The organism is Ruegeria sp. ABV3_008, from assembly GCF_056161185.1.
On record NZ_JBSWYP010000004.1, the window covers coordinates 282508 to 340178 of the forward strand.

A 57671-nucleotide genomic window follows, 5' to 3' on the forward strand; every position below is an offset into this window, starting at 1 on the left:
GATGGCGATCCTGCTGTATTCCTCGGTTTCCAAGACATTCTTCGTGCCGTCCCTGTGGACGCTGGAAATGGCGCAGTTCGCGATGGTGGCCTATTACATGCTGGGCGGGCCCTACGCGATGCAGATGGGCGCGAATGTTCGGATGGATCTGCTCTATGGTGAATGGACGGACCGCAAGAAAAGCCAGATCGACGCGCTAACCGTGTTGTTTCTGATTACCTACCTTGGTTTTCTGCTGTGGGGTGGCTGGGACAGCCTTATGTATTCCTTCCAGTATGGTGGAGAACGCTCCTCCTCGGCGTGGCGACCCTATATCTGGCCGATCAAGACCATCATGGTTATTGGCATCTTTCTGATGCTGCTTCAGGCGATATCGGAACTCTGCAAGGACATCCTGCGCCTCAAAGGCTTTGACATGGGCAAAAAGGATGATGAGCCCGTCCACATGGCCCCCGAAGACCTTGAAGGGGGGCATCGCGGGTGAGCTACGAACTGATTGCCGCGCTCATGTTCTCGACCATGATGCTGATGCTACTGACCGGTCAGCGGGTCTTTGGTGCGATTGGCTTTGTCGCTGTGGTTGCAGCATTCTTCCTATGGGGGGACCGCGGAGGATACGATCTCGGCTTTGCGGCGGCGATCAAGGTGATGCGTTGGTACCCCCTTCTGACCCTGCCGATGTTCATTTTCATGGGCTACATCCTGTCCGAGTCCCGGATTGCCGACGACCTCTACCGGATGTTCCATGTCTGGATGGGCGGCCTGTCCGGGGGGCTGGCCATTGGCACAATCGGCCTGATGGTTCTGATCTCGGCCATGAACGGCTTGTCTGTGGCTGGCATGGCGATCGGAGCCACCATCGCCTTACCCGAGCTGCTACGCCGCAACTACGACAAGCTGATGGTCACCGGCGTGATACAGGCCGGATCGTCTCTGGGCATTCTGGTGCCACCCTCAGTCGTGCTCGTCCTCTATGCCATGATCGCGCGCCAACCGGTAGGGCAACTCTGGCTGGCAGGTGTGATCCCCGGCTTGATGATGGCCACGATGTTCATCATCTATATCGCCATCCGCTGCCGCATCAATCCCGCGCTTGGCCCCGTGATGAGCGCGGAGGAACGCGCAGAGGTCACATGGGGCGAAAAGATGCGTTTGCTGGGCGCTGGCCTGCTGCCTCTGGGCATCTTCGCGGTGATGATGGTGCCCTTTGTCAACGGCTGGACATCACTGGTGGAAAGCTCGGCCCTTGGCGCTATCGCGGCCTTTCTGGCGGCCGTTCTCAAACGTCGCATGACATGGCAGGTCTTTGAAACCTCGATCAAGCAGACGCTGGGCATCACCTGCATGTTCATGTGGATCATCCTCGCCGCTCTCGCCTTTGGGGCTGTCTTCGATGGTCTGGGCGCGGTCAAAGCAATCGAGAATCTGTTTACCGTTCAACTCGGCCTGAACCCGTGGATCATCCTGATCCTGATGCAGTTGAGCTTTCTGCTCATGGGAACATTCCTTGATGACACGGCCATGCTGGTCATCGTCGCCCCTCTCTACGTGCCCTTAGTCGGAGCGCTTGGGTTTGACCTGATCTGGTACGGTGTGCTCTACACGATCACCTGCCAAATCGCTTATATGACACCGCCTTTCGGGTATAACCTGTTCCTGATGCGGGCCATGGCCCCGCCTGAGGTGACGATCAAAGACATTTACCGCTCCATCATCCCGTTTGTCTGCGTGATGGCTGTGGCACTGGGATTGGTGATGGCCTTCCCTGAAATTGCATTGTGGCTTCCGGGCGTCGTCTACGGAAACTGAGCACATAAGAAAGAGAAGCCGGAAAAACCGGTTCAATTTCAACAATAAGCACAGGAGAGGAAGACTATGACCACAACAAGACGTAGATTTTTACGCACTGCAGCTTTGGCCGCGCCTGCGACGCTGGCAGCGCCCGCAATCGTCAAAGCGCAGGCCCCGATCAAATGGCGCTTTCAGACCTACGCAGGGGGTGCGTTGGGTGAGCATGTGACCAAACCAGCCATCGATTACATCAACGCCAACGCCAATGGCGAGCTTGAGATCGAGCTGTTCTATGCCGACCAGATCGTCCCCACCGGAGAGCTGTTCCAGGCGCTTCAGCGCGGCACCATCGACGGTGTTCATTCGGACGATGACTCGATGGCCTCACCCACGCCGTTGCGCGTGTTCGGTGGGTATTTTCCCTTTGCGACCAAGCACATCCTCGACGTTCCAGTCCTGTTTAACCAGTATGGGCTGGCCGATATCTGGCGCGACGAATACGCCAAGGTCGGTGTGCAATGGCTGTCTGCCGCCGGTCAGGACCCTTGCAACTTTAACACCAAAAAGGAAATCACCTCGGTCGCTGACCTGGATGGTTTGAAGCTCTATACCTTCCCGACCGCCGGTCGCTTCCTTGCCAAGTTCGGCGTGGTTCCAGTGAACATCCCCTATGAGGACGCCGAAGTGGCCGTTCAGACGGGTGAGTTGGATGGCATGGCATGGTCTGGCATTACCGAGGATTACACGGTCGGCTGGGCTGATGTGACCGACTACTTCCTGACCAACAACATCTCGGGCGCATGGATCGGATCGTGGTTCGCCAACCAAGAGCGTTGGAACGAGCTGCCGGATCACCTGAAATCCGTAGTGATGGCGGGGATCGAAGCCGGGCACACCTATCGGAACCAGTGGTACTGGGGTGGCGAAGCGGCGTTGCGGGCCAATGGTGACAAGCTGGAGTTGCGCTCGGTTCCACCCGGCGAATGGGCCGAAGTGGAGAACGCGGCCAAGGAATTCTGGGACGAGATTGCTAAGGAAGGCGAAGTCCATCAGAAGATCATCGGCATCTTCCAAGAGTATAACAGCGTCATCAATCAGGCTGGCGTGCCCTATAACTTCGAATAAAGAAACGGGCGACCCCCCGCAAAGGGGTCGCCTTGCCAATTTGTCATCCACAGAAACCAACCGACATGCTAGAGGTCCCAAGACACCGAATGTTCAGGGCAAGGGCAGAGCATGAAACTGGAATTCCATCACATCAACTTCGTCGCCGATGATGTTGATCGCATGCACGATTTCTACACCAACGTGCTGGGGCTGGATGACATCCCGCAAGACAATTTCCCGAGGACCGAGGCCGATGAGGACAGCGGTTATGACGGCAAGATCCGCTTTGCGACCGAGGGCCATATGCAAATGCATCTGGCTGAACGCGCCTTTGACGTCGCCTTCAAGAACGGGCAAGTGATCAACCCGGTGGAACGCGGCCATATCGCCTTTCGTACCGACGATCTGCCAGCGTTCCTGAAGCTGCTGGACGAGCGCGGCATCCCCTATTCTGACTACGGCACCACCTTCGCGAAAGAATGGCATCAGGTCTTCTTTCAAGACCCCGAGGGCAACGTGATCGAGGTTCATCAACCGGTCGACCCGAGCTAATAATCACAAAAAGGCCCGCGCACTCAGGTCGTGCAGCGGGCCTTTGAAAGAGTAGTTGGGCGGGAAGTCCGCCCAAGCGTGGCGGTTCAGACGAACCTGTTGACGTAGTTCTCGAGAATTTCCTGCCGACCGGAGCGAGGCTGCGGGTTGATATCCTCGGCCAAGACGCGGGCCGTGATCTTATCCAGACCAGAGGACAGCATGGATTGTGCAGTGTCCGACGACCAGCCCGCGTATCTGTCCACCAGCGCGGCTTCTAGCCCGCCATCTTCGATCATGGCGGCGGCCGCTTTCAACCCGCGCGCGCAGATATCCATACCACCTACATGCGCGGCGATCAGATCCTCGGCGTCGATCGACTGACGCCGGATCTTCGCGTCGAAATTGGTGCCGCCAGTGGTGAAACCTCCGGCCTTCAGGATATGATAGTAGGCCAAGGCAACCTCAGGCGTGTTGTTGGGGAACTGGTCCGTATCCCAACCCGACTGATAATCGTTGCGGTTCATGTCGATTGAACCCAGCATGCCTTCAGCCGTCGCAGTTGCGATCTCATGCTCAAAGCTGTGACCGGCCAGAATGGCGTGCCCCTGTTCGAGGTTCAGCTTAACTTCGTCCTCAAGGCCGTACTTGCGAAGGAAGCCGACGCAAGTGGCAGCGTCGTAGTCATACTGATGCTTGGACGGCTCCTGTGGCTTGGGTTCGACCAGAATGGTGCCCTTAAAGCCGATCTTGTGCTTGTACTCGACCACCATGTTCAGGAACCGACCCATATGATCAAGCTCGGCGCCCATATCGGTGTTGAGCAGCGTCTCATAGCCTTCACGCCCGCCCCACAGGACGTAGTTCTCACCCCCCAGCTTGTGGGTGGCGTCGATGCAAGATTTCACCGTTGCCGCTGCAAAGGCAAACACGTCCGGATCAGGGTTCGTGCTGGCACCGCCCATCCAGCGGCGATGGCTGAACATATTGGCGGTCCCCCAAAGCAGCTTGGTTCCCGAGACCTGCATCTTCTCACCGATATAATCGGTGATCTCTTCCAGAGTTCTCAGGTTATCCGCATAGTTGCCCTGTTCAGGTCGAATATCCGCATCGTGCCAGCAGAAATAGGGCTGCCCGAGAATGTCGAACATCTCGAACGCGATGTCAGCTTTCATCTTGGCCCGGCCCATATCATCCTGCGGATGCCAGGGGCGCTCAAGCGTTGGGCCACCAAACGGATCGCCGCCTTCCCAGGCGAACGAGTGCCACCACGCGACGGCGAAACGCAGGTGATCCTCCATGCGTTTGCCCATGATGACTTCATCTGGATTGTAGTGACGAAAGGCGAGCGGGTTCTTGCTGTCTTCGCCCTCGTACCGGATCTTTTCGATCTCTTGAAAGAAACCACTCGCCATTGTCTTCCCTCACTCAGTCTTTTCGCCGGGCTTTTTGCCCAGAATGATCATCGACAGCAGGTCATCATCGGTGACATCGGGGATGTCGACGGTTCCGACCAATTGCCCGTTCTTCATGACCGAAGCCCGATCACACAGTTCCATTACAGCATGCACATCATGGTCGATCAGGAAAATCCCGATCCCCTGCGCCTTGAGCTTCTGGATCAGTTCCGCAACCATCTGGGTCTCATGAGGGCCCAATGCGGCAGTGGGTTCATCCATGATCAGGATACGCGCGTTGAAATACACCGCCCGGGCAATCGCCACCGACTGGCGCTGACCGCCAGACAGGGCCGAGACCGGATCATTGAACTTCTGGAAGTTCGGGTTCAACTGACCCATGATTTTGCGGCACTCGGCCTCCATCGCGGCATCGTTGACCAAGCCCATTGGTGTCACCATCTCGCGCCCGAGAAACAGGTTCGAGCTAGCGTCGAGGTTGTCGGCCAAAGCGAGCGTCTGATAGATCGTCTCGATATTGTTGGCCCGCGCGTCCCGAGGGTTGTTGATCTCGACCTTTTCACCGTCGATCCGGATCTCGCCGCTGTCCATCTGGTAGGCGCCGGACAGCACCTTGATCAGCGTAGACTTCCCTGCCCCGTTGTGGCCCAGCAGGCCCACAACTTCGCCGGGGTAGAGGTCGACCGACACGTGATCCACCGCCTTGATGCCCCCGAAGGAAATCGAGATGTCGTTCATTTCGACCAAAGGTGGCTGGCCTGAACCGCGACCCGAATTTGTGTTCTGCGTTTCTTCAGCTTGCATCATTTCGCTCCCAAACGTTTGCGATAGACGATGTCGATATAGACAGCCAGGACGAGCACAGCACCGACGACGATGTTCTGGAACGGTGCGTCCACACCTACCATGGCCATCCCCGATTGCAGCGCCTGCATGATCAAGGCACCCAGAATCGCGCCATAGATCGTCCCCAGACCACCGGACAGGGCTGTCCCACCGATGACGGCTGCAGCAATAACACGAAGCTCATCCAGCGTACCAATGTCGTTCGAGTGATTGGCCAGACGAGCCGACGCCACAACAGCAGACAGTGCGCACAGGAAACCCATCAAGGCAAAGATCTTGACGGTCATCATGCGCGTGTTGATGCCAGAAAGCTCCGCCGCGTCGGGATTGCCGCCAGTTGCAAAGATATAGCGGCCGAACCGGGTCTTGCGGGCCACGACTGTCAACGTGACAGCTACCAGGATCAGGATCAAAACCGAAATCGGGATGCCGTAGCCGACGACAAGACCCTCGGGCATGATCTCACCACGCGCTTCGAACATACGCTCGAGCCGACGGGTCGGGATGGCGTAGCTGTTGACGATGAAGACATAGCCCATGATCGCGATGCCGATGATCCCGGCCAGCGTTGTTTCCGCCCAGACGGGTTTGACCGGGAAACCATGTGCGGCCTTGGACCGGCGCGCACTCCACAGCGCCCAGATCGCGGCGGCTGTGGCGGCAAGGCCGAACAGAAGACTGGCCGTGGTGCCAAGCGTTCCGTTGGTACCGCCAAACATCAGGAATGTGCTGTCCAGCGGGCCAATGGTCTGGCCATCGGTCATATACCAGGCGACGTTACGCCAAACCAGAAACCCACCGAGGGTCACGATGAAGGCGGGAATTGTCAGGTACCCGATCATCCAGCCTTGGAAGCCCCCGATCAAAGTTCCGACCGCAAGCCCAACGACCAGAGTGATCGCCCATGTGGCTGGGTTGTTCAGGCCCATGCCCAGCATGTTCGGCAAAAGCTCGGTCTGGGTCATGGCCATTACGGCGGATGTCGTCGCCAGCAAAGCGCCGACAGACAGGTCGATGTGGCGCATCACGATGATGAACACCATGCCACAGGCCATGATCGCAACCGACACGGTCTGAATGGACAGGTTGAACAGGTTGCGCGGGGTCAGGAAACGCCCATCCGTGACGATATTGAACCCGATGCAAAGGATGATAAACGCGCCGATCATACCCAATAGCCGCATATCCAGCTCAAGCTGCTGGAACAAGTTTTGCTTGCTTTTCTGGGGTACCGGCTGAGACGAAGTTTCGGTCATATCCGATCTTTCATGTTCAGCGATTTGGATCCCGGCCCGCCTACGCAGGCCGGGAATTATAGTAGTTTAGTTACAGGGGGCTGGGCCGTTTTCCACGCCCTGACACAGGTCTTCCAGCGGAATCCAGCCTGCGTCCACAACAACCGAGAGGTTGTCTTTTGTGATCGGAACCGGTGCCAGGAAGACCGAAGTCATCTCGGTGCCACCGGGCGACGTCCAGCTGACCGCGCCTTCAACATCTCCTGCGGCCGTGCCACCGCTCAGCGCGACTGCGATCTCGCCTGCAGCTTTGCCCAGTTCACGCGCGTCTTTCCAGACGGATACGGTTTGAGTGCCCAGCGCGACGCGGTTCAGCGCGGCATGGTCACCGTCCTGACCCGAGACAGGGATACCTTCCATGCCCTGCGCCGTCAGCGCAGCAACAACACCACCGGCAGTACCGTCATTCGAGGCAACCACGGCGTCCACGTTGTTTTCGTTCGCTGTCAGGATCTGCTCCATGTTACGCTGTGCGTTCGCGGGCAGCCAGCCATCGGTGTAGGCTTCGCCGACAATCACAACATCACCACTATCGACAGCGGCCTGAATGATCTCTTGCTGACCGCCACGCAAGAAGTCTGCGTTCGGGTCGGTCGGAGAGCCCTTGATCATAACGTAGTTGCCCTTGGGCATCGCTTCGAACACGGCACGGGCCTGCATGCGGCCAACTTCGACGTTGTCGAAGGTCAGGTAGAATGCACGGTCATCCTCGATCAGGCGGTCATATGCGATAACCGGGATACCCTCGTCCGCAGCGGCCTGAACCGCCGGGCCAATCGCCTGCGAGTCTTGCGCGAGGATGATCAGCGCGTCCACGCCCTGGGCGATCAGACTTTCAATATCCGCCAGCTGCTTTGCAGAAGACGACTGCGCGTCGGCAGAGATATACTCGGCCCCACCCGCCTCAAGCGCGGATTTGATCGCGGCTTCGTCAGTCTTCCAACGCTCTTCCTGAAAGTTCGACCAGCTGACGCCAACGACGGTTTCAGCAAAGGCAGCCGTACCCATAAGGGCCGCTGCGACTGAAATGCTTAGGAATTTCTTCATGCTTTCCTCCCGGTTGTTCGAGTCCCTTCGAAGTGATTCGAGGACTTCACCTACCTGAGTAGCACATTTATTTCAGTCGGCAAAATATTTATGCTATCGCTAACATAAGAATCTGACTAAGGTGAATGCCAAGACGAGATTCGCGAGGGCAAGATGCTGAAAAACAAAGCCTCTTCTATCTCTACCGAGCAGCGGAACGTAACGCGGCTGCGCGTGCTGGAGCATATCCGCCGCAAGGGGGCGATCTCGCGCATTGATATTGCGGGTGCTTTGCAGACCAGCCCCGCCACCGTCACCACCGCAACGGCAGACCTGTTGTCTGCGGGGCTGATCCATGAGGTTGCAGGCGACCCTCAGTCCGGGTCCCCACGACGCGGGCGGCCCCGTGTTTTGCTTAAATTGAACGGTGGATCATTGCTGATCGCGGGGTTCAAAGTCACACGCCACTATGTCTCGGTTCTGATCGCAGATTTCGAAGGTCTTGAGATAGCGTCGATCAAATACCCGCTTGTCGAAGCCTGCATGACCCCGCTCGACTTTGCCCGAACCATCCGAAAAGCGCTGGAAAGTGCCTGCGCGGCTGCGTCCGTTTCAATGTCGGATATCTCGGGGGTCTCGATCGGGATCGCGGGCCTGATTGATGCCGAGCATAACTTTGTCCATTGGTCCTCTTCGATCTCGGAACGGAACGTGCCCCTTGGCCCGCTTCTGCAGCAAGAGGTTGATTGCCCTGTTTTCATTGAAAACGACGCCAATCTTGTTGCAAAGGCGGAGCAATTATTCGGGCTGGGCAAAGGTCTGCGGAACTTTCTTGTCATCACGATAGAACACGGCGTCGGTCTAGGGATCGTGCTGGGCGGCAAGCTCTACAGGGGTGAGCGCGGATGCGGGGCTGAATTTGGCCATACCAAGGTGCAACTGGATGGCGCACTCTGCCAATGCGGCCAGCAAGGATGTCTTGAAGCCTATGTCGGGGAATACGCGCTGATCCGAGAGGCCTCGATTGCCGGTCAGGATCGCGACCAGATCACCATCGCCGATCTGCATGACAACGCGCAGTCCGGTGATCAACATGCCTTGTCCGTGCTGGATCGGGCGGGGCAGATATTCGGAATGGGCGTTTCGAACCTGATCAATCTGTTCGATCCCGAATGTATCATCATCTCGGGCAGTCAGGTCAGCTTTCAGCACCTCTATTCCGACAGCGTGATGGAGCGGATACGTAAGGGGGTCGTCCATGTGGATGCCCCCCTGCCCGACATCAAGGTCAACCAGTGGGATGACACCATGTGGGCCAAAGGCGCCATTGCTTATGCCATCGAACAGGTCTCAACCTTGAAGATACGCGAGATGCCAGCCCATGCATCGTGAGTGCGCCCTCATACTGGCAAGCGCCACAGCTGTTGCGGCCGATCAGCCCGTACCAAGCTTTCAGCAGATCGAAGTTGCCGAACATGTCTATGACGGCGGGTGGGAACATTTCGTGGGCGGAGGCGTTGCGGTGTTCGACTGCAATGGCGACAGCCTGCCCGACCTCTTCGCCGCAGGTGGATCAAACCCGTCGCAACTGTTTCGCAACGTCTCGGACGGCGACCTGTCTTTCCGCGTCGACACGCCAGAGGCCCTGTCCCTGAACGGTGTGACCGGGGCTTATCCTTTGGATGTCGACGGCGACGGTTTTCAGGATCTGGCGGTTCTGAGGGTTGGTGAGGACCTTTTGCTACAAGGCCAGCCCGACTGCCAGTTTGCTCCATTTCCCGATCTGAACTTCCAGTCGGACGATCATTGGACAACCGGTTTCTCGGCCACTTGGGAAGACGGCGAGACGCTGCCAACGCTGGCCTTCGGAACCTATGTCGACCGTTTTGACCCCGAGGGTCCGTTCGAAACCTGCGGTTCGACGCTCCTCTATCGTCCTGAAGGATCAGGTTACGGCGCGCCGGTACGACTGGAACCAGGCTATTGCTCTTTGTCGATCCTGTTTTCCGACTGGGCGCGCACGGGTCGGGCGGACCTGCGGGTCAGCAATGATCGCCACTACTACGTGCGCGGCGGGCAGGAGCAGCTCTGGGCGATGGAGGCTGAACCGCGGCTGTACACCGAGGACGACGGATGGCTGCCCTATTCGATCTGGGGAATGGGGATCGCCTCGCGCGATCTGACGGGGGACGGGTTCCCCGATGTCTACCTGACGTCGATGGGCGACCAGAAGTTTCAGGTATTTGACGCCTCAAACGACAGCCCTACCTGGCGCGATGCGACTTATGAGAAAGGCACCACCGCGCACAGACCGCATGTTGGCGGCGACGGGCGACCTTCGACGGGATGGCACGCGCAATTCGGAGACGCCAACAACGACGGGCTGGACGATATTTTCGTGACCAAAGGCAATGTCGAACAGATGCCGGTCGCAGCCTTGAACGACCCGAATAATCTGATGGTGCAACAGCCTGATGGCTCCTTTGCAGAAGCGGCCGCCGAGGCGGGCGTGGCCTCGATGGCCAAGTCGCGCGGCGGCGCTTTGGTCGATCTGAACAATGATGGCCAACTGGATTTGGTGGTCGTCAACCGGGGCGCGCCGTTGGAGGTTCACCAGAACACAACCACCGCTGGAAACTGGGTTCTTGTCGATGTCTCTCAGAACACCTCCAACCGTGCTGCGGTGGGCGGGTTTGTCGAGATGCGAACGCCGTCGGGCTTGCAGACCCGCGAAATCACCATTGGCGGAGGCCATGCGGGGGGGACTTCAGGCCTGCATCATTTCGGATTGGGACCGGCTGAGGCAGCCGAGCTTCGGATGATCTGGCCGGATGGCTCCAAAAGCGACTGGCAGACGTATGAGGCCAACCAGATTATCCGCCTCCATCACTGATCCACAGGCAGCCCACTGGGAACGGTTTCGGGAACACCAAGCCTTTGGGCCGGATCTTCAAGCGTGTTCAGAAAACTGAGGATCGCGTTGACCTCATCGTCGCTCAAGGCAACCGGCTCTAGGCTATTGGCGGCGGCGATTGCTTCGGTTGTTTCTCCTAAGGCCCGCTGATCATCGGCACCCGGAAACGCGGGCAGACGTGCTTGTTCCAGCGAATACCGCTGCAACGACCCCACCGGATCAAGGTGGTGACGCACCACATCCTCCAACTCGGCATAGGCTCCGCTATGGCCATAAGGGGCGGTCAGGGTCACGTTGCGCAGTGACGGTGTACGGAAGGCAAAGGCATCGTCGGCCTCACCGGTCACCCGTATGCGACCATCGTCGCGCGCGTGACTTTCGAACCGCGCACTTTTCCCTGGCCCAATCTGAGGCATTGCGATGGCGTGGAACCCATGATCCGTCTGGAGCCATCCGGAATGGCAGGAACTACACCCTGCCTCGCCGTAAAACAGATCCAACCCGGCCTGTGCTTCGGGCGGCAGCTCGGTCTCTCCGCGCATCGCCTGATCGAACAGGCTGTTGTCGGCTCGCCATTCGAAGGCGATGAAATCCGCAAGCACGTTGGCAATCGTCGTAAAGGTGATCTCCTCCCCCGGCAGAGCGTCTTCGAACCGCGTTTGATATTCGGGAATGGCTGCGACACGCGCGGCGATCAGGTCCCAGGCCCCGCCCTCTTGCGTCAGCAGACCCAGACGCACAGCTTTGCTGATTTCATTTTCGGAGTAGTGCCCGGCCATTTCATCCGGCGACAGCACCGGGAACATAGCCTGCGCCGCAAGGGCGGATTTGAACCCCGGCCGCATATGCGTTCCAAGCGGAGTGCGAATGCCGTTCGGACGGCTCGCGTCAGCCTCGAGCCGCCCGTCATGGAAGAAGACCGTGAACTCGTCCGCGCCGAGGTTCCACAAGGCCGGAGAATTGCGGGGAATGCGTTGTTCCGGGCGGTTTTCCGGGTCCATTGCCCGTGTCACGCCCAGCCCGATGCCGCCCTCACCCACGCCAAGCGACAACCCGTCGGACGTGCCCAGACGCGGATGGTGACAGGACCCGCAGCTGATGTTGCGATTTCCCGACAGAATCGGATCGTAAAACAGCAACTGCCCCAGTTCGACAACGGCCAGATCGGGTTCCGCGAATTCGGGAGGTGGGCCAAGCTCTAGCGCCTGCGCGGCCGAGGCCAATCCCATCATTCCAATCGCCGAAACTACCCTCATGCCTAAGTCCCTGTGAGTTTGAGTGTAAGTGTCTGATGATAGGGCCGCTCTGGTGAAAAAACCATGCTGGGGAACGCGTTGATGTTGGGCGCGTTGGGATAGCCTGATGGCTCAATACAAAGACCAGCGCCTGCGTGAAACGGTGCCCCGAGTGAACCAGCAGTATAGACCTGCGCCCCGGTCTGATCAGAGAATACACGCAATCCAAGCCCATTTGCGGCGTCAATCGTTGCGATTGGTTGCTGCGCGTCGCGGTCGCTGTTTAGCACGTAGAAATGATCGACGTTTTTGCCCGGGCGGCCCGGCGTCCTGAAATCCAGAGTCGTGTTTTGTACGTCTTGCAGGTTGCCGGTCGGCACACCCTGCGCATCCGTCTCAAGCACATGCCCGGCATTTATTCGGAGGCTGAAGTCCTGAACGCCTACAGGACTGCCAAGTGTATAGTAGTTATGCTGAGCGATGCTGATCGGCGTTGGCCGGTCCGGCTGGGCCGTGATGGTATAGGTCAGATTGGGAAAACTGAGCGAGACGTGCAGCTCAAACCTAACCTCGCCCGGAAAGCCGCCTTCGCCATCGGGTGAGAGGTAAGTCATCACCGCCTCACGATCCGAGAGCTGCTGCAATGTCCAGATTTGGCGGGACAGGCCCTCGGCCCCGCCATGCAGGGTATTGGCGTCCTCGTTCGGGTCCAGCCGGTATCGCGTACCCGCGAGGTCAAAGCTCGCGCCCTTGATCCGGTTTGCCACCCGCCCCACAATTGCCCCGTGATAGAAGGGATCGCGCAGATAGGCCTGAGGATCGTCATAGCCGAGGATCAACGACGTATCACCAATCCACCACCCTTGGGTGATTGCGCCAAAGTTCAGAAGGCTGACGGACATGTTTTTGTCTTGCAACCGCACCTGTTCGATCTGCAAATCCGCCCCCATTTTTCCATCGGACCGCTCAGTGCCGCGACACCTGTAGTCCTGTCCAAAGGCAGCCTGAAGACCAACCCGAGTTACTGCGCTCATAAGACCGCCGAACAGGTCCCAACTCCACGAAAGGTGGCGGATCCCTTAGTGCCCACGCCTGAATGGCGACCACGATCGCCCCGTAGTTAGCGCTATCATAAGCGTTGTCGAACGCCTAGACTAGATGAAATTTGTTTCTTCACCCGCACTTCATGGCTCTTTTTCCCCAGAGGCGGAACAACCCAAGCAGCGCGCTCACGGCCCCGCTGGTTGACCAAAGATCACGTTTGCGCAGCCACGTTCCGGGCGACCAGTTCCTTGTAGAGCGCGCGGATGCGCAATGTCATCGGGCCAGCCTCGCCGTCTCCGATCTGTTTGCCGTCGATCTCGGCCACTGGGGTTTGCGCGCCGAAGGTGCCGGTCAGAAACGCCTCATCCGCGCCGTAGGCCTCGTAGAGTGAGTAGTTCTTTTCGAAAACCGGTATGTCGTTGGCGCGGCACAGGTCGATCACCTTCTGCCGCGTCACCCCGTTCATGCAGTAGTCCCCGGTCGAGGTCCAAACCTCGCCCTTGCGTACGATGAAGAAATTGCAGGCGTTGGTGGTGTTCACAAAGCCATGCGGATCCAGCATGAGCCCCTCATCCGCGCCTGCCTGTTCGGCCTGCAAACAAGCGATGACACAGTTCAGTTTGGAGTGGCTGTTGAACTTCGCGTCCTGGCTGGTCGGCAACCCCCGTACCTGGGGCACGGTCGCCAAACGTATCCCCCGCGCGGTCAAAGCCTCGGCGGGTTTGGAGTGTTCGACGATGGCCACGATCGTCGGCCCCCAGCGCGACAACCTGGGATGCTGAAACGGCTTGGCCTTGCGACCGCGCGTGATCATCAGCCGCGCGTGGGCATCGGTTGTCGCGCCATTGGCGGCGGCGGTGGCGTCCAGAATCTCGCGAATTTCCTCGCGGGTTTTGCCGATGTCCAGCGACACCGCTTTGCAGCTGTCAAACAGCCGATCCATGTGTTCGTCGAAGAAGGCCCAGCATCCATCATAGAGCCGCAGCCCTTCCCACATGCCGTCGCCCAGCATGAAGCCGGAATCATAGACCGAGACTTTAGCCTCATCCTTATGAATCAGCGCGCCATCGACCCAGATTTTCAGGTCCTCGTTGCGGGCATCGTATTCCGCGTCATGAGTTGAGAGTTCGGTCGTCATGCATCACCTTCCAGAACAAGTGCATCCGCTTTGAGCCGCTCATAATATGGCATCGCCTCTTCGCATATGGATTGGAGCGCGGGCGGCAAGGTCGGTAACTCCCCCTCAGCGCCCGCAAACCCGGTTGAGGCATGTACGGCCCCGTACCAGTGGCTGGCCCACACGCCGTCCGAGGGATGGCCGCCCGCAGGCCACGACAACATGGCCGGGTCAAAGGGCAGATCAATTGCCGCACATAGCTTCTGCAACATCTGTTCGGGCGCCTGACGGATGTCATAGCTGTCGACGATAACCCCTGCCCCAGTTCGCGCGCGGATCAGATCGTAAATCTCGGCCTGTTGCACAAAACCAATATCCTCGAGCGTCGGGTTTTCGCGTTTTGCGGCATAGCTGGCCAAAACACGCGCGGGGTGGCGGATCAGAAAGATATGTTTCAGCCCATCCATCCAGGGTTGATCCAAGCCCCAAACCATATGCTGCGTCATGTGTTTCTGGTAGATATGCGCCTTGCCCTCTGGCGGCTGCGCTGCGCAACCCTGCCCAACTTGAAAGGGGTCCGTTTCGCCGACAGCAATGATCTGCTCGCCCATCGGATGATCCAGCCCGGTCTCGGCCAGATAGGCCGCGTAGAACGGCTCATCCCAGACGGCGCAATCCGCGCGCGCGCCGAAAGCATACATCATCGCAGTGGACAGATTTCTGGGGCCAGACCAGCAGGCTATGTTCATTTCTTAAGACCCCTCAATCGGGTTGGCAGATGGTATAGTAGGCGTGCCGCTGCACGAAGTTTTAGCATGTTCTGCGGTCACATAAGGACACAACTTCAAGTTCACGCACACCCCTTCTGCTTGTCATAGCAACACCCCGATCTTGTCAACATCGAGTGTTCAGAAGGACACTGAAACCGACCTCGGTAAAACGCCAGAATCACGTCGTGTCTTTTCGAGTTGAATTTAGTTGCAAATGTAACAATATTGGAGCAACGACAGGATGATATCATGAAACTCTATTCCTACTGGCGCTCAACGACTTCATACCGAGTTCGCATCGCCTTGACCTCAAGAGCCTCAGCTACGATTACAGCCCGGTCGATCTGGTCGCCGGAGAGCAAAGCGAACCCGGGTACACCGCGCTCAACCCTGGCAAGGATGTTCCGACCATGGATACTGAGGACGGCACGGCCCTGACCCAATCGCTTGCAATCATCGACTATCTGGAGGCCATCGCGCCAGAACCTCGGCTCCTTCCACCCCAACCCCTGCTGCGCGCTCGTCCAAACCGCCGCACACACCATCGCAATCGAAATCCACCTGGTGAACAACCTGAGGGTCATGACCTACCTCAAATCTCAAATTTGAATGGACTCCGCCGGTCGGACCGATTGGTTCCACCATTGGATGACCGAAGGGTTTGCCGCCGACCAGGCGCTGTTGCCGCAAAACACCCGTTTCAGTTTCGCGGACACCTCGACCCTCGCCGATATCTGCCTTGTCCCCCAGCTCTATAACGCGCATCGCTGGGGGGTGAACATGACACGCTTTCCGCGACTGGTGGAGATCGAAAAACACGCGCTGTCCCTTACCGCTTTTGATCAGGCGCGCCCGGAGAACCAACCTGACGCAAGCTGACAAGTTTAAGTAACGGCAATCGGATTGTTGTCGTCGGAAAGGAAGGTGCGAATTCTCAACGCGGTTGTGGAGCCACCTGCTCGTTTGTTGCTTTCCCTTGGCACCAAGTTCCCTGAGAACTGCCCGATATGATACGAAACGATCCGTGACCACATTCTTCGCAACACCGTAGCGTTTCCAAAATTTCTCTATTAATTTCTATGCTTTCCACCTGGTTCGACGATTGGTAACGACAGCTTCGAACACCTCTCTTTCGTGATCAACGACGCTCCGCAGTTCTAGCCGCTTTCCATTGATCTAAACAAACGCTTCGTCGACATGCCATTTCAATTTTGGGTATGCCCGCAACTGCTGGATCCGTTTTTTCCGAATTTCCGATGCGAAAATCGGGCTAAACCAGTTCCGCCACTACCGCACGGTCTTGTGGCTGACTTCGATGCCATGCTTACGCATCAGGTCTCCCACATTTTTAAGCGACAGAGGAAACCAAACACGTAGCATCACCGCCAAGAGAATGATTTCTGGGCTGGTTCTATAACACTTAAAGGGAACTCGTCTTTTCACGAGCAGGGGCTACAAAAGCCCCCTACCCGACTCAAGACAAGTTCCCCTGACAAGCCTTTATTTTGGTTCAGCAAGTAAGGGGCCATTACAATAGAATCTCGTATCGCTAGCTTTGGATCACCGAATTACGTGAACCGAACACTTGGCATGATGCACGACTCTGTTCGCAGTGGAACCTAGGAATATGTCCTCGAATCCTGGCTTGTGTGACGCTAAGACGATGCAATCAACGTCGTTCTGATTTGCGAAGTCAACGATAGCCCTACCCGCGTGCCCAGAGATGAGCTGTACCTTCGCGTCTGGAATTTCAGAGGCAGTCTGATGCAGGCTCTCCATTATCTCATGCCGCGTGTTTGCAAGCACTTCGCTTGGAATCTGAGACCCTACATACGCTGGAATAGGCTCCTGGACGTGCACAACGGTGAAAACAGCGTCGGCATCGGCCAATTGGCGCGCAGCCTCAAACGACGCTTGTGTGTCGTGTTCTTGGTCCAGAACAACCGGGATCAGGATATTCTTGTACATTTGACCTCCTATCTACTGCTCAGATGATTTCGGTTTAGTTTTTCGGCAGCAGGAACCCTAAACAGGCTCAGACTTTGAAGACTTCCCCGCGCTCTTTGTAGCGGCGGCAACATCACCAACTGTTTTCTCAACAGCTTCAGCTTCTGTTTCAGCGACATAAGATGCACAACGGGACACGGTTTCGAACCATTCCTGCGCGTCTGCAACCAACCGCTCAGCCGAATGGCGCTGCCATTCCGCCATGCTCTGGAAGGCTTTCGATGGATCGGACGGGTTCGCGGAAGACACATTGCGTGCAGCTTGTAGAGCCGTCCGAACCGCCTCATGACGCCGTTCGAACCAATGCTGTGCAAAGGCCTCTGTTTCTTCGAGCAATTTTTCTTGCGCGTCCCAAAATTGTTCGATCTGGGCTCCTAAGGCCGGATTGCCAGACATGGGTGGCTGCATTTGCTTGAAAACATCCAACAGTGAGGTCGGGCTGTTTGTGTTGGTTTTCTTTGTCGGCATCGAAAGTTCCTCCTCATTTCCTGAATGAGTCATTTTGCCACTTGCGGCACACTTTCGCCTTAATACAGATCAATATCCCTTATTTTTCAGGTCTTCGGCCAAAGCTGCGACGGGACCCCCGCATTCTCTCCGACATCGGTTCCTAGAAGGCAGTGTTGGAGTTAGAGTAGTTTAGACAAGAACTAAATGCTTGGTTTTCTATGCACATTGCCGGCTTTCTGATTACCCTTGGTGTCCTCTTCCTTGCCGGATTGGCGGCTGACCAACTTGGCCGGGCCACGCATCTTCCTCGTGTTACAACCTTACTTTTCCTCGGTCTGATCGCCGGAAACGCCGGAATGGGGTTGATCCCACTCGACGTTGCAATGTGGTTCGACGAGATTTCCATTGTGGCGTTGACGATGGTCGCGTTCCTTCTTGGAGGATCTTTGACCCGCGAGAACCTGGTTCGGCACGGCCGAGCCATTCTGACGATTTCGATTTCAATCGTGGTTGCAACCCTTGTTATCGTGTCTGCTGGATTGACCGCAATCGGCGTACCCTTCGGGTTGGCATTGGTGCTGGCGGCAATTGCCACGGCTACAGCTCCGGCCGCCATGACAGACGTGATCAAGCAATCTGGGGTGTCCAACAGCTTCACGGAGACATTGAAGGGCGTCGTCGCAATTGATGACGCTTGGGGTCTGATCGTTTTCAGCATCGCCCTGGTTCTGGCCGGTCATTCGGACGGTTGGACCACCGTTACGACCACAGCGATGTGGGATTTCGGAGGGGCTATTTTGTTGGGTACTGCAATAGGCGTGCCATCCGCTTACCTGACCGGCCGCTTGAAACCGGGAGAGCCAATGCAGGCAGAAGCAGTGGGCATAGTTTTTCTTACGGCGGGCCTTGCGCTTTGGCTGGAGGTTTCATTTTTGGTAGCAGGCATGGTCGCGGGGGCCGTCATCGGGAATCTTGCCCGACATCACGACCGTGCCTTTCATGAGATCGAGCACATTCAGTGGCCATTCATGATCCTGTTCTTCCTGTTGGCTGGCGCCACGTTGGATATCGAAGCCTTCGGCTTGATGGGTTGGGCTGGTGCACTCTTCCTGATCTTGCGCGCCGTGGCCCGTCTTGTCGGGGGTTATTGTGGAGCGAGATTGGGCGGCCTGCCTCGCCATCAGACCCGCTGGTACGGCCCCGCTTTGTTGCCACAGGCTGGTGTCGCGGTAGGAATGGCCCTCGTTGCCGGGGAGCAATTTCCAAACTGGGCATCGTCCATCATGGCGTTTACTCTTGCCAGCACTGTGGCCTTCGAAGTGTTGGGGCCGCCACTGACTCTCATGTCAATCAGACGCACGGCTGATACGGACTAGCAGGTTGGTCAATGACTATTCAGCCTGAATCGATTCCAAAAAGGCGAGCAAATTCGCCAACGGCAGGCCAACCATCATTCGTTGCCCATTGGGCAAAGCCACCGCGATTTGTTGGTCTGTTTCAAACACCGCGCCAAAGATCGGCATTTCGCCCCCATGCGCGAGCAATTGGGAACGACCATCAATCTGTTCAGCTATGCGATTTGTCGGAAACACACCGTCGTTTTGGCCCGCCAATTTGGTAAGGTCGGGCGTTCGAATAGCCATCATTTCGGCCATCGGCCCGTCTCCGGTCGCTTCGAAACCATGACATTGCCAGCAATACGTCCGGTACAAGTCACGTCCCTTATCGACGCTGATGTCCTGCGCTAAAGCAGGTCCCGTGATGAACAGTGCCACTAAAATCCCGCGAACAATCTGCATATGTTCCTCCAATGTGCTGCCCCGGATGCAGATCTTATTAAACCGCATCCTTAAGAAACTTCTTTGACCTTGCTCATGTTGCACGCTTAAGCACGAAGATTGGCGTTTCAGCCGAAGAACGTTTGAGCTAGTGCCGAATCTAATCCAGGCTAGCCTCCAACTACGCCAATTCGTCATTGACCTCGCCACCCCTGCGCCCAGACGGCGCTCCTTCCAATGCGTTCAAATGCCAACGAATGCGCCAGAGGTGATAAGACACGCGATGCAACCATCTGAGAGCATCCAGCCGAGCCCAAACCACGTCGTCCGGCAGATTGTCAGTTGCCGCGTCGGAAATGAGCAAGTCTCTGCGAAGTTTCCTCTGTCGCCGCAGAAAACGGCGAAGACGGTTCAGCGTGTTTTGACACTGCACCGGATTGTCGATCTCCAAGTAGCCATCCGTTGCTGTAATCAACACCGAAGCGAGCCGCTTCAAACGCCGGTCTTTCGGTAACTCGCTTATCCGATCATCTTGGCTACACCGGTAAAGCAGCCGGTCAAGGTGATCGAGGACATGGTATATACCCTTGATGCTGGATATCTCTGCGTCGGACCTGCTGGGCAGTTCAATCTTGTCTAGGTACGAGCGCGCCTCAGAAACAGCCGTCTCAATGTTATCCCGCCCATAGTCGGGTCCGCTTGGCTGAGATGCCCCCATACATGACCGAAGGTGCCCCACTTCGGCCCTTACAATTTGTTCGACTGAAGCTTTTGCTGCATCCACCGCTATTTCCGGTACCCCAAGAACCAGCGGATCCAGAGACCTCGTCAACTCAGCACCTCTGTCGGGTACGAGCGCCTCGATAAATCTGGCGAAGGGTTTCGCGAACGGCAAGATCAGCGCTACGCCTATGGCGTTGAAGAAACTATGGAACGCGACAAGCGCAGTCAGTGAGTTTCCGGCCCCCGTCCCACTTACAAAGACCGAAGTAAACGGCCCCAGCAGAAAAAATGCCATTGCTCCTGTCATCACATTGTAGATCACATGCGCAAAACCGGTTCGACGCGCCATCGTGCCCCCACCCAAGGTGGCCAGAACAGCGGTGAAAGTTGTCCCCACATCCATTCCAATGACGAGAGCCGCTGCTTGAGGGAAGTTCACTGCACCGGCGCTCAACGCAGCCAATGCCGTTGCAACACCAGCACTCGAAGACTGCGTCACCATCGTGATAACGACACCGATCAATACAAGCTTCAGCCTGCCCAGCAATGTATCAGGTGGAAAATCGGCAGGGGTAACTACGCCGCGAAAGGCGTCCAGCCCGGACTTGAGCTGCTCTATCCCAATGAAAATCAAGCTGAATCCGGCCAACGCCAGCCCAAAGCCGGCAACCGCTTTTTTTCCTGAAAGCGCCAGCAAAGCCCCAACAAAAACAACGGGCAACATCACTTGCCCCAGGTCCAGCTTGAACCCCAGGAGCGCGACGAGCCAACCTGTCATGGTCGTTCCGATATTGGCCCCAAAGATGATCCCAAGCGCTTGGGGAAAGGTGAGAAGGCCAGACGCGACAAATCCGACGGCCGCGACAGTCGTCGCGCTGGAAGACTGAATCGCAGCTGTCGTGACCGCGCCTGTTACCGCCCCGGTAAACGGTGTCGACGTGAACCGGCCCAAAATATCTCGCAGTCGCGCACCTGCCAACGCCTTCAAACCGTCCGTCATCAACAGCATGCCGACAAGGAACAGGCCGATGCCGCCCAGTGCTGGTAACAGGTTCCAGAGCATTACGAATTGCCTTCCACCCTAAATCTCAAACCGCCTGGCATGTTTGCTTTGCCTTTGAGTCCGACGGCAAACGACCGTTGGTTTGGATTCAGCCTCGCAGACCGGCGACCGCGAGTTGATTGACATAGATCAAAGCACCAACAGGAATCACATAGTGAAATGCGAATGTTTCAGCGTCTTCTACGTTCACCGGTCTGTCCCCAAGCAAACACAAAGGTGAACGGAATTCTGAAGGAGTGGAAGTTCCACCCACTGGGGGCTCGGCAGAAGTGGTGGCGAGCCCCCAGTTAGTTTATTGGCGCCTTATGCGCGCAAACGTTGAGACACAAGGCATTCGGTGCAGCTTTGACCATCGGATCGCGCCGCTCCGCCAATCGCGGACAAAACTGGGAAGGACGCCACTGATGACGTTCTGAATTGGCAGTTGGTGGAAATCGCTAATGAACTTTGTTGATCCAAACGAACAGAAACTCCGTCGAGCCCTTACTACGCCTTTGCTCACGCTCTATGGCCTTGGGGTAACGGTCGGAGCGGGTATTTACGTTTTAGTCGGCGCGACAGCAGATATTGCCGGACCGTTTGCAGCGTTTTCGTTCGTTGTAGCCGCGCTTGTCGTATCACTCACCGCGCTTTCATATGCAGAACTCGCAACGCGATTTCCCGTCAGCGCAGGTGAAGCAGCCTATGTTGAGGCGGGATTCCAGAAAAGATGGATGGCGGTTTTCGTCGGGCTCGCGGTTGCAGCTTCGGGGATTATCTCTGCCTCTGCAGTTGCAATTGGCGCAGCGTCATACCTGCACGCTTTAACCGGTTTTGCGATCCCTGTTTTGACCATCAGCGTCGTTTTGATCATGGGTCTAATCGCGCTCTGGGGGATCACTGAGTCGGTCTTTGTCGCGGCTGTCATTACGATCATCGAGATCGCAGGCCTTCTCTTTGTGATTGGCTGGGGTATGTCGATTCAGGATCCGCAGGGATACGAGATCGGTTCAATGCTTCCCCCGCTTGAACTCGACGCGTGGAGAGGCATTTTCGCGGCATCACTTCTCGCCTTCTTCGCATTTGTTGGCTTCGAGGACATGGCCAACGTGGCAGAAGAGGTCAAAGACCCGGTCCGCACCATCCCAAAAGCGATTTTACTTACCCTCGTTCTGGCGACCGTATTGTATCTAGGAACCTCAATGACGGTTCTACTTGTTGTTCCGATTGATGTCCTTTCGACATCTGCAGCACCCCTCGCTCTTGTGTTTTCAAACGCACCCGAAGTGATCAAACAGGGCTTTTCCGCAGTCGCGATTGTGGCGACAGTCAATGGTGTACTGATCCAGATGATCATGGCCTCGCGCGTGATCTACGGCCTGGCTGATCGTGACCATTTGCCGAAGGTTCTCGCGATTGTCCCGAAAGCAACTCAGACACCAGTTGTCGCTACTTTGCTGGTCGTCGCAATCATCGTTTTGCTGACCCAAACTATACCGATTGGTACTCTGGCAGAGCGCACGTCTCAGATCGTTCTCGGTGTCTTTGTACTGGTCAATGTCTCGCTGATCCTGCTGAAGATGAAGCCGGACGAGGCCGCCAAACACTTCCGCGTTCCTCTTGTAGTACCGATCCTTGGAGTGATCACCAGTGCATTGCTTTTCGGATCTGGATTTCTCTAACTAGATACAACGACCCAAAGGCCTCAACGAACTGCCACGGCATATGACGACTGACCAAGCTTCCATAGGATTAAAAATTTCGGCCTGGTGGCATAGAACGTTTGTGGATCTGGTTCAGCAGCTGCAATGGTCCTATTTGCCGCCACTGATGGTCTATTTCGCGGCGGGCGTGTCCGGCCTGACCTCGGTCGTTGGCGCTTTTTTTCTTAAAGATTTTCTCGATTTATCCGCCTCTTTCGTTGCAGGACTTGCATTTTGGGCCGGTCTCCCTTGGATCCTCAAAATGCCACTTGGCCATGTCGTGGACTTGTTCTGGCGTTGGAAGTCCTTGCTGATCTTGTTCGGCGCATCCTTGATCACATTGTCTTTGCTCACAATGTACGGTCTCGTGACCGCGCCTGCACAGATGTCCAAGTTCATGCCGTTGGAAGACTGGTATGTTGTTGCCCTCCTCTTGGCGCCTTCCGGCTATGCCATTCAGGATGTTGTCGCTGACGCCATGACTGTTGAGGCGGTCCCAAAGGTTGACCAGCGCGGCCTACCGTTTACGCCAGAAGAAACCCGTGCTCAGCACACGACGATGCAAACCTTGGGCAGAGTTTCGATCATTTCCGGGTTCGCGGCGGTTGCGGCTGTAAACATCTGGATATTCTCTGGGACCGAAGAACTGCAAAAATCCGAACGCCTTGCGCTTTATGGCCAAGTATACCTGGTAGCTCTGGCCATACCGGTGTTGTCCGTCAGTGGAGTGGTTCTTCATAGCTTTGTCCAGCGTCAGCTTGTCAAGCGCGGCCACCCGCCACATACGCCCGATGAAGTCACCGAAGTCAAATGGTCCATATTGCTCGGCGGTCTTGCATTCGTTTTGCTTAGCATCGTGCTGGGAACTGCCGATTTCGAATTTGCGCAGGAGACCGTTTTTGCGGTTTCCCTGACGGTGATCCTCTACCTCATGTCGCGTCTGCTGAAAGAGCTGGAACCGGCCCAAGCCAAAGCCTTGATCGGGACAGCAACAATCATTTTTGTGTTTCGCGCTGTGCCGCTACCGGGACCAGGCCTGACATGGTTTGAAATCGATGAACTGGGGTTCGATGAGCAATTCCTTGCAATTCTGGCTTTGTTAACTTCGATGCTGGCCCTACTCGGGTTAATCGTCCTTCGACCATTTATGGCCAACCGCTCCATTGCGCATGTGGTGGTATTGTTGACGATTGCGGCGGGCGTACTCGCCCTGCCCAATCTTGCCCTCTACTACGGCGTGCATGAATGGACGGCGGCGCGTACCGGCGGTGTTGTCGATGCAAGGTTCATTGCCATTCTTGACACAGCCGTTGAGTCGCCGCTTGGACAGATCGCCATGGTCCCGATGTTGGCTTGGATCGCACGCAATGCCCCTGTTCAGTTGAAAGCGACCTTTTTTGCGGTGATGGCATCGTTTACCAACATGGCTTTGTCGGCCAGCAGCCTCAGCACCAAATACCTCAACCAGACATACGTCGTCACGCGCGCTGTCACAAACCCGGAAACCGGTGAGGTCACGTCAACCGCAGACTACAGTCAACTTGGGTACTTGCTGATCTCCGTGGCCGTGATCTCGGTGATCGTTCCACTGGTCACAGTGTTTTTCGTTCAAAACTCGCGCTTCCGAACGAGCGAATGATCACTGACTTTCCGCCTCTTCCAGCAGAGCTCTGAGATGTGAGACCGGGACGCCGATGTTTGAGCCACCAAACTCGGGCAAGATCGCAGCATTGATTGCAACGACCTCACCCCGCCGATTCAATGCTGGCCCCCCGCTCCCACCGGTCGTAGTCTCGGCGTCATAAACGATAGCGTTGCCGCTTGTCCGTGCAACTATCCCTCTGCTTGCTAACGGGTGTATCTTGCTTTGGGATGAAAGCCGGGACGCGATCGACCAAAAGTTCAACGTTCCTTCTGCTTCCAGTTCCTCCAAAAAGCCCGGACCAGCCTGCGCGATCAAAGCTTTCAAACCCGTTGGATATCCCAACAGATACAGCTCTTCACCTACGCGCGACGCGGCATCCGCCAACGGAATTCCGAGGTCCTGAACGAGGCTTGGCTCAACTGCCAAAATCGCCAAGTCTGCGGCTTCACTGAACCGGACCAGACGCGCCTCTATTGGTTCCGTTTGATCAGGCAAATAGGCCAGCAGCCTCAACATCTCTGGCTCAAGACCCGCGTCTCTCAGCGCCTTCTCTCGGTCCCCAGATGTCCACGGCAACGCAACATGACGGTTGGTGGCCATCAACGGTACTCCAGCAATCAAAAAACCGGTTCCGGTGAATTGAAATTCTGCAGGTTCTCCGGTCCCGTCGGGTTCGATCCAAGGCTGGCCAAATGGGGTCTTCAGGTTTTCTCCGTTCGGTCCCAACACGTGCCGCAAAATCTTCCCGCTTTCCACGTGGCGCAGCCCATAAGCCCCCTGGAGGAAAGCGACGGATCGAATTGAGGCAGCTATCACGCGAGTGGGTGCTCCCGCCCGCTGCTCCAAGGTTCCAAGACGCTCCTCGGTCGACAAGACCTGGTTCTCAAAAGCGTCACGCAACGAAGCCAAGTCATCAGGCGTAAGTGCGTCTTCTCGCGTCTGTGCGAGCATAACTGCGACCGCTTCAATCTTGCGGGACTCCTGTTCGATACTATCCGCTAAGCGCCGGTCGTTTTGATACAGCAGGTACCCAAACCCCGCGATCACAAGAAGCGTCGCAAGAACCGTGATCCTGAACAATATCGTGGTTTGAGAGGCAAGCCGCCGCCCACTATCGCGCAGGGCACCAGACATCTTTTTGGCGAAAGGTCGACGGCTCGTTAGGGTGTAAGCAACAGCATCACTGAGGATATCCTCGACAGTATGGTGCGCGGGAAATGAGTGATCGCACAACCTGTATCGAGACATCGGGCCCTTTTCGCCGAACTCGATCATGTCGCCATGTCTAAGAGACGCCGATGAGGTTTTTTGTCCGTTTACCCACACATTGCGCCCAACCGACGCGGTTATTGTGTAACCGTCGTCAGCCCACTGTAGGGTCGCAATATCGTTGTCATGCGGAGGCAGGTCGTCTTTAGGTCGAAGGCTTAGCACCCTGCCGTTGTCAACTGAAACGGTCAGGGCTTTATCGACCAACCAGTTCACGTTTCCGCGCGATGGTCCGGTCAGGCTCTCCAGAAAGGCCCGCACCTCACCTTCACCAGCATGTCCTGAGGGTGTCATGCCACTCTCTTCTGGTTTTCGCATTGTGGCCCCCTACCCAAACGCGTGAGGGCATTCTACCACGCTTCAACGCCAAACCCATAGCCTGGTACGAATGTGCAAAAAACACGTTTGTACAGATACTTGCGATATCCGCCAGGACTCAACCAAAGACACTTATCAGGCCACAACTCTAAGAAGGCCGATCCATGATCGACCTTCTGCCTTGGCATTTTTTTGCACGGTATCGAGCCACCAGACCGTCTATTTCGAAGATACCTTGATCTTACGGCTTGGATCCTGAGGCTCAGTCTTCGGCATTTCTATATGCAGAACACCTTTGTCGAATTCAGCTGAAATCTTGTCGATTTCCACAGTGTCTGGCAGCGACATGGCTCTGGAAAAGCTGCCATAGCTTCTTTCGCTGACACGCAAATCGCCCGTTTCATCATGCGCAATCTTCTTCTGACCGCTCAAGACTAGTTTGCGGTCCTTGATTTCAATTTCCACATCATCCTCTTCGAGCCCCGGCAATTCAGCCGTCAGGACAATCGCAGAATCCGTTTCTTGGACATCGATTGCCGGTGAAATCGCACCCGTCATATCAAGAGACGGAAAACCCGTGCGTTGCGCAGCCGTTTCCATCGGCAGGAAGGGTGATCCTCCCCCCAAAAAACGCGACATCAAGGTCTCCATTTCACGCCGAAAGTTGTCAGAGAGCGGATACATTCCAGTGAAAAGTTGCGGTGACTTTTTGTCTTCCAACATTTTGAGCCTCCTCCTTTGGTCGGATTTCGCGCGCGCAACATTATGACAGGAAAAGCGGTCAAGGACCTTGATCTTGCGCAAGCATGCAACCTCAGCATCAGCCAGACTGAACGCAGCGGCTGAACGAACTGAAACGGGAAACGTCGCCCACTAAACTTGCCTCGTCGCGCCAGAGTTAACACCAATCTCAGTAGTCTTGATCGGAATCCCAGGTCAGCTTAGCGTCTATTTTGAATGAGCCCGAGCTGCCCAGCTTTAGCACAGTGGAGCAAAACTGTATGAAATGGCCTTATTTGGCGCTGATTTACGTTTTGCTGATCTTGGCTCCCTTGGGTTTTTCTTGGTCTCTGGGATGGCCCCCACGATCATTTCATCAAGAGCTCGCGTCCGGGCTTGGGATGCTTGCTTTTTCAATAATCTTAGTCGAGTTCCTGCTGTCTGGGCGGTTCAGGTTCATCTCTTCCGGTCTGGGTATGGATGTAACCATGCGGGTGCATCAGTTGATGGCGCGTACAGCACTCGGCTTTGCGCTGGTACACCCGCTTCTCTATCAGGGTACGCCTTCTGGCGGACGCCGCCCGTGGGATGTAACAAACCAACTTACGATTTCGACCGACTTTTCTACGCTGGCATCGGGCATCGGCGCATATTTGCTATTGTTCATTCTGGTCGCCTCGGCAATTGCCCGCAAATCTCTTGATTACAAATACGAAACATGGCGCCTCTTACACGGGCTGGGAGCCTTGGTGATTGCATGCCTGCTGTTGCATCACACGGTCTATGCTGGGCGCTACGGTGGGCATCCGCTGTTGATGTATCTCTGGCTTGCCTTGACCAGTATTGCGGTTGGAACTTTGCTGTATGTCTATCTCGTTCGCCCTTTACGTCAGAGGAAAAGGCCGTGGCGCGTCTCATCTGTGTCTCGACTATCACCGAAGCAATGGGAGTTGCGCCTCATGCCCCATGGTCACAACGGACTAAACTTCGAAGCAGGGCAGTTTGCCTGGCTAAACGTCGGCCACAGTGCCTTTTCTCTGCATGAGAACCCATTCTCGATTAGTTCGGCACCCGCCGAAGGCCCCGAAGTTTCATTCGTGATAAAGGAGCTTGGGGATTTCACATGTGGCCTCGGACAGATCGCTCCGCAAACCACGGCCTATCTGGATGCCCCGCACGGGAATCTGTCGATCAGCCACCGCACCGAGACAGGCATTGTTCTGATCGCAGGTGGTGTCGGGATCGCGCCCATGGTGAGCATTTTGCGTCAAGTTCGACTGAGTGGAGCACGGCACGATCTCAAGCTTATCTATGGCAACCGGGTGGAGGAGCAGATTGTCTATCGCCAGGAGTTGTCCAAAGAAGACACAGTATTTGTTCTATCTGAACCGCCAAAGGATTGGTCCGGAGAGACAGGCTTGATCGACGGTCCTCTGTTGGACCGCAATTTGTCTTCTGAACAATTTGAAAGCTGGCTTTTTGTTCTTTGCGGCCCCCCTGCCATGATGGACACCGTCGAAGATCATCTAGTTGAGCGGGGCACCGCGTCACACCGGATTTTGTCTGAAAGGTTTGACTATGATTAGACTTCTCAGAAACCTGCCCGCACGCCAACAAGTGAAATTCACAGTGTGGTTCATCAGTTTTACAGTCTTCGTCGCTGTCTTGGCCTTTTGCTTAAGGTAGCAAGCTAGACTACCAAGGGTTGGCTAGCTTCAAGGCTATTGGCCGAAAAGGCAGGTTTTCTTCGAGATGGGTGCCGCCTCGAACTTCCATAAAAACATGCTCCGCGCGGACAGCAAAAGCGTGCCACAACGATCCAGGCATGCTCCTATGAAACGCCTTTGATGGAGATCAAGGGCAATGCACGACACTTATTCATAATAAGCAATCTATTCAGACCGATTTATGGGAGGATCGGAATGACCTTACTCATCGCTTTCGCCACGGTCGAAGGCCAGACAGCGAAGATTGCGCGCTTTATCAGCAATGTCGCGAAGAATGCCGGTTTCGACGCAAAGCTGATCAATACCGACGAAATACCCAGCCACGTTTCACTTGACCATGTGGTCAAGGTTATTCTCCTAGCCCCTGTCCACGAGCGTAGGCACCCCAAGTCATTCGAGGCATTTGTCGCTTCAAATAGAGATGCCTTAGTGAAGCGAAAGACTCTCGTGCTTTCCATCGGTTTAAAGGCTGCTTTCGCGTCAGGTCGAGAAGAAGCCCGTGACTATCTTGACGAAATGCTTCTGCGAACAGGTTTTAAACCAAATGCGACGGCTTTGATCGCAGGCGCGGTAAGGCCCGAAAACTACGGGTATTTTGAGAGAGAAATTCTTAAGCACGTCGTCTTGCTCGGTCGAAAAATCGATCCACGAGAAGGGGCGCGGGAGTTTACGGACTGGGATGAACTAACGTCAATTGTAATAGAGTTCCTTGGCGAAAACGGTCGGGCAAACACGCTTCAACCTCAAGCAAACACTTAAAAAAAAGTTTCTCAAGTATTTACCGATGAATTTTAGTAGCTATGGCTCTCAGAAAGCCACAGTCGCCGGCTCAATTCATCAGTGTCCGAAAAGCACCGGTAGACTTGTCTGCTCCAACATTGCTTGCGTCGTGCCCCCAAAAACTGACTCGCGCAAATGGGAATGCCCATAAGCGCCCATAACAATGAGATCGGCCCGCGCTTCGCTTGCTCGTTCTTGAATGCAGTCTGCTATTGTATTCCCCCCGCACTGGAACTGCGAAACGGTCAAGTTGCAACCGTGGTGGCCGAGCCACTCAGCTAAGTCAGTTCCGGGCACACTACCTTCTAAGTCCTCAGGCGACGGCAAATCAAAACACCCAATTACAACTTCCTTGGCCGTCAGAAGAATGGGTAAAGCTAAATGCGTCGCACTAGACGCAGGCAAGCTGTCATTCCATGCCAAAAAAACGCAATCGCGTTGGGCATACGGATATCCATTAGTCATCAGAGCGACCGGCGAATGAAACAAAACTCCGCACGCGATTTTGTGAAATAAATCAGGATCTTTTCGCAATCCAGCGTCTAGATAAGCGATATCAGAGCATTTGGCTTGTTCTGCTACAAGTTGCTGTAACTCTGCTCCAAGTCCCATGAAGCAATTTACATTTGCCGATACGCCCTGCCTCTCCAGAAGCGCTTCAACTTCAGTGGCGCGAGACTTCAAGGAGGCATTTTTCGCGTGAAGAACGTCCAACCAGTTTGAGGGAAGACCCGCTTCAACGAACCTGTTTGATCCATACTTCAGGTAAGGCAAGTTTGGTAATGCCCCGGTCACTACGCAATTCAAGTGGTCGTTCTGGGTACGGGCAGATTCAGCGCTTTCCAAAATCGACGCGTCGTCAGCATCAACTCCTACATAATATGCCACTGTTCTGTGTTGCATTCCCGACCTCCGTCCGGAATTTAACTTTGCCCGAAAGCCGTGCGCACTGATTAAGCCAACAAATAGTCGATGTTGTTGGTCACTCTTCTCACTTCGGCAGCATGAAGAACTCTTCCAGCACAATCTTGCCTTCCGCCACCGAATACACTGCGATCTCGCGCAGGGTCATACGCTCACCCGTCGCCTTCTGAACCACTTCGGCTCTGAAGCGGACTCCAAAGCGGTTGGGTGGGTGGACATAAGGGCCATCCACTTCTAGTTCTTGGATTTCATGCGATGCCAACCAATCCTCTCTTTTTCCCTTGATGGCTTCGCGACCCTTTGAAACGCGGAATTGTCGAACCGGAGGCACAACGGCCTCTATCGACTGTGCGCTTTCGGCATACATTTCATCAACACTTCCAAGGCCCCGGCGCTCACGCATGGCCTGGACGAAGGATCTACCGATTTCAATCAACTCTTCCATGAATCCCCTCCCCTAGTTTGCCATTGAGTGTACCACTTCCTGCCCGCTCAATTCTTGACAAGGATCAATAAGCACACTGGTGGAAAGCCTCGGGACTCAAGTCGATGCCACGCTTGTGCAGCAGATCTTCGAGATTCCGAAGCGAGAGCGGCAAGCGTATGTATAACGTCACCGCAAAGCGGATGATCTCGGGACAAGATTCAAAGTATTTAAAAAAAGTCAGGTCTGGTTTTGGCAAAAGCTGCGCAACCGCCATGCCCCGCTTTACCAAAGTTCTTCTCACAAAACCTCTCGACAAAGGCTGGTATAGCCTCTTGTTACACCGTTTCTTTCGTAGTTTGCCTCAATACCAAGCGCGTTGTAGTTCGCGTGTGTTGCGCAGGCGCGACACCATCCTGCAACCACAGCAAAACAGTGTCCGCAACTTGTTCTCCAAACTCAGAGACGCCGCAATGTACTGTAGACAAAGCTGGCCAGCACTCTGATGCTTCCTTGATGTCGTCGAAACCGACAATCTGAAACTCCGTTCCAATTTTAACCTGAGTTTCATGGCAGGCATTGATCATCCCAAAAGCAACAAGATCATTGAAACAAACTGCGGCATCGCACGCAGGATGCTCCTTGAATAGGTGGGCCGTCGCTTCATGTCCAAATGATCGGCTGGATTCCCCTGTTTTCACAATAGGCTGCAAGTGGTTGTCTTTCATGGCACTGATATAGCCGGACAGCCTTTCCTGAGTGACTTCGGCACCATCCAGACCACCGATAAAGGCGATGTTTCGCGCGCCTGTTTCGATCAGGTACTGCGTTGCCGTGCGTCCACCCTCTGCGTAATCAGGGGCGATAAAGGGAAACCTGCCCGTTTCGCTTTCAACTTGTCGCAAGACTTGCATCAATGGAATGCCAGCTCGCTCTACCGCGGAGAGGGTGTTTGTGACATCGCCATAAGCTGGCGAAAGGATCAAGGCAGAAACACCGTGCTCGAGCATTGCGCCCACCACCTGATCCTGAAGTTCGGGGTCTTCGTTCGTGTTGGCCAACACAACCGCATAGCCTCGGGACCCCAGCGCCATTTGCAACGAAGTCGCAAACTCGGTGAAAAACGGGTTGGTTAGGTCGTTGATCACCAAACCTATTAGCGCCGTTCCCGTGGCTCGCAGATTTGCCGCCGATCGGTTGTAGACATACCCAATCTCTTTCATCGCGGTATGGACGAGCTTGCGTGTCTCCGGCTTCACCTGTGGGCTGCCCTGCAACACAAGGCTTACCGTCGACTTGGAAACGCCCGCAGAGTTGGCGACATCTATGATCGTGGGTCTTCGCATTCAGGCTATTGTTCAACTCCATGCAAGCTAAGAAGCGTGGTCATCCGTGCTTTAGCCAGTTCAGGATCCGAGAGTAAACCGGCCTGATCCGCCAATCTGAACACTTGCGCGTAGTGGCAGATGTCACGGCTGGATTGGAACCCACCCGGCATGATGAAATGAGACTGGGCTCCGTTCAGCCATGCCAGATAGGCAATCCCGGCTTTGTAGAACCGCGTCGGAGCCTTAAATATCTCTCGGCTGAGGGGAATAGTCGGTGCGAACAGCGCGTTGTAGCGATCCATGTCGCCCATTGCCAACGCCTCAAGCGCCTGGCTAGCGGCGGGGGCGATAGCAGCGAAAATGCCAAGCAGAGCGTGCGAAAAATGCGTTCCATCCCCGGCAATAAGATCGGCGTAGTTGAAATCGTCACCTGTGTAGAGGCGCACGTCGTCCGGCAGCCGCGCGCGGAAGGCTTCTTCATGTGCCTGATCAAGCAAGGATATTTTTATCCCGTCAACCTTGGCGGGATTCTCATTGATTAGGGACAGCACAAAGTCGCTGGCCGCGTCGACATCCGTGCTCCCCCAATAGCCCTTCAATGCAGGATCGAACATATCGCCCAGCCAGTGCAGGATTACTGGGTTCGCCGCGCCATCGATAAGCGCGCGGTATACATCATGGTAGGTGTCCGGACCCGCGTTGATCGCTGGAAAGGCGCGTGACGCCATCAGGATCAATTGCCCTCCGGCGGCTTCGATCGCCTCGGCTTGATGCTCGTAGGCTGACAGGATTTCACCTGCCGTGTTCAACGCGCTTAGAGGCAGGTGATCAGTCCCTGCCCCACAAGCCACCCGAGGCGACAACGGATGCGCCTGCGCTGCCTTCATTGTGCGCTGGATCAACTCCAACGCTGTCTCCCAATCGACGCCCATACCCCGTTGTGCAGTATCCATAGCTTCGGCCAGACCTAGCCCCTGATCCCAGAGCCCCTGACGAAAGTGCAGGGTCGCTTCCCAATCAACCGTGGGACGCCCATCCCAGGGATTACGTTCTGCCAGCGGGTCTGAAACCACATGAGCCGCCGCAAAGGCCGTGCGCGATAGAGGCACCTGCGGCGCACGCGGAACTATCGGCGTTCCGGTCAACGCATAGAGTTCCAGTTGCCCCTCAGGGTTTGGCAAAATCAATTGCATTGTCTCAAACCTCCAAATCCAGAACCAGAATGCCGTCGATGCCGCCCACAGCGTTCTCGACCAGTTGCGCGCCTAGCGCCTTGTGCGTTTCGTTGTTCTGATAGGCCTCCAGCGCGGCCCAATCGTCGAAATCGATCACGAACCCATGCATGTATCCGCGCTCGATCTGCTCGGGGCTTTCACTTCGGCCCCCGGTGAACCCGCTGGCTCCGGGAAGGGCCTTGGACACTTCTTCTAGGCCTTTGTAGATGGCTCCGATTGTCTCTTCGGTCACGTCGGCGCGGAATTTGGTCAGTACGATGTGGCGGATCATTTTTAGAAACCCAGATCTTGTTTGATCATGTCGGCAGCTTTTTCCCCGATCATGATTGTAGGTGCATTGGTGTTCGATGAATTGACCGTCGGCATAACCGACGCATCCGCGACGCGGAGCCCTTCGATCCCATTGAACCGCAGGCGCGGGTCCAGCACGGCTTCGGCATCGCTACCCATACGGCATGTTCCAGCGCAGTGGTGCGATGTTTTGGAATGTACGCAGATAAAATCGAAATACTCCTGCTCGGTCCGCACGTCCGGGCCCGGCAAACGTTCGGCCAAGATGTACGGCTTCAGCGCATCCTGTGCGAGGATGTTCTGCACCAGTTTCAGCCCCCGAATGGACATCTCGCGATCGTAAGGATCCGCCAGATAGTTGGGATCAATAAGCGGCATCACCGCAGGGTCTGAGCTTTGTAGCCGGACGGTTCCGCGTGACCTGGGGCGCAGGAAACAGGCGTTCAGCGTAACCCCGCCGTTGGGCATCGCCTCGACCCCAGCCTCAATGCCGGTACCAAGCCCCAGATGCATTTGAAGATCCGGCGAGAGCGCATCCGGGTCTGCGTACCAGAACCCACCCGTTTCAAACAGGCTGGACGCGACCGGTCCCTTGCGGGTGAAAAGGTATTGCAAGCCTGCGAAGGCTGAAAGGTGAAGCTTGGCGAAACGGTCGTAGGTGTGCGGGCCAGTCACTTCGCAAATCGAGTACAAATCCAAATGATCTTGCAGGTTCGCACCAACTTGAGGTTGGTGATAAACCGCGTCGATACCTAGATTGTCCAAATGATCCGCTGGGCCGATACCCGACAGTTGCAATAAGCGTGGCGAACCGATGGCACCCGAGGACAGAATGACCTCTTTCGCGGCGGAGATCTTGTCCCCGTTTATCATCTCGACACCAGTTGCCCTGCCCTTGTCCACCATGATGCGGCGGACCTGTGCGCCGGTGCGCACCGTCAGGTTCGGGCGGCTGCGGTTCGGAGCAATAAACGCCATCGCAGCAGAGGATCGTCGCGCATTGCGTTGGGTCAGCTGATAGTACCCCGCGCCATCCTGCTTCGCCCCATTCACATCGCGCGTTTCGGGAATCCCCACTTCCCCTGCAGCTTTGATGTAGGCATCGCAGATTGGCAAAGGTGCTGCGGGCATGGACACGCCCAGCGGTCCGCCTTTGCCGTGAAACTCGTCGTCGTATGTGTCGTTGTCTTCGGATTTTTTGAAATAGGGCAGCACGTCGGCATAGCTCCACCCTTCGCACCCCATCTGTCTCCAGTCATCGTAATCCTGAGCTGCACCCCGTGTGTAGATTTGCGCGTTGATCGCAGACCCTCCGCCGATCACCTTGGCCTGGGTGTAGTTGAAGACCTTGTTCTGCATGTGCTTTTGCGGAACCGTGGACCAGCCCCAGCTGCCGATACCCTTGGTCATCTTCGCGAACCCGGCTGGCAGGTGAAAGAACGGGTGACGGTCGGTGGAGCCAGCCTCCAGCAACAGCACACGCGCCGACGGTTCTTCGGAAAGACGCGCAGCGATCACCGAGCCTGCGGAGCCGCCCCCAATGACAATGAAATCATATCCTTCAGACATTCTTGTGTGCCCTGACTTACAGACGTGAAATCGACAAGCCGCCATCCACCGGGATGGCGGCGCCGTTCGCAAAGTGCATCTGCCCCTGAACCAGTGGGACGACGACGGACCCAATATCCTCGGGCGCACCCCAGCGCGCCGCAGGAACAAGACCGCCTTCGATTCGGTCGGTGTATTTGTCGCGCACGCCCGCCGTCATCTCGGTGGCGATAATGCCGGGCCGCAGCTCAAAAACGCCGATGCCATGCGGGGCCAAGCGTACTGCGAACAACTGAGCCATCATCGCTGCGGCCGCCTTGGACACGCAGTACTCGGCGCGTTCGATCGATACCATTGTCGCGCTGACAGAGGTGACAAAGGTGATCGAACGATAGGTATCTTGCGGCTGCTCCAACATGCGCCGGGCCACCTCCTGCGCCAGAAAAAACGCGCCACGCAGGTTGATGTTCTGCACGAAATCCCAGTTCTCGGGCTTCAGATCCAGCATGTCACCACGCTCCGGCGCCCCTACGCCTGCGTTGTTTATCAATGCGGTGATCGGGCCTAAATCGGCTTCGATCTGATCCAGTAGCGCCGGAACGTGATCAATGTCGGACACGTCGTGCTGCACATAGATTGCGCTTGGGCCAAGCTCTGCCAAAGCCGCCTGAACGACCGGTTTGTAGGGCGCTGAGCGAGAGGCTATTGCGACCTTGTACTCCGCCGCGATCAAGGCGCGCGCCACCCCGAGACCAATGCCCTGTTGTCCTCCGGTCACCAATGCTGTTCCGGTCATGCGGCGAACTCCGTTTCAATGATATGACGACCTGCCCGGAGTGCGAGTGCGGCTATAGTGAGAGCCGGATTCACTGCAGCAGATGTCGGAAGAACTGACGCGTCGACGATGAACAGGTTCTTGTGGTCGTGGCTGCGGCAGAACGTGTCGACGACACTGCTTGCCGGGTCTTTGCCCATCCGAGCTGTGCCGCATTGATGCGACGGAGTTTGCCGATCAAATGGTCGCGACAATACAACAGGAAACCCGGCCTGCTTCAGATGCGCCTTTAGCTGCGCAACCAAGGCCTCGTGCGCGGCCCAATTCGAGCGTTTCCAATCCAGCTTGATCTGGTCACCTTCGACCGTCACCCGGCTTTCTGGGTTCGGCAGGTCCTCGGACATAGCATAGAAATCAAAGCTGCGATTGGCGATCAGTGCTGCAATGGGACCCGGTAGATGGGTTTGCGACGCAAGGATCGGCCCAGTGATCTTTCCCAACATCTGAATGTTGCCCAAAGGCAAACCACCCTGCCCGTCGCTGTTGTAATAGTCGTTGAACATCAATGTCTTTTGATAGACAGCTCTGTTGCGACGCAGCGGATGAAGGGCCAGCACCGCCGAGCAATTGTGGTTCATGAAGTTCCGTCCGACCTGATCGGACCGATTGGCAAGACCGGTTGGACAATTGTCGTTCGCGGACTGCAGCAACAGGACTGAGGACTGTACCGCACCTGCCGCGAGCACGATGACCGTCGCACTAAGGGCACCGTGGCCATCAACCTCGACGCTTGTGACGCGACCAACGGCATCAGCCTTCAGTTTACGGACACGCGCGTTAGTTAAAAGTTCGACATTCTCGTGCTTCAATGCTTCGGTAAGCGCACAGGTTTCGGCATCCATTTTGCCGCCGCATGTATTGGGAAACGCATCCCAAGTTGTTTGCCCCGCCTGCAACCAGGTTTTGATATCCACGCCCAACGGCACTGAGGACGGCGTAAGCCCTGCTTGGCGTAGCCGCATCCTCAGGTTTGCAATATCAACCTCATCCGGCACAGGTGGGTGCGGGTAACCCCCACTGTGCGGTGGCTCGGTAGGATCTTCTTTGGTGGTCCCATGCGCGTCGTAAAGCTGTTCCGCGGCGGTATAATCCGGCTCCAGCTCTTCGTAGGGCATGGGCCAGCCGTGAGAGTAGCCACCCATATGCTGACGCGGCTCAAAATCTTCTTTCCGATAGCGTATCAAAGCTGCGCCGTAGAACTTGGAATTGCCACCAACGCAGTAGTAGTTTCCGGGATTGAAAGGCTCGCCTGCTCCATCCAGCCATGTTTCATCGGGGCGGAAGTGTCCATTGGCAAAGATCGCCCTTGGGTCTCGATCCTGTGGTGAGGGCTGCAACCACTCTCCTCGTTCAAGGATCAGAATGCGACGACCGGACGGAGCCAACGCGGCAGCCAGCGTTGCCCCCCCTATACCCGACCCAATGATTATGACGTCAGCCCGATTCATGGGAGGATCCGCATCTCGCTTTCGGGATCAAAAGCCACGGCTTTTTCCATGTTCACAGCAAAGTTGAAATCCTGACCCGGTGCGACTTCGGCATCTGAACGCATACGCGCGATTACATCTCGTCCCCCCAATTGCATCGAGACGAAGGTGTCCGATCCAGCGGGCTCCGTCACCACGATACGGTTGGTCATCTGCGCGATGTTCGACGACTTTCGATCCGCACCATCCATATCGGTGATAGTCTCTGGGCGGATTCCCAACAAGATCTCGCGCCCATCCCATGCGGCCAAGTTGTCTTGGCTGAACGGAAGTTGCGCCATAGATCCGTCGTGAACGGCGACCTCTGCATGGGGGCGGCCATTCAAAACCGTAACCTTGGCCGGTACCACGTTCATCGCAGGCGAGCCCATAAACGTTGCAACGAAGATATTCGCAGGCGTGTCATAGATTTCCTGCGGCGTGCCCAGTTGCTGAACATAGCCGCCGTTCATCACGGCGATGCGGCTTGAAAGCGTCATCGCCTCGATCTGGTCATGCGTCACGTAGACGATGGTGGTGCCGAGGTTCTGATGTAGCTTCTTGATCTCGGTTCGCATGTCGACGCGAAGCTTGGCATCGAGGTTCGAGAGCGGTTCATCGAACAGGAAAACGTCCGGGTTGCGCACCAGCGCGCGACCCATTGCAACCCGCTGACGTTGACCGCCCGACAACTGCCCAGGCTTGCGATCCAGCAATTGCTCGATCTGCAAGAGCTTGGCAACTTCTTGCATCGCTTTGTCGCGTTCAGGCTTGGGCACACCATGCATCTCAAGCCCGAAAGTGATGTTCTGCCCGACCGTCATATTGGGATACAAAGCATAGCTTTGGAACACCATGGCGATGTTGCGGTTGGACGGGTGCACCCCATTCATCACCTGGTCCTTGATGCGGATTTCGCCGCTTGTGATCTCTTCCAGCCCCGCGATCATGTTCAGCAGAGTGGATTTGCCGCAGCCCGAGGGGCCGACCAGTACCAGGAACTCACCCTCCTGCACCGAGATATCGACCTTGTGCAGAACCTCGACCGCCCCGTAGGATTTAGTCGCGTTGTCTATGTCTAGAAAACCCATGAGGTCTTATCCTTTCACCGAACCCGCCATCAGGCCCCGGACGAAGTATCGACCGGCCACGATGTAGACGAGCAGAGTTGGCATGGCCGCCAGAATGGCGCCTGCAAAATGAACGTTGTATTCCTTCACGCCGGTGGACGACTGCACCAGATTGTTCAGTGCCACCGTCATTGGTTGGCTGTTGGCATCGGCAAAGGACGCGCCGAACAGGAAGTCATTCCAGATGTTGGTGAACTGCCAGATGATCGAAACCACGGCGATCGGCCCGGAACTGGGCAGAAGAATACGCCAGAAGATCTGGAAGAACCCGGCACCATCGATCTGCGCTGCCCGGATCAGCTCGGTCGGGAACACCGCGTAATAGTTGCGGAAGTACAGCGTGGTGAAGCCAATCCCGTAGACAACGTGGACAAGCGCAAGACCCCAAGTGGTGCCAGCCAGCCCGATTATGCCCAACATCCGCGCCATTGGGATCAGAACAATCTGGAACGGGATGAAGCAGGCAAACAGCATCAGCCCAAACAGGATGGTGTCGTATTTGAAGCGCCATTTCGTCAGTACGTAGCCGTTCAACGCCCCAAGAATGGTCGAGACGATCACCGCCGGAACCACCATCTTGATCGAGTTCCAAAAGTAAGGCTTCAGCCCTGTCGGATCGACACCGATCTGCGCCGAAGACCACGCCTTGAGCCACGGCTCAATCGTGAACACCTGCGGCAGGTTCATCATGCCGCCGCCGGTGATCTCTTCCAAAGGCTTCACCGAGTTCACCAGCATGACGTAGAGCGGCAGCAGGTAGAACAGACCGAACAGAAGCAGCACCAGATAGATCAGCGTGCGTGTAACGCGGCCCGTTCGAATTGCGGTATCCTGAGTAGCTTGAGACATCAGCGTTTCTCCCGCAATTCGGCGTAGAGATAGGGGATCATGATCGCCGCGATGGTCATCAGCATGATCGTGGCCGAGGCCGCACCGATCCCCATCTGGTTCCGTGTGAAGGTGTAGGAATACATGAAGGTCGCAGGCAGTTCGGTTGCGCGACCGGGTCCACCCCCGGTCAGGGCGATGACAAGGTCAAAGGTCTTGATCGCAAGATGGCTGAGGATCACAAAGGCCGACAGGAAGGCTGGTCGCAGTTGCGGGATAATGATCCGGCGATAGAGGTTCCAGTTCGAGGCCCCATCCATTTGCGCGGCCCGCAGAATTTCATTGTCGATCCCACGCAGACCGGCAAGAAACATTGCCATTACGAAGCCGCTTGTCTGCCAGACGGCCGCTAGAACCACCGTGTAGATGGCGTAATCACGGTTTTTTATCCAGTCGAACTCGAAGCTGGTCCAACCCCATGTGTGCATCACGTTTTCCAACCCGATGCCAGGGTCCAGGAACCACTTCCAGGCTGTACCGGTGACGATGAAGCTCAGAGCCATCGGATACAGGTAAATCGGGCGCAGCAACCCTTCGCCGCGGATTTTCTGATCAAGGAAGATCGCCAGACCCAGGCCTATACAGGTGCAGATCACGATATAGAGGCTCGCGAAAATCCCCATATTGATCAACGAGGTTTCCCAATGGCTCAGTCGCCACAGTTTGTCGTAGTTTTCCCATCCGACCCATCCAAAGGACGGCAGGATGCGACTGTCGGTGAATGACAGGTAGACCGAGAACAGAATGAACCCGTAGACAAATACCAACATCATCGCCAGCGACGGTGACAGGACCAGCTTGGGTATCCAGTTCTGAAGGCGTGTCTTAAAATCCGCGTCGGCTGAAGCAGCCATGGCGCGCCCTCCTCGTTCGAGTCGTGTTAGATCGGAGCTTTTGCGCCCACTTGGTGACAGGGCGGCCAGACTGCCGCCCCATCGGGAGGATCACTTATGGATCACTTGGCGATCGAAACGGCGTCAACCAGTTCGGTCACAGCATCTTCGCTGCCGTACTCGCCGTTAAAGTGAGCGGTCACAACGTCATAGACGGCGTTCTTGACTGACGCAGGCGCGGCATGTCCGTGTGCCATCGAGCCGAACAGGTTGCCTGACGAAGCCGCGGCAGCCAAATCTTTCATGCCCTGCTGACCACAGGCATCCAGATCACTGCCGTCAACGTCAGTCCGCGCGGGCACCGAACCCTTCACCTTGTTGAAGGCGATCTGGAAGGATGGCGACAGGATCGCACTGGCCAGCGCGGCTTGCTCGGCCGATACCGTACCGCCCTGATCAAACATCATGAACTGGTCAGCGTTGAAGGTGACTTGATCCTGAGTACCCGGGAAGCGGAAGCACAGGAAGTCCTCACCCGGCACTTTGCCTGCATTCAGGAATTCGCCTTTGGCCCAGTCACCCATCATCTGGAAACCGGCTTCACCGTTTATGACCATTGCTGTCGCCAGGTTCCAGTCACGACCCGAGAAGTTCTCATCCACGTTGTCACGGATAAAGGCCATACGGTCGAACGCTTCTTTCATCGCGTCGCCACCCAGCGTTTCCTCGTCCAGGTCGATGAAGGCCGCTTTGTAACCGTCAGGCCCCAGCGTCGACATCGCGATAGCATCGAACACAGTCGCATCTTGCCAGGCCTGACCACCATGCGCGATCGGAGTGACGCCAGCAGCTTTCAACGCCTCAACCGCTGCGACGAATTCGTCCCAGTTGGTGGGCTGTGCAATACCGTTGGCGTCCAGCACCGCTTTGTTGGCCCAGACCCAGTTGGTCGAGTGTACGTTCACAGGTGCCGAGACCCATTTGCCGTCATGCTTGGCGAAGGCTTTCAGCGCATCCGGGACGACGTCATCCCAACCTTCCTGGGCTGCCACTTCGTTCAGATCGGCCAGCGCGCCCTGATCGGCCCAGTCCAGAATGTCAAAGCCCAGCGCCTGAACGGCTGTCGGAGCGTTGCCTGCGGTGACGCGTGCGCGCAGAACGGTCATGGCCTGCTCACCACCGCCACCGGCTACAGGCATGTCGGTCCATCCAATGCCCTGTCCGGACAGATCGTCCTTGAGAACGTTCAATGCTGCGGCCTCACCGCCAGACGTCCACCAATGCAGAACTTCCACGTCTTCAGCGTGCGCAAGGCTGGTCGTGCACAGTAGACCTGCTACAAACAGCGATTTTGTCTTCATAAATTTACGCATTCTTGTTTCCTCCCTTAATGCGTTATTCTCACTCGGGACCAATCTGGAGCCCGGTCTTAGTCTTGCGGAACCCATGGCGCCCGGCTGTTGCCGATGCGCATGACCACTGATTTCACTTCGAAGAATTCCTCGAACCCATATCGTCCGATTTCCCGCCCCTGCCCGGATTGTTTGACCCCACCGAAAGCGACCTCGGGGAACCCGTCCATCCAGGTATTGGTCCAGACCGTTCCCGCTTCTGCTCGGCGGGCAAACTCTAGGCAGGTGTGAACGTTCTCGCTCCAGACCCCTGCCGACAGACCGTAAGCGCTATCATTCGTCAGCGCGATGGCTTCGTCCAGTGTTTTGAAAGTCAAAACAGACAGAACAGGCCCGAATACCTCATCGCGGGCAATGGGCATATCAGGCGAGACGTCAGAAATCACCGTCGGCTGATAGAACTGAGCGCCGAGGCCTTCGACCTCCAGCGGCTCACCACCCAGATCAATAGTCGCACCCGAAGCCTGCGCCTGTTTGACATACGCGTCGATTTTTGAGTTGTGCTCGGACGTTACGATAGCCCCAACCTGCGTTGTCGGGTCCAAAGGATCGCCGAATTTGACTTTGCGCGACAGGGCGACGACACGTTCGCGGAATTCATCAGCAATGTCCTCATGCACGATGATACGACTGCTTGAATTGCAGCACTGGCCAACATTGAAATAGACACCGAACACAACCGCATCAGCGGCAGCATTCAGATCGGCGTCGGGAAAGATGACCTGAGGGTTCTTGCCCCCAAGTTCCAGCGCGACCTTCTTGAGTGTATCGGATGCTACTGCGCTGATCGTCTTGCCCACAGCGGTTGAGCCCGTAAAGCTGATCATGTCCACGCTGTCATGGCTCGACATCACGCTGCCAACGGGAACTCCGTAGCCCAGAACGATATTGCATACACCGGCGGGCAATCCAGCTTCGATCAGCAACTCGCCCAGCATCAAGGTTGTCGACGGTGTCATCTCAGACGGCTTCACAACAACGGTGCAACCAGCCGCCAACGCAAAGGGCAATTTCTGACTGAGAATCCAGAACGGGAAGTTCCATGGCGTAATGATAGACACGACACCGATGGGTTCCTTCAGCACGACACCCATCATATCTGCGCCAAGAGTGTTATGACTGTCGCCGTGCGTGCTGCGTGCCAATGAGGCCGCATAGCGCCAAAGGTCCGCTGCACCGCCGACCTCGCCCTTAGATTGGCTGATCGGCTTACCGCTTTCCAGCGTTTCTATCAGTGCGATCCGGTCGACATTCTGCTCAATCAGGTCGGCAACCTTCAGCAAAACGGTGGCCCGTTCTTTGCCCGATGCTCGCCTCCAAACACCGCTGTCGAACGACTTGCGTGCCGCCAGGATCGCCGCCTCAGCTTCAGCTTCGCCACCCAAGGCTGACCGGCTGACAATATGCCCGTGCGAGGGCGAGCGCCGTTCGAACGTCTCACCCGACGCGCTATTCTGCCACCTGCCATCGATGAGATGCCGACCTTCAAACACCGGCGGCAGCTCGAACGGGATAGCAGGGTTGATGGTGATGTCTTTCATATTGTCAAAGGCCCGAAAATGTGGGGTTACGTTTTTCCATGAACGCTGCGACGCCTTCTTCGCGGTCAGCCGACGCAGCAATTGCTGCGCTACCAAGGGCTTCGACCACGGCATGAGTGTCTTCACCGACTGCTGCATGGATCATGTTTTTTGAGATTTCGGTGGCGCGAGGCGAAAGGTCGCTAAGTTCGGCGGTGATCTCAAGCGCGCGCGCCAGAACGTCATCAGCCACCTCGGTCGCATAGCCCAAAGCCACGGCGCCGTCGGCACCAATACGGCGCCCGAAGAGTGCCATCTCCTTCACCGCAGCTTCGGGGATCAGCCGGGTCAAACGCTGTGTCCCGGACCAACCGGGCACGATCCCGACCCGAGCTTCGGGCAAAGCCAGCGTGGACCGCGGGGTCATCAGGCGCAGATCGCAGCAACTGGCCAGCTCTAGCCCGCCGCCGAACGCGTGGCCGTTGATCGCAGCAATTGTCGGTTTGCCGATCCGCGCCAGGCGGTCAAGGATACGATGTCCGTCACGGACCCAATGGCGGGCGAATTCAGAAGGACTCAGTCCACCCCAAGCGCCGATATCAGCACCGCAACAGAACGCTTTCTCACCCGCGCCGGTCAGAACGAGCGCACGAATGGACGCGTCACGCTCGACCTCTGTCAGGCCAGCTTCCAGCGCGTGCAGCATATCAACAGTTAGCGCATTGAGCTTGGCCTCGTTGTCCAAAGTCAGGACGGCGGTTGCACCCTCGATATGAATGCGAAGCTTGCTCACAGTGTCATCCCCATCGGGCCAACTGCGAATAGCGACTTGGGCATCTGAACCGCGTTTTCCGCGACTTTGACGCGACCGCCCGAAGCTTCGATAATATCACGCTGCGCCTCAATGCCGGGCATGATTTCCGTCGCGACCAGTCCCTGATCTGTTAGGCGAATGACGCACCGCTCAGTCACATAGAGCACATCCTGACCGGTTTCACGGGCACGGCGGCCCGAGAATGTGACATGCTCGACCTGATCCACCATCTTAGTGAATTTTCCTGGGGCATTCACACGGATACCGTCATCCGCCAGATCAATCTTGGCGCCGGCTTCGAACCAGCCGGAGAACACGATCTTTTTGGCCCGCGCGGTAATATCGACAAAGCCGCCGCATCCTGCAGTCAGATAGGGTTTTTTACCGAGTTTGGAGACGTTCACATTGCCTTCTACATCGACCTCGAGGAAAGAGAGGAAAGACATGTCGAACCCGCCGCCTTGGAAGTAGATAAATTGCTGCGGTGACGGCACAAATGCGTGCGCGTTGGATGCGCACCCAAAGGCAAACCCGGTTAATGGGACGCCACCAACGGCCCCCTGCTCGATCGCCCATGTCACCGCCTGAGGATGGCCCTCCTCCAACAAAACACGCGGGACCATTGCGCTGATGCCGAAGCCCAAGTTGGCGCTCATGCCGCTGCGCAGTTCTTGGGCGGCGCGGCGCGCGATGACCTTCTCGACACCATGCTCGGCCAGCGAAAAGCTGTCCCAAGTGCGCATAATCTGGCCAGAGATCGCAGGGTCATACGAGGTCTCTGTCGTTTGCATCTGCTCTGGGTCTTCAACGATCAGATCGACCAGATGCCCTGGCACGCGCACGTCATGGGGGCGCAAGCTACCCTCGGCAGTCACACGTTGAACCTGTGCGATCACGAGCCCACCGTGGTTGCGTACGCAAATCGCTTGTTCTAATCCGCCCAGATAGGCACCTTCATGTTCATAGGTCAGGTTGCCAAACTCATCCGCCGTGGTTGCGCGCAAAACGCACACGTTCGGGTTGATATTTGGGAAGTGCAACCAAGTCTGACCGTCGAATTCTTTTCGGTTAACGATTGGAGTCGCCGCACCACTCGCGTTCATCGCGCATCCCTCCCGAACAGGATCCACGAAAGTCTCAAGCCCGACCTGCGTCAGAACACCGGGTCGATGCGCTGCGGCTTCGCGGTGCATATCGAACAGAATTCCCGATGGTACGTTGTATGCGGCCACTCGATCTTCGACGATCATTTTCCAGATTTCCGGCATCTCAAGGCTGGAAGGACCCGACGGGTATGAACCGGCGAGAACGCGGCTTAGCAGTCCATCCTGCGCCAGATAATCCATTCCCCTCACGCCATACATATCCCCGGCAGCGATAGGGTGCAGCGTTGTAATGTTGCGCGGATGCCCTTCAGAGCGATACCGCTCTCCGAGTGCCTTCAGCACAAGGTCGGGGCACCCCAACGCAGAGGACGACGACACGGTGACAACCGCATTGTCTGGGATACGAGAAACGGCCTCGGAAACGGAAACAAGCTTGGTCATCAGAAACCGCCATAATCTATGTTGTTACGTTCACCCGACGCTGCGGCCTCACGAACACTCAGCGCGATTGACAGCGATTTCACGCCATCAGGTCCGTCGGCAGCAGGACGGCCTTGTCCCGCCGCTGCGGCGACAAATTCCGAAACGCCCTGAACGTAGAGAGAATGGTCCGAAAACGGTATCTCTTCACTTCCGCCTTCCGTCACCAGTTTGATTCCCCCAACCGGGCGCTGCGTCATGACTCCATCCGCAAAAATCGAACCCTCGGTTCCATGCACCTGCAGGCCAGACCCGGCAAAGGGGTGCGTAAAGCTTTCGTGCGTCATGACCATCGCGCCTGAGGGCATCGTCCAGACGGACATGCACGAGTCTTCGACCCCTTGCCCCATCCCGGAACTGGCCATTTGCGCGACAACAGACACCGGGTCTTCATTGAGCAGGAAGCGCGTGACATCCGCGTCATGAACAACGATGTCAGGGATCACACCGCCACCAGCATCGGCCGAGTTGATACGCCACCCCTGCAAGTTCTGGGGCAAATGCACCGCGTGATGGATGCGCAGCGAAAGAATCTCGCCCACGCGCCCGCTTGAAATGAGGTCACGAATAGCACGATGACTGCCAGAGCATCGCAGGTGGTGATTAGTGCCAAAAGTCACGCCAGCCGCTTCTGCCGCGCGCACCATTTCTACAGCTTCCGCTTGCGTCATCCCGAGCGGCTTTTCACATAGAACATGCTTACCAGCCGCGATGGCAGCCATCGCCTGACCATGGTGCTTCTCATTTGTGGAAGAAACGTAGACGGCTTTCACGCCATCGTCAGACAGTGCCACGTTCAGGTCTGTGGTTGCATTGGGAATACCGTGCTCCTTAGCCCAGGTTTGCACCCGGTCAGGCGAATTACTGACGACCCAGGTCACGTCGTTACCTGCCTGCTGACGCACCGCGTCCAACATATATTGCGAAGCTATAGTGCTCGCTCCGACAAATGCCCAGTTCATCTGATTTCCCTGCTATTGGAACGTTCCAAAATTTGTAGTGGAACGTTCCAAATTTGACAAGACAAAACTCTGTGCCCACCTTAAAGGCAAGAAAACATGGATAAAAATGCGACGCTTGCAGCCTCATCCAAAATAATCACAGGGAATCGAAGAGATTCACGGCGTGCCTACACTCTGACTGAGTCGCAGAAATTCGCCACGCGCTACTAACATCAACGCGTCAGAGCGACCCCTTCCACGGTCACCCTGTGCATAAGACGTCGAAACCCATGGTAGTCGTTGATCGCTTTGTGCCACGTCGCTCTGTTATCCCAAATGGCAATGTCCCCTTCCTGCCAACGCAGGCGACATTGGAATTCAGGCTGCTTGCAATGATCATAAATCATACCCAGCACTGCGGCAGACTCCTCCGCGCTCAAGCCTTTGATTTCGGTCGTGAACACAGGATTGACGAACAACCCTCGCCTACCGCTGAGAGGATGCGTGATGACAACGGGGTGCAAAGCGTCTTGCGTGGCAGCTTCGGCGTTCCCCAAACGGCCGCTTTCTGCGGCTTCTGTGTCCATGATGCTGGCTCCAAAGACATGGCGAGAGGAATGAACCGCCCTCAAACCATCTAAGAAACCACGCATCGTGGGCGACAAAGCTTCGTAGGCGGCAGCCATCGACACAAACAACGTGTCGCCACCATGGGGCGGAACCTCCAGGGCGTGCAGGATCGAGCCCATAGCAGGCTCCTGATCATAGGAGTGGTCAGTATGCCACCCCTCTCCCACAGCTTCTTTCTGATCCTTCTCTTTCAACACCGTGGCAATCTCAGGATAGCCGTCCACCGGTTTGAAAAATCGGTTCACGTTGATTGGGCCGAACCTTCTCGCAAAGGTCAGATGCTCTTGCGGGCTAACACTTTGACCCCTCAGTGCGATAACGGAATACTCTACGAAGGCTGACTTAATTGCGTCGAATTGATCTTCACGCCGGATGTCCGCCCCGACGATTTCCGCACCCAATCCACCGGTGAGAGGTTTTACTTCCATGCGCCTTCCTCCCTGCTTCGCTCAGCCTAAAAGACGAGAAATATCACTTCATAGCAATCGGCTTCGCTTCATACAGCTCCAATGGAAGATCGTCCGGGTCGGTGAAGAAAGTGAACCGATGGCCGGTATATTCATCGACACGGATATCTTCGACGAGGACACCTTTCTGTTCCAGGCTGTTTTTCTGCGCCTCGATATCATCCACAACAAACGCAAGATGCCGCAGACCTCGTGCTTCGGGACGAGACATGCGTTTGGGCGGGTTGGCAAAGGAAAACAGTTCAATCTGAGAGCCGTCCGGCAACGCCAAATCCAGCTTCCAAGATTGCCGCTCAGCCCTGAAATTCTCCGCAACAATTCTTAAACCTAGCGTCTCTGAGTAAAACGCCTTGGACCGTTCATAGTCCGAACAAATGACTGCAGCATGGTGGATTGATTTCAGACTAGTCACGGGCAGTTATCCTTATTAAGTCAATAATTTAAACCAAATTCTTAAGGTAAGTCTTCACTTCACCTTCGATGCTGATCGAGAAAACGAAGAGGTATTTGGTCAAATTTGGCAAATGAACAATACAGGAAAACAGAGCAGTATTCATCAAGCGTCTATGGGCTCACTGTCGACGTTTTAAGCAACTTGTGCCAGTGGCGGCTCACAGCTCGAAACACACTTTCAAAACCAAGCTTTGTGAATTCCGAGTTGAGAGCTAATGCCGCCACTCTCGGCCGCCTAAAAAACTCGTTTTGAAGAACTGAGCGTTGCTCTTAGACAAATTCGAACCTGCCCCAGTTGCGCCAATTGGGAGTGTTCTTAATGCCGCGCAAAAATCGCGCCACTCAAGCAAACTCAATCTGAACGAGCTCTGTGATCGGCCTGACTGGACCAGCAAAGCGAGACTTTGCGAACACAGTCAAGCTGGCCGCCGCCTCTTTCACCTTTCAGAAGAGTAATTTGATCAGCTGTCCAGATGCTCCTCTGTCCCACCAAAGAAGAACGCTCTTTGTTAGTCCCACGCCCTTGAGGTCAAACGTGACCAACCCCAAGCGGGTTGGAAAAAAGGTCCCTCTAGGTAGCGTTCAAAACCGGACCATCCAACAACCTGACCAATTCTCCAAAATAGCCTCCAGAACGCGCGGGACGCGTAGGATCAGATGTAATTGCGACGGCAAGGTTTCGATCAGGGTGGGCCGCCATAATTTGCCCTCCGTACCCACGCGCCAATGCATAGCCTGAAGGGGACAGAAACCAACCATAGCCGTAATCTAGTCCAGAGAAAGGTGAACGGCCGTGTGGCTTGGTCGATTCCAAGACCCAACGCTCAGGAATGATTTGCCTGTTGGCAAAAGCCCCGCGGTCCCGAAGCAACACCGCGATCTTCAACATCGACCTCGGCGCAATCGCCATTTCATTGCCACCCAAGTAGTAACCCTGTGGATCCCTCGTCCAAGCGGGGATCTCGATACCAAGTGGTGCACCCAGCCTCTCACGCGTCAGTCTCAAAAGACTTTGTCCGGTCGCCACAGTTAATGCTGCGCCAAGCACATGGGTCGATCCTGTGGAATAGAGCATCTGCTGTCCGGGCTCAGCAACCATCGGTCGTGTCAACGCGTCCGCGATCCAGTTGGGAGAGTTGATCCATTCTCCGTAGTTTCTGCCCGAGGTTCTTTCGAGCCCTGCCCGCAGCGTTACCAGATCCTCCATCGTAATGTTTTCGGAACCGGGTGTCGCATTAACGGGCAAAAGTCGCGGCGCGACCTCCTGCAAGGTGGCCTCTACAGATGGGATTTCCCGCCGGTCGATCGCCGTCCCAAGCAACAAAGCCACAATGCTTTTCGAACACGACTTTATATTGGCCGGCCGATCCAGGCCTGCACCCTGTTGGGCCTGTGCGAAAATGACATCTTCTCCGCGTTGAATTTGAAGTGAATACAACTGCGGAAGACCGCTGATTGCATCATTCAGCGCCTCCGTTTGTCCCCGCGCAATATACGGAGCACAAATTGCGGTTGCGGTTGCCAACAGGAACTTGCGACGTGTGATCATGGCATTCATTTGTAAGCAAATCTCGGAATGTCCAGACACCTACGCAACATCCCAGGATTTATTGTCCAGTATCTAAGAAAGCCTATGCAAACGAAAAGTGGGATTTGAGGCAACAGGAGGCTTCGCTTGTAAACTTGGCCAGCATCCTAGCGCGCAAGAACTGTGGTAGACTGAACCCGAGGACATTCTAGCAGGAGATTTCCCGTTGCTACCGAATTCACTCCGTCTCGCACTCTCGGTCACAACAATCGCCATGTCGGTGGGCGCCCTACCGGACCGCGCCAATGCGATAACGCAAGATGTTCCAGCGTGGCTACAAAAGCACGTGGGTACAGATGAGGGGCAAATCGCGCCGATCGTTCTGGAAAGGGCACGCGCGCTTTACATCAAGAAACTACGCCGAGGCGAAGTAAGGAACCCCTGCTACCTGGCCAAGGACGCAACCCGCCCCAGCACTGCAAGAAACGGCAATCCGGGCAAGCGTTTTTATGTCATCTGCGAGTCACAAAAGTCCTTCCGAGCGGTTTCGTCCGGCTATGGGAATGGCCGAAAACTACAGCGCGCCAATTTTTCGAATGGCCGACAATGCGCGAAGAACTTCAGCAACGCAGAGGGCTCTAAACTAACCGCCGGAGGCGCCTATGTGACGGCTGAAACCCGCACGTCCTTCAAAGGTTACCACAGTCGTTCCGGCAAAACGCAGCCGTTCTACCGCACGTTTCTTTTGTTTGATGGTGAAGGAGAAACGAGCAATGCCCGCGAGCGCGCCATCGGGGGCCATCCGGCTGTCTTCCTTAAGTGGCAATGTAGGTTCAAAAACCCTCAAAGCACTCATGCAGACAACGATGGCTATGTTCCCTACGGGAAACTTGTGAACTACACTGGTGGTCGTAGCAATGGTTGCACAACCTGGTCACAATCCGCCTCAAAAGAGATTTTGGCGCTTGTAGAAGGCAACCCGACGACCCTCTACATCTACCCAGAATCCAAAGACATAAACGCTGTCGCCAAGGCGGTAAAAAAGGGAAAATCACTGTCTCGAGCTGGAGTTTATTGGAACGCAGCTTGCCTAAAAGCGATTGGCGAACCAAAGTTTTGGCCCAAAAGCAGCCTACAGCCGATCATAAATAGTTGGAGAGCATCTTTGCCCAAACAGCCGCCACTGGAATTGCCGATCTGCAAGTAAACTGCAAAGTAGAACCTAGGCGCGCTGCCCTTCAAGCCTTTGTTCTGTGGGCTCGACGCTGACGTTCAGTGCATTTCGCTCATTGTCTGCTTTGATGAGTGCTGTCAGACAAAATCGAACCAGTCTCATTTAAGCCAATATAGCTGCCCTCTATGAGTCACCAAATTCGCACCACTCGGCGAGAGCCGCGGCGTGTGTCAGCTTGAAGGTATATCTGCTGGCTAGTGACCTTTCCTAGTTGAAGTAGTTGTATGAGGCGAAGCAATCCGTCACGACGGTCCGCTTTACCGTGCCGCTTCATGAATTTCTTGAGTAATTTCAACGCCGCCTGCTTGTTTCGGCGTTTGGTGACAACGGCTTCCAGCACTTCGCCATCATGATCTACGCCCCGCCAGAGGCAGTACCTGTTACCATTCACCTTCACAAAATAAATCATCCATTTGCCACTTCCAGTTTGAGAACGTGCGCAGCTGCTGCACACGCTTTTTTCTGAACTCAGCAGCAAGCATGTGGTGGAACAAGTTCCGTAAAGATCGGATGGTTTCGTGGCTCACCTCAATTCCCCGTTCATACAACAGATTTTGAACGTTTCGCGGCAACAATGAGAACGGAACATAAAGCACTACAGCCAAATCAACGACCTCGGGTTTGATCTTGAAAAAATTGAATGGCAATAGTGTAGTCACATGCGAAGGTCACAAGGGTGAACTGCACTCTTCAATCCAAGTTCTTCTGACAAGACCCTTCTGAATATCCACCAGTTTTCGCTATCCAGTTCGGCTTCCTGGTTGATGCAACAATGGTTCTGAGTTTGCCAAGGGCGTCACTTTACTCCTGCGAAGAGTATTTGTTTTTTGCGGTCTGCATCCCTTTGACACACAACGAAGTCCTCCTCATGCAAAAAGCCCTGAGGGGAAGACGCAACTAAGAAATGCCCAAAATCATCTCGCCCTGCGACTAGCGCAACCAAAGTATTCACGCCGTTTTGCTGTTTCATTGAGGGCTTTATGAAACGCATCGCCGCACCGATGCGTCTATCGTCTGTGTTATTGGGCCCTGATGCGTGAAAAAGATGCCCGTGGTGCATGGATGCCTGCCCTGCACGCAATTCGGCAGCGACTGCATCTTGTTCGTTCACATCGACTGCTATTTCTTGCCCACGTGACAGCAGATTGTTTTCGCTGAAGGTGTCCACGTGAGGCACGATACGGCTTTTGTGGCTGCCAGGAACAAACTTCATACACCCGCTTTGCTCGGACGCTTCTGAAATCGCAACCCAACAGGTAACCTCTTCAGCATCGTCCAATCCCCAATAGGTCAAGTCTTGGTGCCACGAGACTATCTTCGATGATCGCGCTTCTTTTACGAAAAGTGCACCGCTCCAAACCATGAGGTCCGGCCCTAACACCGTTGAAGCAGCCTCAATCAGCTTCGGATGGCGAAGAAGTGCATCGAATGATGGTATCAGCCTGTCCGGATACGAATATAGAAGCTTGAGTTTCTCTGGGTCATCTCTGAGAATGCGCTCTGCTTTCTCAAAATCATCGCGCAGCGTTTTGACCTCAGAAGCTGTCAGGATATCCAGCGGAGCTACGAAACCATCTCGTTCATAAGTCCTTGCAATATCACGCGTTCGTCTATCCATTGTCATTGTCCGGAAAGGTTAACTGCACCTTCATTGATTGGCTTCGATCAGACGCAACCTCGAAAGCAGTGACGGCCTCGCTAACCTCGAAGGAATGCGTCACCAACTGGTCGACATTTATTAGTCCGCTTCGCATCATCTCGACCGCGACTGAGAACTCGGAATGGAAACGGAAAGACCCGCGAAGCACTATCTCTTTTGCAGTCAACGCCTGCATCGGCACTGTCATATCCCCGCCCAAACCAAGCTGAACCAATGTTCCACCCGGTCGCAAGCATGCGACGCCAGAAGCCAGAGCCGATTGAGCCCCGGAACACTCCAGTTGGACATCAACCTGGCCCTTGTCCTTTTCAAACTGCTCTAGTTTTTGCGGATGGGCGAAGGTGTTGATGACATCGTCTGCCCCGCATTCACGCGCCAGAACGAGGGTCTGGTCCGAGATATCCGTCGCCACTATTCTGGCCGCCCCAGAACGACGCGCCGCCAAGATCGTGAGGCAGCCGATCGGACCGCATCCCGTGATAATTACCGTTTTGCCTAGGAGGTTCCCAGCTTGTTTAATCGCGTGCAAACAGACCGCCAGAGGTTCGGCCATGGCGGCGTGCGCGGGACTCAACCCATCTGCTGGAACGCATTGACTGGCCTTCGCCACGAGTTTGCTTTGAAAAGCGCCTTGGATATGTGGGAACGGCATCGCGCTGCCATAGAACTTCATATCAAGACAGTGGTTTTGCTCCCCGTTCAGACAATAAGTGCAGGCTTGGCAAGGGCGGGATGGAGAAACTGCAACCAGTTGACCTAGGTGTAGCCCCTGCACGCTTGACCCAACTTTCACGATTTCCCCGGCGACTTCATGTCCTAGCACCATCGGTTGACGCAACTTGATCGCACCGAAACCACCGTGGTTGTAATAATGCAGGTCAGAGCCGCAAATCCCACCCGCGCGTATGGCAATCAAGACTTCGTCTGGCCCCACATCGTGAACGTTCCGGTTTTCCAACCTCAGATCTTTTGCGGCATGGATAACAACAGCAACACTGGCCAAAGACATTGCACGGACTCCCTATACAGATTGCCAAAAGATACGGATAGTCGGTGCTGACAACCAAGGGATTTTTGCATGACGCTTGAAATGTTCAACTTAAAGGGAACACGCGCACTCGTAACGGGCTCTAGCCAAGGCATTGGATTTGCGTTGGCTCGTGGCTTGGCTGCCGCCGGTGCGCAGGTCGTTTTGAACGGGCGCGACACTGCTAAACTAGCAGCAGCAGCGTCCGAGTTGAGTGAAACAGGCGCCTCAGTACGTGAACTTTCGTTCGATGCAACCGATCACGAAGGTGTCCGATCAGCCGTGGACAACTTTGAAGAGAACGTCGGTCCCATAGACATCCTGATAAACAATGCCGGAATGCAACATAGGACGGAGCTACAGGATTTCCCCGCTGATGCGTTCGAGCGCCTGCTACAGACAAATGTCGCGTCCGTCTTTCACGTCGGTCAGGCTGCGGCACGGCACATGATTGAAAGAAAGTCAGGTAAGATCATTAACATTGCGTCGGTTCAATCCGCATTGGCACGACCAGGTATTGCGCCTTACACGGCGACAAAAGGTGCCGTGACTAACCTCACAAAAGGAATGGCAACTGATTGGGCCAAGTATGGTCTGAACTGCAATGCTATTGCGCCTGGATATTTCGATACTCCTTTGAACGCCGCATTGGTTGCTGACCCAGAGTTCAGTGCATGGCTGGAGAAACGTACCCCGGCCGGTCGCTGGGGCAATGTAGAAGAACTTGTCGGTGCCGCCATATTCCTTGCCTCACCTGCATCCAGTTTCGTCAATGGGCATACTCTATATGTCGATGGCGGAATAACGGCGTCACTTTGATTTGTGGCGCTCAATCGTCTGTTAGGTACGACTGACGTACGCTTCGTTCAAAGCGCCGACGCCAAAGCAATCACCACAACAACCATCAACGAAGCCGCCATCGCAAAGTTGATCCATTGATGCGATCTCTCGCTTAAATCAAGGCTGCCCAGTTTTGCGCCAGCACCCAGCCAAATCATGTGCACTGGCACCCAAATCATATTGAAAACTATGATTTTTATGACGACCTCCCAAACGGGCGCATCGGGCAAAAAGGCAAACCCTGAAAACAATGCTGTGCCGACCACGTAAGCCTTGGGGTTAATGAACTGAAGTGTCAGCCCATTCGCAAAACCAAGTGGCGAGACCGCAGGGGAAAACCCGACCTTTGAGCCAGCGCTCGCAATACGCCAGGCGAGAAATCCTAAATAGCCGACAGAGGCAAATAGCAGGAAAGTTCTAAGCACCGGAATGGCCAAAGCTACCGCCGCGACACCAGAGACAACCAACATCATGTTGATGAACCCGCCGAGCATCAAACCAGCGACGAAGGCGAGTCCAGCTCGAAAACCAAATGCTGATCCAATACCCGCGGTTGTTAAAACACCTGGGCCCGGCGTAATCAGCAGAAAGAAAACCGCAACAGCAAACTCAAACACTATTCAGATTGGCCTTTTACAGATCTCTGCATTCCGGCACAGCTGTGATCACCGATCCGTCCTTGAGGTGTTGCAGCAGATTGTCGACAGTTAGGTCACCCATTGCTGCACGCGTCTCAATAGTCGCGCTACCAGCGTGAGGGAGCAGAACGACATTGGACAGCTCGCGCAATGCTTTTGGAACACGCGGTTCGTCCTCAAAAACATCAAGCCCCGTCCACCCGAGCTCACCGTTTTGCAGTGCATTGATGAGGGCAGTTTCGTCGACGACCGAACCTCGACTAACGTTTATTAAAGTGCCGCCTGCCCCCAACGCGCGCAGCACCTCAGCGTTGACCAGCTTATTGGTCGACGGGCCGCCGGGCGTTATACATATGAGGACGTCCACATGTTCCGCCATTTCAACCAAATTGTCGAAATACCGGTAAGCGACATCCTTTTGACTGCGGGTGTGATAAGAAATTTCGGGGGCCCACGGCTCCAACTTATCAACGATCGCCTGACCAATGCGACCAAGACCAAGAATGCCTATTTTTTGATTGTCCGCAGACCGCGTCAAAGGGGCATTGCCTTCAACTTCCCACCGTCCGGACCTAACGTAGTCATCGTCACGAATGAGCTCTCGATAACATGACAGCAACAGCAGAACGGCGGTGGTTGCGACTTCTTTGTTCAAAACATTGGGCGTGTGCGTCACAACAATCCCGCGCTCAGCCGCTGCATTTGCGTCGACGGCGTCGTAGCCGACCCCATAGACACTGATCATCTTCAGATTACTGAGTGATGTCATCAGGTCATGCGGAACACCATCATGCCCGTTCGTAACGATATGCGTAACACTTTCCGCGTTGAAATCGTCCAATTGATGAATGTCGAACGCTGCGGACAAGCGCTCTCGCATCCGTTCAGTGATCCCTCCGATTTGCAACAAGTCAGTCATCTTGGCCGACCTCTTGCCGCTGAACACCAAGTCCAGCGATGCGAAGTTCCATGACGTCGCCTTTTTTCAGGTAAATCGGTTCCGGTTTGATCCCCATTCCAACACCAGGCGGTGTTCCAGTTGAAATGACGTCACCGGGGTGCAGTGTGAAAAGATGACTTAGATGCTCAATGATCTCGGCAACGGAAAAGATCATCGTAGCAGTATTCCCGGTTTGCATGCGCTGACCGTTTACATCCAGTGACATCCCAAGGCTTTGAGGATCAGGCACCTCATCCCGGGTCACTAGCCACGGACCAGTAGGGCCGAATGTGTCGCAAGACTTGCCTTTGGTCCATTGACCGGTCAGTTGAGTTTGAAAATGTCTTTCCGACACGTCGTTTACGATACAATAGCCCGCAACATGTTCGAGCGCGTCGGCCTTGGAAACGTATTTGGCCGTCTTACCGATGACCACACCCAGTTCGCATTCCCAGTCGGTGTGTGTAGATCCCCGCGGCATGACGACATCGTCATATGCCCCAATGACCGCTGAGTTAGCCTTGAAAAAAAGTATCGGATGCTCGGGAATATCTGCGCCGGTTTCTGCGGCATGGTCCGAGTAGTTCAAACCGATGCAGAGAAACTTACCAATGTCACCGACACATGGTGCGATACGAGGATCACCCTCCACAATTGGCAGGTTGTTCGGATCCAATGAACGCAAATTATCAAGCGTTCCATCATCCAGCACGTCACCCGTGATATCGTTGATATGGGCGGACAGATCCCGCAATTGACCCTCAGAGTCGACTAGGGCCGGCTTTTCCGAGCCCTCGGCTCCGTAACGAACAAGTTTCATTTCTGTTCCTTTTAGTGATTGTCGCGTGGCATGAAGCCTCGCGCGATATCGCGGTAATTTTCTGCACCCTTGAGCGTCATACCGCGATCCAAACGATCTACTTTTTCGCGGAATATTTCCTGCCACGGGGATTGGTTGGGAGGCATTGCATACCCACCCTTTGCCTCCAGGTCGCGGGCGCGTTCATGCAGCTCTTCAAGCGAAACCAGCATATTTGCTGTGCCTTTGCCAAGATCGATGCGCAGTCGGTCGCCATTTCGCACCAAGGCTAAACCACCACCCTCTGCAGCTTCGGGTGAGGCGTTCAGGATAGACGGACTTCCTGATGTACCGGATTGCCGTCCATCACCGATGCAAGGAAGGGCTTCGATGCCTTGCTTTATCAAATATGCGGGCGGACGCATATTCACGACCTCTGCGGCACCCGGATATCCTTTTGGTCCCGCTCCGCGCATAATCAGAATACAGTTTGCGTCGATGTTTTCTGCGGGATCATCGATCCGATGGTGAAAGTCCTCAGGCCCATCAAACACAACTGCCCTTCCCTCAAAGGCATTTGGATCATCCGGGTTCGACAGGTAGGTCTCTCGAAATGCCTTTGAGATCACAGATGTCTTCATAATCGCGCTTTCGAACAGGTTGCCCGAGAGATTGATGAACCCCGCCTGTTGCTTGACCGGGTTACCGACTGGTTTGATTACTTCACTATTCTGAGACCGGCGCGCTGAGCAATTATTGCCCATCGTCTTGCCGTTCACTGTTATCGCATCGGGATGCGGCAGCAATCCAGCATCAAGAAGCTCTCCGACAACGGCGGGAACACCCCCGGCCTGTTGGTAATCTTCGCCCAGATATTCACCCGCAGGCTGCATATTAACCAACAGAGGAACGTCGTGGCCAAGCTTCTGCCAGTCATCGTTGTTCAATGGAACACCAAGATGCCGGGCGATTGCATTCAAGTGGATCGGCGCGTTCGTCGATCCACCAATCGCAGAGTTGACAA

53 protein-coding genes and 3 pseudogenes (2 of these 56 only partly in view) are annotated in these 57671 nt (G+C 55.5%); 15 read left to right on the forward strand and 41 right to left on the reverse strand.

The window, feature by feature from the left end:
- The 4 genes from ACXAH8_RS09870 to ACXAH8_RS09885 form a co-directional block, all read left to right on the forward strand.
- A protein-coding gene (locus tag ACXAH8_RS09870; RefSeq protein WP_170376848.1) for a TRAP transporter small permease subunit crosses the window boundary here: on the forward strand, positions 1-484 show its 3' portion. 77 nt of this gene lie to the left of the window's left edge; the window shows 484 of its 561 coding nt (coding positions 78-561); its start codon lies off the left edge, out of view; it ends in the stop codon at positions 482-484.
- Positions 481-1809 (forward strand): TRAP transporter large permease, encoded by a 1329-nt coding sequence (locus tag ACXAH8_RS09875; protein ID WP_475217940.1) that lies wholly within the window; start codon positions 481-483, stop codon positions 1807-1809. The genes ACXAH8_RS09870 and ACXAH8_RS09875 overlap by 4 nt, the downstream gene beginning before the upstream one ends.
- Before the next feature lie 66 nt (positions 1810-1875).
- The gene (locus tag ACXAH8_RS09880; RefSeq protein ID WP_475217942.1) at positions 1876-2916 is read left to right on the forward strand and encodes a TRAP transporter substrate-binding protein; all 1041 of its coding nucleotides are present in this window, start codon (positions 1876-1878) and stop codon (positions 2914-2916) included.
- Positions 2917-3027: 111 nt separating this feature from the next.
- On the forward strand, positions 3028-3450 hold the full coding sequence (locus ACXAH8_RS09885; RefSeq protein ID WP_475217945.1) for a VOC family protein: 423 nt from the start codon (positions 3028-3030) through the stop codon (positions 3448-3450).
- 86 nt (positions 3451-3536) lie between these two features.
- Here the strand turns inward: ACXAH8_RS09885 and xylA are convergent, their stop codons facing one another.
- The 4 genes from xylA to xylF all read right to left on the reverse strand — a co-directional run bounded on the left by xylA (position 3537) and on the right by xylF (position 8035).
- Entirely contained in the window at positions 3537-4844 is a 1308-nt protein-coding gene (gene xylA, locus ACXAH8_RS09890) for a xylose isomerase (protein WP_475217947.1), read from the reverse strand.
- Positions 4845-4853: 9 nt separating this feature from the next.
- Complete coding sequence (locus ACXAH8_RS09895) at positions 4854-5651, reverse strand: ATP-binding cassette domain-containing protein (RefSeq protein WP_170551730.1); 798 nt, start codon at positions 5649-5651, stop codon at positions 4854-4856.
- Positions 5651-6949, reverse strand: coding sequence for a sugar ABC transporter permease (locus tag ACXAH8_RS09900; protein ID WP_475217950.1), 1299 nt, complete (start codon positions 6947-6949; stop codon positions 5651-5653). Before ACXAH8_RS09900 ends, ACXAH8_RS09895 begins: the two co-directional genes overlap by 1 nt.
- 66 nt (positions 6950-7015) lie before the next feature.
- Positions 7016-8035 carry a D-xylose ABC transporter substrate-binding protein gene (xylF, locus tag ACXAH8_RS09905; RefSeq protein ID WP_170642309.1) on the reverse strand — a complete coding sequence of 340 codons (1020 nt, stop codon included), beginning with the start codon at positions 8033-8035 and terminating at the stop codon, positions 7016-7018.
- Positions 8036-8188: 153 nt separating this feature from the next.
- On the opposite strand from xylF, the gene ACXAH8_RS09910 reads away from it, so the two are divergent.
- Both ACXAH8_RS09910 and ACXAH8_RS09915 read left to right on the forward strand, forming a co-directional pair.
- Positions 8189-9406, forward strand: a complete 1218-nt coding sequence (locus ACXAH8_RS09910) for an ROK family protein (RefSeq protein ID WP_475217952.1) — start codon at positions 8189-8191, stop codon at positions 9404-9406.
- Entirely contained in the window at positions 9396-10907 is a 1512-nt protein-coding gene (locus ACXAH8_RS09915) for a CRTAC1 family protein (RefSeq protein WP_475217954.1), read from the forward strand. Before ACXAH8_RS09910 ends, ACXAH8_RS09915 begins: the two co-directional genes overlap by 11 nt.
- Here ACXAH8_RS09915 and ACXAH8_RS09920 read toward each other — a convergent pair.
- The 4 genes from ACXAH8_RS09920 to ACXAH8_RS09935 all read right to left on the reverse strand — a co-directional run bounded on the left by ACXAH8_RS09920 (position 10901) and on the right by ACXAH8_RS09935 (position 15073).
- A complete protein-coding gene (locus tag ACXAH8_RS09920; protein ID WP_475217956.1) occupies positions 10901-12184 on the reverse strand; it encodes a cytochrome-c peroxidase in 1284 nt (427 codons plus the stop codon). The genes ACXAH8_RS09915 and ACXAH8_RS09920 overlap by 7 nt on opposite strands.
- A 2-nt stretch (positions 12185-12186) precedes the next feature.
- A complete protein-coding gene (locus tag ACXAH8_RS09925) occupies positions 12187-13197 on the reverse strand; it encodes an aldose epimerase family protein (protein ID WP_475217958.1) in 1011 nt (336 codons plus the stop codon).
- Between the two features lie 221 nt (positions 13198-13418).
- On the reverse strand, positions 13419-14345 hold the full coding sequence (locus tag ACXAH8_RS09930; RefSeq protein WP_170718263.1) for an aminotransferase class IV: 927 nt from the start codon (positions 14343-14345) through the stop codon (positions 13419-13421).
- On the reverse strand, positions 14342-15073 hold the full coding sequence (locus ACXAH8_RS09935; protein WP_475217960.1) for a sulfotransferase-like domain-containing protein: 732 nt from the start codon (positions 15071-15073) through the stop codon (positions 14342-14344). The genes ACXAH8_RS09930 and ACXAH8_RS09935 overlap by 4 nt, the downstream gene beginning before the upstream one ends.
- 365 nt (positions 15074-15438) lie before the next feature.
- Here ACXAH8_RS09935 and ACXAH8_RS09940 point away from each other — a divergent pair.
- Together ACXAH8_RS09940 and ACXAH8_RS09945 are read left to right on the forward strand one after the other, a co-directional pair.
- A pseudogene (locus ACXAH8_RS09940) lies at positions 15439-15522 on the forward strand (thioredoxin domain-containing protein); the annotation flags it as partial.
- Positions 15523-15703: 181 nt separating this feature from the next.
- A complete protein-coding gene (locus ACXAH8_RS09945) occupies positions 15704-15973 on the forward strand; it encodes a glutathione S-transferase family protein (protein ID WP_475217962.1) in 270 nt (89 codons plus the stop codon).
- A gap of 21 nt (positions 15974-15994) precedes the next feature.
- Here ACXAH8_RS09945 and ACXAH8_RS09950 read toward each other — a convergent pair.
- The 3 genes and pseudogenes from ACXAH8_RS09950 to ACXAH8_RS09960 all read right to left on the reverse strand — a co-directional run.
- A pseudogene (locus ACXAH8_RS09950) lies at positions 15995-16543 on the reverse strand (IS6 family transposase); the annotation flags it as partial.
- Between the two features lie 111 nt (positions 16544-16654).
- Entirely contained in the window at positions 16655-17062 is a 408-nt protein-coding gene (locus tag ACXAH8_RS09955) for a universal stress protein (RefSeq protein WP_475217963.1), read from the reverse strand.
- Between the two features lie 57 nt (positions 17063-17119).
- On the reverse strand, positions 17120-17569 hold the full coding sequence (locus ACXAH8_RS09960; RefSeq protein WP_475217965.1) for a phasin family protein: 450 nt from the start codon (positions 17567-17569) through the stop codon (positions 17120-17122).
- A 200-nt stretch (positions 17570-17769) separates the two neighbouring features.
- On the opposite strand from ACXAH8_RS09960, the gene ACXAH8_RS09965 reads away from it, so the two are divergent.
- Positions 17770-18927 (forward strand): cation:proton antiporter, encoded by a 1158-nt coding sequence (locus tag ACXAH8_RS09965; RefSeq protein ID WP_475217967.1) that lies wholly within the window; start codon positions 17770-17772, stop codon positions 18925-18927.
- 15 nt (positions 18928-18942) lie between these two features.
- On the opposite strand, the gene ACXAH8_RS09970 is transcribed toward ACXAH8_RS09965, so the two are convergent.
- Both ACXAH8_RS09970 and ACXAH8_RS09975 read right to left on the reverse strand, forming a co-directional pair.
- The gene (locus tag ACXAH8_RS09970) at positions 18943-19350 is read right to left on the reverse strand and encodes a c-type cytochrome (protein WP_475217970.1); all 408 of its coding nucleotides are present in this window, start codon (positions 19348-19350) and stop codon (positions 18943-18945) included.
- A 160-nt stretch (positions 19351-19510) separates the two neighbouring features.
- On the reverse strand, positions 19511-21115 hold the full coding sequence (locus ACXAH8_RS09975) for a Na/Pi cotransporter family protein (RefSeq protein ID WP_475217972.1): 1605 nt from the start codon (positions 21113-21115) through the stop codon (positions 19511-19513).
- A gap of 440 nt (positions 21116-21555) precedes the next feature.
- Between ACXAH8_RS09975 and ACXAH8_RS09980 the strand changes: the two genes are divergently transcribed.
- Entirely contained in the window at positions 21556-22776 is a 1221-nt protein-coding gene (locus ACXAH8_RS09980; RefSeq protein WP_475217974.1) for an APC family permease, read from the forward strand.
- 43 nt (positions 22777-22819) lie between these two features.
- Positions 22820-24436, forward strand: a complete 1617-nt coding sequence (locus ACXAH8_RS09985; protein ID WP_475217975.1) for an MFS transporter — start codon at positions 22820-22822, stop codon at positions 24434-24436.
- On the opposite strand, the gene ACXAH8_RS09990 is transcribed toward ACXAH8_RS09985, so the two are convergent.
- Positions 24437-26029: a trypsin-like peptidase domain-containing protein gene (locus ACXAH8_RS09990; RefSeq protein ID WP_475217976.1), complete on the reverse strand. Its 1593-nt coding sequence runs from the start codon at positions 26027-26029 to the stop codon at positions 24437-24439.
- Between the two features lie 219 nt (positions 26030-26248).
- On the reverse strand, positions 26249-26752 hold the full coding sequence (locus ACXAH8_RS09995; RefSeq protein ID WP_475217978.1) for an Hsp20/alpha crystallin family protein: 504 nt from the start codon (positions 26750-26752) through the stop codon (positions 26249-26251).
- A 278-nt stretch (positions 26753-27030) separates the two neighbouring features.
- On the opposite strand from ACXAH8_RS09995, the gene ACXAH8_RS10000 reads away from it, so the two are divergent.
- Together ACXAH8_RS10000 and ACXAH8_RS10005 are read left to right on the forward strand one after the other, a co-directional pair.
- Positions 27031-28335, forward strand: coding sequence for a ferredoxin reductase family protein (locus ACXAH8_RS10000; protein WP_475217980.1), 1305 nt, complete (start codon positions 27031-27033; stop codon positions 28333-28335).
- Positions 28336-28671: 336 nt separating this feature from the next.
- Entirely contained in the window at positions 28672-29235 is a 564-nt protein-coding gene (locus tag ACXAH8_RS10005) for a flavodoxin domain-containing protein (protein ID WP_475217982.1), read from the forward strand.
- Between the two features lie 78 nt (positions 29236-29313).
- Here the strand turns inward: ACXAH8_RS10005 and ACXAH8_RS10010 are convergent, their stop codons facing one another.
- From ACXAH8_RS10010 to ACXAH8_RS10100, 19 genes are all read right to left on the reverse strand, one after another.
- Positions 29314-30159: a universal stress protein gene (locus ACXAH8_RS10010; protein WP_475217984.1), complete on the reverse strand. Its 846-nt coding sequence runs from the start codon at positions 30157-30159 to the stop codon at positions 29314-29316.
- Positions 30160-30247: 88 nt separating this feature from the next.
- A complete protein-coding gene (locus tag ACXAH8_RS10015) occupies positions 30248-30625 on the reverse strand; it encodes a SnoaL-like domain-containing protein (RefSeq protein WP_475217987.1) in 378 nt (125 codons plus the stop codon).
- Between the two features lie 317 nt (positions 30626-30942).
- Complete coding sequence (locus ACXAH8_RS10020; protein ID WP_170718277.1) at positions 30943-31950, reverse strand: LacI family DNA-binding transcriptional regulator; 1008 nt, start codon at positions 31948-31950, stop codon at positions 30943-30945.
- Between the two features lie 5 nt (positions 31951-31955).
- Entirely contained in the window at positions 31956-33125 is a 1170-nt protein-coding gene (locus ACXAH8_RS10025) for a dihydrodipicolinate synthase family protein (protein WP_475217990.1), read from the reverse strand.
- Between the two features lie 4 nt (positions 33126-33129).
- Entirely contained in the window at positions 33130-33438 is a 309-nt protein-coding gene (locus ACXAH8_RS10030; protein ID WP_475217992.1) for a Dabb family protein, read from the reverse strand.
- Between the two features lie 2 nt (positions 33439-33440).
- Positions 33441-35027, reverse strand: a complete 1587-nt coding sequence (locus tag ACXAH8_RS10035) for a GMC family oxidoreductase (RefSeq protein ID WP_475217994.1) — start codon at positions 35025-35027, stop codon at positions 33441-33443.
- Positions 35028-35043: 16 nt separating this feature from the next.
- Positions 35044-35802: a 3-ketoacyl-ACP reductase gene (locus ACXAH8_RS10040; protein WP_475217998.1), complete on the reverse strand. Its 759-nt coding sequence runs from the start codon at positions 35800-35802 to the stop codon at positions 35044-35046.
- On the reverse strand, positions 35799-37289 hold the full coding sequence (locus tag ACXAH8_RS10045) for a GMC oxidoreductase (RefSeq protein ID WP_475218000.1): 1491 nt from the start codon (positions 37287-37289) through the stop codon (positions 35799-35801). The genes ACXAH8_RS10040 and ACXAH8_RS10045 overlap by 4 nt, the downstream gene beginning before the upstream one ends.
- Positions 37286-38398 carry a sn-glycerol-3-phosphate ABC transporter ATP-binding protein UgpC gene (locus ACXAH8_RS10050; protein ID WP_170470396.1) on the reverse strand — a complete coding sequence of 371 codons (1113 nt, stop codon included), beginning with the start codon at positions 38396-38398 and terminating at the stop codon, positions 37286-37288. The genes ACXAH8_RS10045 and ACXAH8_RS10050 overlap by 4 nt, the downstream gene beginning before the upstream one ends.
- A gap of 6 nt (positions 38399-38404) precedes the next feature.
- Positions 38405-39286 (reverse strand): carbohydrate ABC transporter permease, encoded by an 882-nt coding sequence (locus ACXAH8_RS10055; protein WP_068340098.1) that lies wholly within the window; start codon positions 39284-39286, stop codon positions 38405-38407.
- Positions 39286-40179 carry a carbohydrate ABC transporter permease gene (locus ACXAH8_RS10060; protein ID WP_170376146.1) on the reverse strand — a complete coding sequence of 298 codons (894 nt, stop codon included), beginning with the start codon at positions 40177-40179 and terminating at the stop codon, positions 39286-39288. Before ACXAH8_RS10060 ends, ACXAH8_RS10055 begins: the two co-directional genes overlap by 1 nt.
- 101 nt (positions 40180-40280) lie before the next feature.
- Positions 40281-41519 (reverse strand): ABC transporter substrate-binding protein, encoded by a 1239-nt coding sequence (locus ACXAH8_RS10065; RefSeq protein WP_170551916.1) that lies wholly within the window; start codon positions 41517-41519, stop codon positions 40281-40283.
- A 68-nt stretch (positions 41520-41587) separates the two neighbouring features.
- Positions 41588-43111, reverse strand: a complete 1524-nt coding sequence (locus tag ACXAH8_RS10070; RefSeq protein ID WP_475218004.1) for an aldehyde dehydrogenase family protein — start codon at positions 43109-43111, stop codon at positions 41588-41590.
- Between the two features lie 4 nt (positions 43112-43115).
- A complete protein-coding gene (locus tag ACXAH8_RS10075; RefSeq protein WP_475218006.1) occupies positions 43116-43883 on the reverse strand; it encodes an enoyl-CoA hydratase/isomerase family protein in 768 nt (255 codons plus the stop codon).
- Complete coding sequence (locus tag ACXAH8_RS10080) at positions 43880-45451, reverse strand: acyl CoA:acetate/3-ketoacid CoA transferase (RefSeq protein ID WP_475218008.1); 1572 nt, start codon at positions 45449-45451, stop codon at positions 43880-43882. The genes ACXAH8_RS10075 and ACXAH8_RS10080 overlap by 4 nt, the downstream gene beginning before the upstream one ends.
- Entirely contained in the window at positions 45451-46452 is a 1002-nt protein-coding gene (locus tag ACXAH8_RS10085; RefSeq protein WP_475218010.1) for a Gfo/Idh/MocA family protein, read from the reverse strand. Before ACXAH8_RS10085 ends, ACXAH8_RS10080 begins: the two co-directional genes overlap by 1 nt.
- 212 nt (positions 46453-46664) lie before the next feature.
- On the reverse strand, positions 46665-47489 hold the full coding sequence (locus ACXAH8_RS10090; RefSeq protein WP_475218012.1) for a TauD/TfdA dioxygenase family protein: 825 nt from the start codon (positions 47487-47489) through the stop codon (positions 46665-46667).
- Positions 47490-47532: 43 nt separating this feature from the next.
- Entirely contained in the window at positions 47533-47940 is a 408-nt protein-coding gene (gloA2, locus tag ACXAH8_RS10095) for an SMU1112c/YaeR family gloxylase I-like metalloprotein (RefSeq protein WP_475218014.1), read from the reverse strand.
- Between the two features lie 612 nt (positions 47941-48552).
- Positions 48553-49530: a serine hydrolase domain-containing protein gene (locus ACXAH8_RS10100; protein WP_475218097.1), complete on the reverse strand. Its 978-nt coding sequence runs from the start codon at positions 49528-49530 to the stop codon at positions 48553-48555.
- Positions 49531-49735: 205 nt separating this feature from the next.
- Here ACXAH8_RS10100 and ACXAH8_RS10105 point away from each other — a divergent pair, with 205 nt between their 5' ends.
- Positions 49736-50716 (forward strand): hypothetical protein, encoded by a 981-nt coding sequence (locus tag ACXAH8_RS10105; protein ID WP_475218016.1) that lies wholly within the window; start codon positions 49736-49738, stop codon positions 50714-50716.
- A gap of 150 nt (positions 50717-50866) precedes the next feature.
- Here the strand turns inward: ACXAH8_RS10105 and ACXAH8_RS10110 are convergent.
- The 3 genes and pseudogenes from ACXAH8_RS10110 to ACXAH8_RS10120 form a co-directional block, all read right to left on the reverse strand.
- Positions 50867-51402, reverse strand: a pseudogene (locus tag ACXAH8_RS10110) (DDE-type integrase/transposase/recombinase).
- A gap of 137 nt (positions 51403-51539) precedes the next feature.
- Positions 51540-52361: a phytanoyl-CoA dioxygenase family protein gene (locus ACXAH8_RS10115; RefSeq protein ID WP_475218018.1), complete on the reverse strand. Its 822-nt coding sequence runs from the start codon at positions 52359-52361 to the stop codon at positions 51540-51542.
- Positions 52354-53412: an L-idonate 5-dehydrogenase gene (locus ACXAH8_RS10120; RefSeq protein ID WP_475218020.1), complete on the reverse strand. Its 1059-nt coding sequence runs from the start codon at positions 53410-53412 to the stop codon at positions 52354-52356. Before ACXAH8_RS10120 ends, ACXAH8_RS10115 begins: the two co-directional genes overlap by 8 nt.
- A 69-nt stretch (positions 53413-53481) precedes the next feature.
- Here ACXAH8_RS10120 and ACXAH8_RS10125 point away from each other — a divergent pair, with 69 nt between their 5' ends.
- Positions 53482-54249, forward strand: coding sequence for an SDR family oxidoreductase (locus ACXAH8_RS10125; RefSeq protein ID WP_475218022.1), 768 nt, complete (start codon positions 53482-53484; stop codon positions 54247-54249).
- A gap of 47 nt (positions 54250-54296) precedes the next feature.
- On the opposite strand, the gene ACXAH8_RS10130 is transcribed toward ACXAH8_RS10125, so the two are convergent.
- The 4 genes in view from ACXAH8_RS10130 to ACXAH8_RS10145 are tightly spaced (at most 16 nt apart) and all read right to left on the reverse strand, a layout consistent with a single transcriptional unit that may run on beyond the window.
- On the reverse strand, positions 54297-54887 hold the full coding sequence (locus ACXAH8_RS10130) for a LysE family translocator (RefSeq protein ID WP_170689751.1): 591 nt from the start codon (positions 54885-54887) through the stop codon (positions 54297-54299).
- 16 nt (positions 54888-54903) lie between these two features.
- The gene (locus tag ACXAH8_RS10135) at positions 54904-55827 is read right to left on the reverse strand and encodes a 2-hydroxyacid dehydrogenase (RefSeq protein ID WP_475218026.1); all 924 of its coding nucleotides are present in this window, start codon (positions 55825-55827) and stop codon (positions 54904-54906) included.
- Positions 55820-56668: a fumarylacetoacetate hydrolase family protein gene (locus tag ACXAH8_RS10140; protein WP_475218028.1), complete on the reverse strand. Its 849-nt coding sequence runs from the start codon at positions 56666-56668 to the stop codon at positions 55820-55822. Before ACXAH8_RS10140 ends, ACXAH8_RS10135 begins: the two co-directional genes overlap by 8 nt.
- Before the next feature lie 11 nt (positions 56669-56679).
- Positions 56680-57671, reverse strand: the 3' portion of a protein-coding gene (locus tag ACXAH8_RS10145) for an IlvD/Edd family dehydratase (RefSeq protein ID WP_475218030.1). The gene runs 805 nt beyond the window's last position; 992 of the gene's 1797 nt are visible here — the last part of the coding sequence; its start codon lies off the right edge, out of view — the gene reads right to left on this strand; its stop codon occupies positions 56680-56682.

Excerpts from the sequence above, each read along its gene's own strand:
- ACXAH8_RS09945 (WP_475217962.1), top strand. The coding sequence starts at position 15,704 with ATGGACTCCGCCGGTCGGACCGATTGGTTCCACCATTGGATGACCGAA.
- ACXAH8_RS10125 (WP_475218022.1), top strand. The coding sequence starts at position 53,482 with ATGACGCTTGAAATGTTCAACTTAAAGGGAACACGCGCACTCGTAACG.
- ACXAH8_RS10045 (WP_475218000.1), bottom strand. The coding sequence starts at position 37,289 with ATGAATCGGGCTGACGTCATAATCATTGGGTCGGGTATAGGGGGGGCA.
- ACXAH8_RS10000 (WP_475217980.1), top strand. The coding sequence starts at position 27,031 with ATGAAATGGCCTTATTTGGCGCTGATTTACGTTTTGCTGATCTTGGCT.
- ACXAH8_RS10070 (WP_475218004.1), bottom strand. The coding sequence starts at position 43,111 with ATGAAAGACATCACCATCAACCCTGCTATCCCGTTCGAGCTGCCGCCG.
- ACXAH8_RS10080 (WP_475218008.1), bottom strand. The coding sequence starts at position 45,451 with ATGACCAAGCTTGTTTCCGTTTCCGAGGCCGTTTCTCGTATCCCAGAC.
- ACXAH8_RS10025 (WP_475217990.1), bottom strand. The coding sequence starts at position 33,125 with ATGCAATTGATTTTGCCAAACCCTGAGGGGCAACTGGAACTCTATGCG.
- ACXAH8_RS10020 (WP_170718277.1), bottom strand. The coding sequence starts at position 31,950 with ATGCGAAGACCCACGATCATAGATGTCGCCAACTCTGCGGGCGTTTCC.
- ACXAH8_RS09955 (WP_475217963.1), bottom strand. The coding sequence starts at position 17,062 with ATGTACAAGAATATCCTGATCCCGGTTGTTCTGGACCAAGAACACGAC.
- ACXAH8_RS09995 (WP_475217978.1), bottom strand. The coding sequence starts at position 26,752 with ATGTTGGAAGACAAAAAGTCACCGCAACTTTTCACTGGAATGTATCCG.
- ACXAH8_RS10010 (WP_475217984.1), bottom strand. The coding sequence starts at position 30,159 with ATGCAACACAGAACAGTGGCATATTATGTAGGAGTTGATGCTGACGAC.
- ACXAH8_RS10030 (WP_475217992.1), bottom strand. The coding sequence starts at position 33,438 with ATGATCCGCCACATCGTACTGACCAAATTCCGCGCCGACGTGACCGAA.
- ACXAH8_RS09925 (WP_475217958.1), bottom strand. The coding sequence starts at position 13,197 with ATGAGCGCAGTAACTCGGGTTGGTCTTCAGGCTGCCTTTGGACAGGAC.
- ACXAH8_RS09915 (WP_475217954.1), top strand. The coding sequence starts at position 9,396 with ATGCATCGTGAGTGCGCCCTCATACTGGCAAGCGCCACAGCTGTTGCG.
- ACXAH8_RS09990 (WP_475217976.1), bottom strand. The coding sequence starts at position 26,029 with ATGCGAAAACCAGAAGAGAGTGGCATGACACCCTCAGGACATGCTGGT.
- ACXAH8_RS10005 (WP_475217982.1), top strand. The coding sequence starts at position 28,672 with ATGACCTTACTCATCGCTTTCGCCACGGTCGAAGGCCAGACAGCGAAG.
- ACXAH8_RS09980 (WP_475217974.1), top strand. The coding sequence starts at position 21,556 with ATGAACTTTGTTGATCCAAACGAACAGAAACTCCGTCGAGCCCTTACT.
- ACXAH8_RS10140 (WP_475218028.1), bottom strand. The coding sequence starts at position 56,668 with ATGAAACTTGTTCGTTACGGAGCCGAGGGCTCGGAAAAGCCGGCCCTA.
- ACXAH8_RS09960 (WP_475217965.1), bottom strand. The coding sequence starts at position 17,569 with ATGCCGACAAAGAAAACCAACACAAACAGCCCGACCTCACTGTTGGAT.
- ACXAH8_RS09965 (WP_475217967.1), top strand. The coding sequence starts at position 17,770 with ATGCACATTGCCGGCTTTCTGATTACCCTTGGTGTCCTCTTCCTTGCC.
- ACXAH8_RS09880 (WP_475217942.1), top strand. The coding sequence starts at position 1,876 with ATGACCACAACAAGACGTAGATTTTTACGCACTGCAGCTTTGGCCGCG.
- ACXAH8_RS10090 (WP_475218012.1), bottom strand. The coding sequence starts at position 47,489 with ATGGAAGTAAAACCTCTCACCGGTGGATTGGGTGCGGAAATCGTCGGG.
- ACXAH8_RS09935 (WP_475217960.1), bottom strand. The coding sequence starts at position 15,073 with ATGAACATAGCCTGCTGGTCTGGCCCCAGAAATCTGTCCACTGCGATG.
- ACXAH8_RS09885 (WP_475217945.1), top strand. The coding sequence starts at position 3,028 with ATGAAACTGGAATTCCATCACATCAACTTCGTCGCCGATGATGTTGAT.
- ACXAH8_RS10085 (WP_475218010.1), bottom strand. The coding sequence starts at position 46,452 with ATGAACTGGGCATTTGTCGGAGCGAGCACTATAGCTTCGCAATATATG.
- ACXAH8_RS09900 (WP_475217950.1), bottom strand. The coding sequence starts at position 6,949 with ATGACCGAAACTTCGTCTCAGCCGGTACCCCAGAAAAGCAAGCAAAAC.
- ACXAH8_RS09895 (WP_170551730.1), bottom strand. The coding sequence starts at position 5,651 with ATGCAAGCTGAAGAAACGCAGAACACAAATTCGGGTCGCGGTTCAGGC.
- ACXAH8_RS10055 (WP_068340098.1), bottom strand. The coding sequence starts at position 39,286 with ATGTCTCAAGCTACTCAGGATACCGCAATTCGAACGGGCCGCGTTACA.
- ACXAH8_RS10135 (WP_475218026.1), bottom strand. The coding sequence starts at position 55,827 with ATGACTGACTTGTTGCAAATCGGAGGGATCACTGAACGGATGCGAGAG.
- ACXAH8_RS10035 (WP_475217994.1), bottom strand. The coding sequence starts at position 35,027 with ATGTCTGAAGGATATGATTTCATTGTCATTGGGGGCGGCTCCGCAGGC.
- ACXAH8_RS10100 (WP_475218097.1), bottom strand. The coding sequence starts at position 49,530 with ATGATCACACGTCGCAAGTTCCTGTTGGCAACCGCAACCGCAATTTGT.
- ACXAH8_RS10060 (WP_170376146.1), bottom strand. The coding sequence starts at position 40,179 with ATGGCTGCTTCAGCCGACGCGGATTTTAAGACACGCCTTCAGAACTGG.
- ACXAH8_RS09910 (WP_475217952.1), top strand. The coding sequence starts at position 8,189 with ATGCTGAAAAACAAAGCCTCTTCTATCTCTACCGAGCAGCGGAACGTA.
- ACXAH8_RS10015 (WP_475217987.1), bottom strand. The coding sequence starts at position 30,625 with ATGGAAGAGTTGATTGAAATCGGTAGATCCTTCGTCCAGGCCATGCGT.
- xylA (WP_475217947.1), bottom strand. The coding sequence starts at position 4,844 with ATGGCGAGTGGTTTCTTTCAAGAGATCGAAAAGATCCGGTACGAGGGC.
- ACXAH8_RS10065 (WP_170551916.1), bottom strand. The coding sequence starts at position 41,519 with ATGAAGACAAAATCGCTGTTTGTAGCAGGTCTACTGTGCACGACCAGC.
- ACXAH8_RS09970 (WP_475217970.1), bottom strand. The coding sequence starts at position 19,350 with ATGCAGATTGTTCGCGGGATTTTAGTGGCACTGTTCATCACGGGACCT.
- ACXAH8_RS10040 (WP_475217998.1), bottom strand. The coding sequence starts at position 35,802 with ATGACCGGAACAGCATTGGTGACCGGAGGACAACAGGGCATTGGTCTC.
- ACXAH8_RS09985 (WP_475217975.1), top strand. The coding sequence starts at position 22,820 with ATGACGACTGACCAAGCTTCCATAGGATTAAAAATTTCGGCCTGGTGG.
- xylF (WP_170642309.1), bottom strand. The coding sequence starts at position 8,035 with ATGAAGAAATTCCTAAGCATTTCAGTCGCAGCGGCCCTTATGGGTACG.
- ACXAH8_RS10050 (WP_170470396.1), bottom strand. The coding sequence starts at position 38,398 with ATGGGTTTTCTAGACATAGACAACGCGACTAAATCCTACGGGGCGGTC.
- ACXAH8_RS10120 (WP_475218020.1), bottom strand. The coding sequence starts at position 53,412 with ATGTCTTTGGCCAGTGTTGCTGTTGTTATCCATGCCGCAAAAGATCTG.
- ACXAH8_RS10115 (WP_475218018.1), bottom strand. The coding sequence starts at position 52,361 with ATGGATAGACGAACGCGTGATATTGCAAGGACTTATGAACGAGATGGT.
- ACXAH8_RS09930 (WP_170718263.1), bottom strand. The coding sequence starts at position 14,345 with ATGACGACCGAACTCTCAACTCATGACGCGGAATACGATGCCCGCAAC.
- ACXAH8_RS09920 (WP_475217956.1), bottom strand. The coding sequence starts at position 12,184 with ATGAGGGTAGTTTCGGCGATTGGAATGATGGGATTGGCCTCGGCCGCG.
- ACXAH8_RS09975 (WP_475217972.1), bottom strand. The coding sequence starts at position 21,115 with ATGCTCTGGAACCTGTTACCAGCACTGGGCGGCATCGGCCTGTTCCTT.